46 protein-coding genes and 1 pseudogene (1 of these 47 only partly in view) are annotated in these 46,339 nt (G+C 64.7%); 26 read left to right on the forward strand and 21 right to left on the reverse strand.

Annotated elements, in window-relative coordinates; all coding sequences use genetic code 11:
* Together IF10I1_RS04270 and IF10I1_RS04275 are read left to right on the forward strand one after the other, a co-directional pair.
* Window positions 1-336, forward strand: the 3' end of a protein-coding gene (locus IF10I1_RS04270; protein WP_050474786.1) for a DctP family TRAP transporter solute-binding subunit. It extends 642 nt beyond the left edge of the window; 336 of the gene's 978 nt are visible here — the last part of the coding sequence; its start codon lies off the left edge, out of view; the stop codon is at window positions 334-336.
* Window positions 337-549: 213 nt separating this feature from the next.
* The gene (locus IF10I1_RS04275) at window positions 550-777 is read left to right on the forward strand and encodes a hypothetical protein (protein ID WP_186424371.1); all 228 of its coding nucleotides are present in this window, start codon (window positions 550-552) and stop codon (window positions 775-777) included.
* Between the two features lie 314 nt (window positions 778-1,091).
* On the opposite strand, the gene IF10I1_RS04280 is transcribed toward IF10I1_RS04275, so the two are convergent.
* The 5 genes from IF10I1_RS04280 to IF10I1_RS04300 form a co-directional block, all read right to left on the reverse strand.
* Entirely contained in the window at window positions 1,092-2,108 is a 1,017-nt protein-coding gene (locus IF10I1_RS04280; RefSeq protein WP_186415609.1) for a LacI family DNA-binding transcriptional regulator, read from the reverse strand.
* 66 nt (window positions 2,109-2,174) lie between these two features.
* Window positions 2,175-2,513 (reverse strand): hypothetical protein, encoded by a 339-nt coding sequence (locus IF10I1_RS04285; protein WP_055454226.1) that lies wholly within the window; start codon window positions 2,511-2,513, stop codon window positions 2,175-2,177.
* Window positions 2,510-3,397, reverse strand: coding sequence for an NAD(P)-dependent oxidoreductase (locus tag IF10I1_RS04290; RefSeq protein ID WP_186391310.1), 888 nt, complete (start codon window positions 3,395-3,397; stop codon window positions 2,510-2,512). Before IF10I1_RS04290 ends, IF10I1_RS04285 begins: the two co-directional genes overlap by 4 nt.
* Entirely contained in the window at window positions 3,394-3,900 is a 507-nt protein-coding gene (locus IF10I1_RS04295; protein ID WP_186391311.1) for a gluconokinase, read from the reverse strand. Before IF10I1_RS04295 ends, IF10I1_RS04290 begins: the two co-directional genes overlap by 4 nt.
* The gene (locus IF10I1_RS04300) at window positions 3,900-4,655 is read right to left on the reverse strand and encodes an SDR family oxidoreductase (protein WP_058899086.1); all 756 of its coding nucleotides are present in this window, start codon (window positions 4,653-4,655) and stop codon (window positions 3,900-3,902) included. The genes IF10I1_RS04295 and IF10I1_RS04300 overlap by 1 nt, the downstream gene beginning before the upstream one ends.
* Window positions 4,656-4,755: 100 nt before the next feature.
* Between IF10I1_RS04300 and IF10I1_RS04305 the strand changes: the two genes are divergently transcribed.
* From IF10I1_RS04305 to gndA, 4 genes are all read left to right on the forward strand, one after another.
* The gene (locus IF10I1_RS04305; RefSeq protein ID WP_186391312.1) at window positions 4,756-5,703 is read left to right on the forward strand and encodes a 2-hydroxyacid dehydrogenase; all 948 of its coding nucleotides are present in this window, start codon (window positions 4,756-4,758) and stop codon (window positions 5,701-5,703) included.
* 11 nt (window positions 5,704-5,714) lie between these two features.
* A complete protein-coding gene (locus IF10I1_RS04310) occupies window positions 5,715-6,746 on the forward strand; it encodes an L-idonate 5-dehydrogenase (protein ID WP_186391313.1) in 1,032 nt (343 codons plus the stop codon).
* Window positions 6,747-6,925: 179 nt separating this feature from the next.
* Window positions 6,926-7,816 carry an SMP-30/gluconolactonase/LRE family protein gene (locus IF10I1_RS04315; protein WP_094463311.1) on the forward strand — a complete coding sequence of 297 codons (891 nt, stop codon included), beginning with the start codon at window positions 6,926-6,928 and terminating at the stop codon, window positions 7,814-7,816.
* Window positions 7,807-9,219, forward strand: coding sequence for an NADP-dependent phosphogluconate dehydrogenase (gndA, locus tag IF10I1_RS04320; RefSeq protein ID WP_371328660.1), 1,413 nt, complete (start codon window positions 7,807-7,809; stop codon window positions 9,217-9,219). The genes IF10I1_RS04315 and gndA overlap by 10 nt, the downstream gene beginning before the upstream one ends.
* Before the next feature lie 337 nt (window positions 9,220-9,556).
* On the opposite strand, the gene IF10I1_RS04325 is transcribed toward gndA, so the two are convergent.
* Entirely contained in the window at window positions 9,557-10,564 is a 1,008-nt protein-coding gene (locus tag IF10I1_RS04325; protein ID WP_186391314.1) for a LacI family DNA-binding transcriptional regulator, read from the reverse strand.
* Between the two features lie 143 nt (window positions 10,565-10,707).
* On the opposite strand from IF10I1_RS04325, the gene IF10I1_RS04330 reads away from it, so the two are divergent.
* The 11 genes from IF10I1_RS04330 to IF10I1_RS04380 all read left to right on the forward strand — a co-directional run bounded on the left by IF10I1_RS04330 (window position 10,708) and on the right by IF10I1_RS04380 (window position 23,221).
* Window positions 10,708-12,201 carry a sugar ABC transporter ATP-binding protein gene (locus tag IF10I1_RS04330; RefSeq protein WP_186391315.1) on the forward strand — a complete coding sequence of 498 codons (1,494 nt, stop codon included), beginning with the start codon at window positions 10,708-10,710 and terminating at the stop codon, window positions 12,199-12,201.
* Window positions 12,202-12,209: 8 nt separating this feature from the next.
* Window positions 12,210-13,232: an ABC transporter permease gene (locus IF10I1_RS04335; RefSeq protein WP_186391316.1), complete on the forward strand. Its 1,023-nt coding sequence runs from the start codon at window positions 12,210-12,212 to the stop codon at window positions 13,230-13,232.
* Between the two features lie 36 nt (window positions 13,233-13,268).
* Complete coding sequence (locus IF10I1_RS04340; RefSeq protein WP_058900689.1) at window positions 13,269-14,360, forward strand: substrate-binding domain-containing protein; 1,092 nt, start codon at window positions 13,269-13,271, stop codon at window positions 14,358-14,360.
* 160 nt (window positions 14,361-14,520) lie between these two features.
* Window positions 14,521-16,041, forward strand: coding sequence for an ABC transporter substrate-binding protein (locus IF10I1_RS04345; protein WP_186391317.1), 1,521 nt, complete (start codon window positions 14,521-14,523; stop codon window positions 16,039-16,041).
* Window positions 16,041-17,009, forward strand: coding sequence for an ABC transporter permease (locus IF10I1_RS04350; protein ID WP_058899079.1), 969 nt, complete (start codon window positions 16,041-16,043; stop codon window positions 17,007-17,009). The genes IF10I1_RS04345 and IF10I1_RS04350 overlap by 1 nt, the downstream gene beginning before the upstream one ends.
* Window positions 17,009-17,824: an ABC transporter permease gene (locus IF10I1_RS04355; RefSeq protein WP_186391318.1), complete on the forward strand. Its 816-nt coding sequence runs from the start codon at window positions 17,009-17,011 to the stop codon at window positions 17,822-17,824. The genes IF10I1_RS04350 and IF10I1_RS04355 overlap by 1 nt, the downstream gene beginning before the upstream one ends.
* Window positions 17,821-19,218: an ABC transporter ATP-binding protein gene (locus tag IF10I1_RS04360; RefSeq protein WP_186391319.1), complete on the forward strand. Its 1,398-nt coding sequence runs from the start codon at window positions 17,821-17,823 to the stop codon at window positions 19,216-19,218. The genes IF10I1_RS04355 and IF10I1_RS04360 overlap by 4 nt, the downstream gene beginning before the upstream one ends.
* Before the next feature lie 219 nt (window positions 19,219-19,437).
* On the forward strand, window positions 19,438-20,868 hold the full coding sequence (locus IF10I1_RS04365) for a sodium:alanine symporter family protein (protein ID WP_050474773.1): 1,431 nt from the start codon (window positions 19,438-19,440) through the stop codon (window positions 20,866-20,868).
* 73 nt (window positions 20,869-20,941) lie between these two features.
* On the forward strand, window positions 20,942-22,315 hold the full coding sequence (locus IF10I1_RS04370; RefSeq protein WP_186391320.1) for an aspartate ammonia-lyase: 1,374 nt from the start codon (window positions 20,942-20,944) through the stop codon (window positions 22,313-22,315).
* A gap of 121 nt (window positions 22,316-22,436) precedes the next feature.
* Window positions 22,437-22,808 carry a nucleotidyltransferase domain-containing protein gene (locus IF10I1_RS04375; protein WP_197717522.1) on the forward strand — a complete coding sequence of 124 codons (372 nt, stop codon included), beginning with the start codon at window positions 22,437-22,439 and terminating at the stop codon, window positions 22,806-22,808.
* Window positions 22,809-22,837: 29 nt separating this feature from the next.
* Complete coding sequence (locus IF10I1_RS04380) at window positions 22,838-23,221, forward strand: HEPN domain-containing protein (protein WP_186391321.1); 384 nt, start codon at window positions 22,838-22,840, stop codon at window positions 23,219-23,221.
* A 53-nt stretch (window positions 23,222-23,274) separates the two neighbouring features.
* Here the strand turns inward: IF10I1_RS04380 and IF10I1_RS04385 are convergent, their stop codons facing one another.
* Window positions 23,275-24,120, reverse strand: coding sequence for an asparaginase domain-containing protein (locus tag IF10I1_RS04385; RefSeq protein ID WP_050474770.1), 846 nt, complete (start codon window positions 24,118-24,120; stop codon window positions 23,275-23,277).
* Window positions 24,120-24,848 (reverse strand): aspartate/glutamate racemase family protein, encoded by a 729-nt coding sequence (locus IF10I1_RS04390; RefSeq protein WP_050474769.1) that lies wholly within the window; start codon window positions 24,846-24,848, stop codon window positions 24,120-24,122. The genes IF10I1_RS04385 and IF10I1_RS04390 overlap by 1 nt, the downstream gene beginning before the upstream one ends.
* 108 nt (window positions 24,849-24,956) lie before the next feature.
* On the opposite strand from IF10I1_RS04390, the gene IF10I1_RS04395 reads away from it, so the two are divergent.
* Window positions 24,957-25,763 carry a helix-turn-helix transcriptional regulator gene (locus IF10I1_RS04395; protein ID WP_050474768.1) on the forward strand — a complete coding sequence of 269 codons (807 nt, stop codon included), beginning with the start codon at window positions 24,957-24,959 and terminating at the stop codon, window positions 25,761-25,763.
* A gap of 23 nt (window positions 25,764-25,786) precedes the next feature.
* On the opposite strand, the gene IF10I1_RS04400 is transcribed toward IF10I1_RS04395, so the two are convergent.
* The 7 genes from IF10I1_RS04400 to IF10I1_RS04430 all read right to left on the reverse strand — a co-directional run bounded on the left by IF10I1_RS04400 (window position 25,787) and on the right by IF10I1_RS04430 (window position 32,218).
* Entirely contained in the window at window positions 25,787-26,551 is a 765-nt protein-coding gene (locus tag IF10I1_RS04400; RefSeq protein ID WP_186391322.1) for a hydroxypyruvate isomerase family protein, read from the reverse strand.
* Window positions 26,551-27,198 carry an aldolase gene (locus tag IF10I1_RS04405; RefSeq protein WP_186391323.1) on the reverse strand — a complete coding sequence of 216 codons (648 nt, stop codon included), beginning with the start codon at window positions 27,196-27,198 and terminating at the stop codon, window positions 26,551-26,553. Before IF10I1_RS04405 ends, IF10I1_RS04400 begins: the two co-directional genes overlap by 1 nt.
* Window positions 27,195-28,448 (reverse strand): 3-oxo-tetronate kinase, encoded by a 1,254-nt coding sequence (otnK, locus tag IF10I1_RS04410; RefSeq protein ID WP_186391324.1) that lies wholly within the window; start codon window positions 28,446-28,448, stop codon window positions 27,195-27,197. Before otnK ends, IF10I1_RS04405 begins: the two co-directional genes overlap by 4 nt.
* On the reverse strand, window positions 28,448-29,344 hold the full coding sequence (gene ltnD / locus IF10I1_RS04415; protein ID WP_186391325.1) for an L-threonate dehydrogenase: 897 nt from the start codon (window positions 29,342-29,344) through the stop codon (window positions 28,448-28,450). Before ltnD ends, otnK begins: the two co-directional genes overlap by 1 nt.
* Before the next feature lie 2 nt (window positions 29,345-29,346).
* On the reverse strand, window positions 29,347-30,627 hold the full coding sequence (locus tag IF10I1_RS04420; protein WP_122520747.1) for a TRAP transporter large permease: 1,281 nt from the start codon (window positions 30,625-30,627) through the stop codon (window positions 29,347-29,349).
* Window positions 30,624-31,133 (reverse strand): TRAP transporter small permease, encoded by a 510-nt coding sequence (locus IF10I1_RS04425; protein ID WP_186391326.1) that lies wholly within the window; start codon window positions 31,131-31,133, stop codon window positions 30,624-30,626. The genes IF10I1_RS04420 and IF10I1_RS04425 overlap by 4 nt, the downstream gene beginning before the upstream one ends.
* Window positions 31,134-31,243: 110 nt before the next feature.
* Window positions 31,244-32,218: a TRAP transporter substrate-binding protein gene (locus tag IF10I1_RS04430; RefSeq protein ID WP_026355932.1), complete on the reverse strand. Its 975-nt coding sequence runs from the start codon at window positions 32,216-32,218 to the stop codon at window positions 31,244-31,246.
* A gap of 301 nt (window positions 32,219-32,519) precedes the next feature.
* Between IF10I1_RS04430 and IF10I1_RS04435 the strand changes: the two genes are divergently transcribed.
* Together IF10I1_RS04435 and IF10I1_RS04440 are read left to right on the forward strand one after the other, a co-directional pair.
* Window positions 32,520-33,518, forward strand: coding sequence for a LacI family DNA-binding transcriptional regulator (locus IF10I1_RS04435; RefSeq protein ID WP_186391327.1), 999 nt, complete (start codon window positions 32,520-32,522; stop codon window positions 33,516-33,518).
* Between the two features lie 46 nt (window positions 33,519-33,564).
* A complete protein-coding gene (locus IF10I1_RS04440; RefSeq protein ID WP_186391328.1) occupies window positions 33,565-34,146 on the forward strand; it encodes an Imm42 family immunity protein in 582 nt (193 codons plus the stop codon).
* 303 nt (window positions 34,147-34,449) lie between these two features.
* On the opposite strand, the gene IF10I1_RS04445 is transcribed toward IF10I1_RS04440, so the two are convergent.
* The gene (locus IF10I1_RS04445) at window positions 34,450-35,883 is read right to left on the reverse strand and encodes an NAD(P)(+) transhydrogenase (Re/Si-specific) subunit beta (RefSeq protein WP_186391329.1); all 1,434 of its coding nucleotides are present in this window, start codon (window positions 35,881-35,883) and stop codon (window positions 34,450-34,452) included.
* Window positions 35,884-35,901: 18 nt separating this feature from the next.
* On the reverse strand, window positions 35,902-37,476 hold the full coding sequence (locus IF10I1_RS04450) for a Re/Si-specific NAD(P)(+) transhydrogenase subunit alpha (protein WP_186391330.1): 1,575 nt from the start codon (window positions 37,474-37,476) through the stop codon (window positions 35,902-35,904).
* 550 nt (window positions 37,477-38,026) lie between these two features.
* Here IF10I1_RS04450 and IF10I1_RS04455 point away from each other — a divergent pair.
* Window positions 38,027-39,202, forward strand: a complete 1,176-nt coding sequence (locus IF10I1_RS04455; RefSeq protein ID WP_186424372.1) for a muconate/chloromuconate family cycloisomerase — start codon at window positions 38,027-38,029, stop codon at window positions 39,200-39,202.
* 106 nt (window positions 39,203-39,308) lie between these two features.
* Here IF10I1_RS04455 and IF10I1_RS04460 read toward each other — a convergent pair whose 3' ends face one another.
* Together IF10I1_RS04460 and IF10I1_RS04465 are read right to left on the reverse strand one after the other, a co-directional pair.
* Window positions 39,309-40,196 (reverse strand): LysR substrate-binding domain-containing protein, encoded by an 888-nt coding sequence (locus IF10I1_RS04460; protein WP_050475415.1) that lies wholly within the window; start codon window positions 40,194-40,196, stop codon window positions 39,309-39,311.
* A gap of 156 nt (window positions 40,197-40,352) precedes the next feature.
* The gene (locus IF10I1_RS04465; protein ID WP_122520756.1) at window positions 40,353-41,228 is read right to left on the reverse strand and encodes a dioxygenase; all 876 of its coding nucleotides are present in this window, start codon (window positions 41,226-41,228) and stop codon (window positions 40,353-40,355) included.
* A 254-nt stretch (window positions 41,229-41,482) separates the two neighbouring features.
* On the opposite strand from IF10I1_RS04465, the gene IF10I1_RS04470 reads away from it, so the two are divergent.
* Complete coding sequence (locus IF10I1_RS04470; RefSeq protein WP_208977556.1) at window positions 41,483-41,863, forward strand: hypothetical protein; 381 nt, start codon at window positions 41,483-41,485, stop codon at window positions 41,861-41,863.
* Entirely contained in the window at window positions 41,860-42,699 is an 840-nt protein-coding gene (locus IF10I1_RS04475; protein ID WP_186391332.1) for an alpha/beta fold hydrolase, read from the forward strand. Before IF10I1_RS04470 ends, IF10I1_RS04475 begins: the two co-directional genes overlap by 4 nt.
* Window positions 42,700-42,702: 3 nt before the next feature.
* Here the strand turns inward: IF10I1_RS04475 and IF10I1_RS04480 are convergent, their stop codons facing one another.
* A complete protein-coding gene (locus tag IF10I1_RS04480) occupies window positions 42,703-43,461 on the reverse strand; it encodes an IclR family transcriptional regulator C-terminal domain-containing protein (RefSeq protein WP_186391333.1) in 759 nt (252 codons plus the stop codon).
* A gap of 112 nt (window positions 43,462-43,573) precedes the next feature.
* Between IF10I1_RS04480 and IF10I1_RS04485 the strand changes: the two genes are divergently transcribed.
* From IF10I1_RS04485 to pcaF, 3 genes are read left to right on the forward strand one after another with little or no spacing between them, the layout of a single operon-like run.
* Window positions 43,574-44,296: a 3-oxoacid CoA-transferase subunit A gene (locus tag IF10I1_RS04485; RefSeq protein WP_050475412.1), complete on the forward strand. Its 723-nt coding sequence runs from the start codon at window positions 43,574-43,576 to the stop codon at window positions 44,294-44,296.
* Complete coding sequence (locus tag IF10I1_RS04490) at window positions 44,293-44,964, forward strand: 3-oxoacid CoA-transferase subunit B (RefSeq protein WP_058899066.1); 672 nt, start codon at window positions 44,293-44,295, stop codon at window positions 44,962-44,964. The genes IF10I1_RS04485 and IF10I1_RS04490 overlap by 4 nt, the downstream gene beginning before the upstream one ends.
* 2 nt (window positions 44,965-44,966) lie before the next feature.
* Entirely contained in the window at window positions 44,967-46,169 is a 1,203-nt protein-coding gene (gene pcaF, locus IF10I1_RS04495) for a 3-oxoadipyl-CoA thiolase (RefSeq protein ID WP_186391334.1), read from the forward strand.
* 50 nt (window positions 46,170-46,219) lie between these two features.
* Here the strand turns inward: pcaF and IF10I1_RS04500 are convergent.
* Window positions 46,220-46,339: pseudogene (locus IF10I1_RS04500) on the reverse strand (ISAs1 family transposase); the annotation flags it as partial.

Raw genomic sequence — 46,339 nt, forward strand, 5'->3', positions numbered from 1 at the left:
TCCTTCAAGTTCTATGAAGTGCAGAAGTACCTGTCGATCACCCAGCACGCCTACTCCAACCTGGCCCTCGTCATGAACAATGACAAGTTCAACAGCCTCACCGCTGACGAGCAGAAGGTCATCACCGAAGTGGCTGCCGAAGCCGTCGCCATGCAGCGCAAGCTGGCCCAGGAAAAGGAAGCGGCAATGATCGCCGAACTGACCTCTGCCGGCATGACCGTCAACAGCGACATTGACGCCGCCGCCTTCCAGGAAATCGTCCGCCCGGTGTGGGACAATTTCATTGCCGAGAACGGCGACACCCTCGTCAACGCCATCGTCGCCCTGCAGAAGTAATCCGCAGCGCATGAGTGTTCAGAAGGGCGGTCCGGCAACGGGCCGCCCTTTTGTATTCGGCGGGAAGCCCTGAACTCATCTGTTTTCGTCCTGCCATGGCTCGACCATGGCATCCATGCCGCTCCCCATCCGCACGGCACAGCCTCGAAACCCCGCACCGTCATACAGCCCAATCTCATGCACAACGCGCTGCGACGAAAGGGAAGGGATGCCATGATCAAGTCATGGCATGACGGAGTGTGGGGCGGGCGCGAGGGCACAAAAGAAGAAAACCCCTTAAAATCAAAACCTTTCGTCATGCCATGGCTCGACCATGGCATCCACGCCGCTCCCCATCCGCACGGCACAGCCTCGAAACCCCGCACCGTCACTAAGACCCAATCACACGCCTACACCGCTGAGACGAAAGGGGATGGATGCCATGATCAAGTCATGGCATGACGGAGGATGGAGCGGGCGCAACAGGAAAAAGCAGAAACCCCATTAAAATCAAAACCTTTCGTCATGCCATGGCTCGACCATGGCATCCATGCCGTTCCCCATCCGCACGGCACAGCCTCGAAACCCCGCACCGTCATACAGCCCAATCTCATGCACAACGTGCTGAGACGAAAGGGAATGGATGCCATGATCAAGTCATGGCATGACGGAGGATGGGGCCGGCGCAGGGGCACAAAAGAAGAAAACCCATTAAAATCAGAAACATCGCTACACCATCATCACCCCATGACGGAGCGTGGGATCACCCCAATGCCTCAGACGCTGCTGCCGCGGATCTGCAGGACGGGGGCGATGGCGATGGTCTGACGGGAGATGGTCTTGCCGCCGAGAGCCTCGATGATGATGCCTGCCGCCCGCTCGCCGATCTGGCGCGGATGCGGGTTGATCGTGGTCAGCGAGGGCACGGAGATGCCGGCAATCTCGTAGTCACCAAAGCCTGCGATGGAAATGCGCTCCGGCACCGGCACGCCCCGGCGCTGGCACTCGGTCAGTGCACCGAAGGCCGAAAGATCGGACACGCAGATGACGGCTTCCGTATCGGGCATATCTTCCAGCAGGCGGCCCATGGCATTGGCCCCTTCCCGCATGGAAATGGGCGGCACACCGGCGGCAATCAGCCGGCCTGTGTCCAGTCCGTAAGCCTTCATGGCCGAGATGAACCCGTTGCGGCGGTCGGTGCCGCGTGTGTCGCGGTCCGCACCCCCGCCGATGAAGGCGATCTTGCGCAGGCCGCGTGCGACGAAGTGATCGACCATTGCCCGTACCGCAGCTTCGTTGGAGAAGCCGACCACATGGCCGATGGGTGCGCGGGGCAGATCCCAGGTCTCGATGACGGGAATGGCGGCATTTTCCAAGAGCTTGCGGGCACGCGGCGTGTGCCTGCCGCCGGTGACGACAATGGCCTCGGGCCTGCGCTGCAGCAGCTGCTCGATCAGCTGCTCTTCCGCGTGAATGTCGTAATTGGTGTAGCCCAAAAGGATCTGGAGGCCATGATCCTTCAACGTGTCGGAGAGGCCGCCGACCGTTTCGGCAAAGTTGGCATTGTTCAGCGAGGGAATGCTGACGGCGACGAAGCCCGTGCGCTGCGAGCGCAGGTTGGAGGCCGTGCTGTCGAAGACATACCCCAGCTCCTCGGCCGCCTGATGGATCGCCGTGCGCGTTGCCTCCGAGACCGAACTGCCGTCCTTGAAGGCCCGGCTGACGGTCATGGGTGAGACGCCCGCGACGCGGGCGACATCAGCCATGGTGGGCGGTTTGCGGGTCTGACGCATCAGGGGCCGTGGAGCTGGGGTTACAGTTACCTTCCGGAGTATCCGAAGGGCAGTCCGGCTGGCAAGTCAGCCAGCCAGAACGTGGTCGTGTGCCGTGGTGATGTGGTGATGGATGCGGCCCGTGAAGAAGCGCTCCAGCACGGACTCGGTCGCAGCACGCGCCTCGGCCCGGATCGGGCTGGCAAGAGCGGCATCAACCGTGGCAAGGTCCGGATAGCTGATGGCGAGGATCATCGGATATTCCGGAGCGCCCTCGTCGCGGCTTTCAGCGAATGTGACACGCACGGCCAGCGCGCCCGGGAAACCCTTCCACTTCGGCAGGATTTCGGACAGAACGGCCTCACGGAAGGCTGCGTCCTGGCCTTCATGAACCTTGCCCTCGAACAGGGCGTAACGGGTGATCATTCAAAGTTCTCCTGTTTGGGCCCCTTGAAAAACTCCATCAAGGCGGCCTGATCTTCGCCGCCAAGGCCCGCTGCGGTCAGCATGCGGTGCACCTCGGCGCAAATGGCGGTCAGCGGCATGGCGGTGTGGGTCAGGCGGGCGAGATCCTGCGCGCCGTTGAGGTCCTTCACCATGTTGTCGATGCGCCCCGTGCGGCGGTAATCGCGCGCGGCAAAGCGGGGCATGTATTCCTGCAGGATGGCGCTGTCGGCGCGCCCGCCCTTGAGCGCCTGCGGAATGCGGGTCACTTCCACACCGGCCGCTTCCGCCAGCGCGGTGGCTTCGGCGACGGCCAGGAAGCCAAGGCCGCAGAGCACCTGATTGATCAGCTTGGTGGTCTGGCCTGCCCCTGCAGGGCCCATATGGGTCTGGTTGCTGGCAACGCCGGAAAGCACCTCTTGGGCTTCGCTCACGTCGGCCTCTGCCCCGCCCTGCATCAGGGTGAGCTGGCCGATGGCCGCCTTCGGAATACCGCCGGACAGCGGGCTATCCACCCAGCGCAGGCCCTTTTCAGCCGCATCCGCAGCAAGCTGGCGAGTGGCTTCCGGATCGATCGACGACATGTCGATGATCAGCGCGCCCGCTGCAGCCCCTTCCGCCACGCCGCCAGCGCCGAAAACGGCGGCACGGACGATGCGCGGAGCATTGAGGCTGAGGATGACGGCCTTGGCGCCAGAGGCAGCTTCCGCGGCACTGGCAGAGGCCACAGCGCCCTTGGCCACGAGCACATCCACCTTGGCGGTGTCCAGATCGAACACCTTCAGCGGCGTGCCGGTTTCAACGAGGCGGGCGCCGATGGCACCGCCCATGGCGCCTGCGCCAATCAGCGCAACATGTCCAGTCATGCCTTGATCTCCTCCAGATTCAGCCCCTTGACGATGCCATCCACCAGCGCATCGAGCGGCTGGCTGATGTCGGCGGTCAGCGCGCCCTCGTCCGGCTGCGGCAGTTCCAGCGCCGCAAACTGGCTGTCCAGCAGCGACAGGGGCATGTAGTGCCCCGTGCGCTGCGCCATGCGCCCGGCGATGAGATCGCGCGAGCCGGCCAGATGCACGAAGGTCACCGGCCCGCCGGCCAGCGCCCGGATGCGGTCGCGGTAAACCCGCTTCAACGCCGAGCAGCCGATGATGAGCGGTGCCTTGTCCGCCAGTTCCCGGCCCACCTCATCGAGCCAGGGCCAGCGGTCCTCGTCGGTCAGGGGAATGCCTGCGCGCATCTTCTCGACGTTCTCCGCCGGATGCAGGTCGTCACCGTCCCGGTAGGCAATGCCGGTGCGGGCGCTGATGGCCTCGCCCACGCTCGACTTGCCGCACCCGGCAACGCCCATGAGAATGATGCGGGTGCTCATCACAGCGAGGCCGTGATGCCGCCGTCAACGAACAGCACGTGGCCGTTGACGAAGGAAGCTGCTTCCGAGGACAGGAACACGCAGGCGCCAACCAGTTCCTCGACCTTGCCCCAGCGGCCTGCGGGCGTGCGCTTTTCCAGCCATGCAGAGAAGGCCGGATCGGCCACCAGCGCGGCGTTGAGCGGCGTGTCGAAATAGCCCGGCGCGATGGCGTTGCAGTTGATGCCATACTTGGCCCAGTCGGTGGCCATGCCCTTGGTCAGGTTGCCGACAGCGCCCTTGGTGGCGGTGTAGGGGGCGATGGACGGGCGGGCGAGCGCGGTCTGCACGCTGGCGATGTTGATGATCTTGCCCTTGCCGCGCTTGATCATGTGGCGGGCAACGGCCTGACCGACATGGAAGACGCTGGCAATGTTGGTCTGCAGCAGGCGCTCGAAGGCATCTGCGGGGAAGTCTTCCAGCGGGGCGCGGTGCTGCATGCCGGCGTTGTTCACAAGAATGTCGATGGCGCCATTCTTCGCCTCGAAGGCATCGACGGCAGCGCGGACACCTTCGTGATCCGTCACGTCAAAGGCGAGGGTTTCCGCACCCGGAATCTGGGCCGCAGCTTCGGCCAGACGCGCCGCATCCCGGCCATTCAGGACCACCTGCGCACCGGCCGCAGCAAGCCCCTTGGCAAGCGCAAGACCGATACCCTGCGAGGAACCGGTTACCAGTGCACGGCGTCCGGTCAGGTCAAATAGCTGAAGGCTCACTCTCTTCCCCTTTGTCAGAAAACCACTCGACAAGTTCGTCTGACCCTGTTTATGTTATCGATAACATTTGATGTCAAGCACGAAGCTTACGGAGACAAGAATGAGCAAGCCCCACCTCCTCCAGGTTGGACCCTACCCGGAGTGGGACCAGATCCCCCTTGATGAAGCCTTCACCGTGCACCGCTATTTCGAGGCGGCGGACAAGGCGGCTTTCCTTGCTGAAGTGGGCCTGCAGATCCGCGGCATCGCCACACGCGGCGAGTTGGGCGCCAATGCGGACATGATCGCAGCCTGCCCTAACCTGGAAGTCATCAGCGTCTATGGCGTCGGCTATGATGCGGTGGATCTGAACGCTGCCAAGGCCCGCGGCATCCGCGTGACCAACACGCCCGACGTACTGACCAATGACGTGGCCGACCTTGGCGTCGCCATGATGCTGGTGCAGTCGCGCGGCATGATCGGCGCGGAAACCTGGGTCAAGGACGGCTCCTGGGCTGCCAAGGGGCTCTATCCGCTGAAGCGCCGCGTCTGGGGTCGCAAGGCCGGCGTGCTGGGCCTTGGCCGCATCGGCTACGAGGTGGCCAAGCGCCTTGCCGGCTTTGACATGGAGATCGCCTACTCGGACGTGTCCGCCAAGGATTACGCCTCGCAGTGGGAGTTCATTCAGGACCCGGTCGCACTGGCTGCCCGTTCCGATTTCCTGTTCGTCACCCTCGCCGCATCGGCTGCCACGCGGCACATCGTCGGCCCGAAGGTGATCGAGGCTCTTGGGCCGGAAGGCATGCTGATCAACATCAGCCGCGCCTCCAACATTGACGAAGAGGCGCTTCTCAATGCACTGGAGAGCGGCAAGCTCGGTTCTGCCGCGCTTGACGTGTTCGAAGGCGAGCCGAAGCTCAACCCGCGCTTCCTCAAGCTCGACAACGTGCTGCTTCAGCCGCACCATGCCTCGGGCACTATCGAGACCCGCAAGGCGATGGGCCAGCTGCTGCGCGACAACCTGACCGCCCATTTCGCCGGCAAGCCCCTGCCGACGCCGGTTCTGTAAGGATCACACACATGCGTGCCATCGTCATTCACGCCGCCAAGGATCTTCGCGTCGAAGAGCGCCCGGAGGAAACTCCGGGCGAAGGCCAGCTGCGCCTGCGCCTTGCCACCGGCGGCGTCTGCGGCTCGGACCTGCACTACTACAACCACGGCGGCTTCGGCACCGTGCGCCTGCGCGAACCGATGATTCTCGGTCACGAAGTCTCCGCCTATGTGGAGAGCGTCGGTCCCGGCGTCACCGGTTACACCGAAGGCCAGCTTGTGGCCGTGTCCCCGTCCCGCCCCTGCCGCGCTTGCAAGTACTGCCTTGAGGGCCTGCCGAACCAGTGCCTCAACATGCGCTTCTACGGCTCGGCCATGCCCTTCCCCCACATTCAGGGCGCCTTCCGCGAAGTGCTGGTGGCTGACCAGTTCCAGTGCGTCGATGCAACCGGCCTGACCCCGGGCGAAGCTGCCATGGCTGAGCCGCTGGCCGTGACCCTGCACGCCACCCGCCGTGCGGGCGACATGCTGGGCAAGCGCGTGCTGGTGACCGGCTGCGGCCCCATCGGCATCCTGTCGATTCTCGCCGCCCGCCGCTCGGGCGCGCAGGAAATCGTGGCGACGGACCTCTCTGACTTCACGCTGGCGCTGGCCCGCAAGGTGGGTGCCGACCGCACCATCAACATGGCGAGCGAACCGGATGCGCTGGCCGCCTACAACGCCGGCAAGGGCTATTTCGACGTGCTCTACGAGTGCTCGGGCGCGGCCCCTGCGCTGGCTGGCGGCATCGCGGCCCTGCGCCCGCGTGGCATCATCCTGCAGCTTGGCCTTGGCGGCGACATGAGCGTGCCGATGATGGCCATCACGGCCAAGGAACTGGATCTGCGCGGCTCGTTCCGCTTCCATCCGGAATTCGCCGTGGGCGTCAGCCTGATGCAGAACGGCCTCATCGATGTGAAGCCGCTGATCACCCACACGGTCGGCCTCGACAAGGCAGAAGAAGCCTTCCTGCTGGCCTCCGACCGCAGCCAGGCCATGAAGGCACAGATCGCCTTTTCCTGACGGGTTCTCCATCCAGCTGCCGCGCCCGGCACCCCACCGGCCCGCAAGGGCCGCCGGGCGCGGTCTCATCTCAACTCAGAACCGCCTCGTCGCGTAAACGCCTTTCTCGCCCACGCCTCAGGTGGTAACGCTACCTGCAATCAGGCCGGACCAACGGCCCGCAGGGACAGGGAGGTTTCATGTCGTTTTTCGAGGTCATTGACCCGGTTTTCCAGACCTACGTCCTCGGCAATGCGCCGGTGAAGCGGATCGCCACCGGCTTTGACTGGGTGGAAGGCCCGGTCTGGTTCGGCGATGCCGGGCACCTGCTCTTCTCCGACATTCCCAACAACCGCATCATGCGCTGGACGCCGGACGGGGTGACCACCTACCGCGCGCCCTCCAACTATGCCAATGGCCACACCCGTGACCGGCAGGGGCGGCTGATCTCCTGCGAACACGGCACGCGCCGCGTCACCCGCACCGAATGGGACGGCTCGATTACCGTGATCGCCGGCCAGTTCGAGGGCAAGCGCCTGAATTCTCCCAATGATGTCATCGTCTCGCGCGATGGCGCCATCTGGTTCTCCGATCCCCATTACGGGATCATGACCGATTACGAAGGCTTCAAGTCCGAGCAGGAACTGCCCTGCGCGGTCTACCGGGTTGACCCCGACGGCACCATTGACAAAGTGATCGATGATATGGCCTGTCCCAACGGACTGGCATTCAGCCCGGATGAGAGCCTGCTCTATGTTGCCGATACCGGCCGCATGTTCGGTAGCGATCCCCAGCACATCCGGGCCTATGTCATGAAAAACGGCAGACCCAGCGAGGGGCGTGTGTTCCACACGATCCAGCCAGGCTGTGCCGATGGATTCCGGGTGGACGAGGACGGCAATCTGTGGTCCTCGGCTGCCGATGGCGTCCACTGCATCGCCCCGGAGGGCCACCTCATGGGCAAGATCCTTGTGCCGGAACTGGTGTCCAACCTCTGTTTCGGCGGCAGGGCGAAACATCAGCTCTTCATCACGGCGACGACCAGCGTCTACTCCGTGATCCTGAACCGGAAAGGACTACAATGGCCATGACTTCGGCAGAGATCGGGCTCATCGGACTTGGCACGATGGGTGCCGCACTGGCGCTGAACATCGCCGAAAAAGGCTTTCGCATTGCCGTGTGGAACCGCACCACGGACGTGACCCGCCGCTTCCATGCGGAAGCCGGCGATCTGGCCGCAAACGTGGTTCCCACCGAAAGCCTGAAGGATCTGGTGGCGGCCATCAAGCCGCCGCGCGCCATCATCCTCATGGTCCCGGCCGGCAAGGCCGTGGATGACCAGATCGAGGCTCTGGCTCCGCTGCTCGGCAAGGATGATCTGATCATCGACGCGGGCAACGCCAACTTCCACGATACCAACCGCCGCGCTGCCGCAGACCTTGGTGTCCGCTTCATGGGCATCGGCGTGTCCGGCGGCGAGGAAGGGGCGCGTCACGGCCCCTCGATCATGGCTGGTGGCAACCCGGCTGATTTCGAGCGGGTGAAGCCGGTTCTCACCGCCATTGCCGCCCGCCACGGTGACACGCCCTGCGCCACCTGGATGGGCGAAGCAGGCGCGGGCCACTTCGTCAAGGCCGTGCACAACGGCATCGAATATGCCGACATGCAGATGATCGCCGAAGTCTACGGCATCATGCGCGACGGCATGGGCCTTGGCGCCGCCGATGCAGCCGCCATCTTCCAGAAGTGGAACGAAGGCACCCTGCGCTCCTATCTGGTGGAAATCTCCGGCGCCGTCGCCGCCGCCACCGATCCTCTGACCGGCCAGCCGATGCTGGACGTCATTCTGGATGCTGCCGGGCAGAAGGGCACGGGCCGCTGGACCGTCATCGAAGCCCAGCATCTGGGCGCTCCGGTGCCGGTGATCGAGGCCGCCGTGATGGCGCGCAACGTCTCGTCCCGCGTGGACGAGCGCAAGGCCGGTGAAGCGCTCTATGGCGCGGCCCCGCAGAAGCTCGCCGACGCGCCTTCCGCTGACGAGCTGGAGCAGGCGCTCATCGCAGGCAAGATCCTGTGCTATGCGCAGGGCTTCACCATGATGACCGCAGCCTCAGCCACCTTCGGCTGGAACCTGCCGCTGCCGAACATCGCCCGCGTGTGGCGAGCCGGCTGCATCATCCGCTCGGACATGCTGAACGACATGGCCAGTGCCCTGACGGAAGACGCAACGCGCAACCTGATCATGGCGCCGGACTTTGCCCGCCGCATCGAGGCAGCGCTCCCGGCCCTGCGCAAGATCGTCGCCCTCGGCGCGCTCAACGGCCTGCCGGTTCCGGCTCTGGCCTCGGGCCTTGCCTGGTTCGACCTGATGCGCACGGCACGCGGCACCGCCAACATGATCCAGGCCCAGCGCGACTTCTTCGGCGCCCACGGCTTCGACCGCCTCGACGGCAAGGACGCCCACCACGGCCCCTGGGGCCTCTCGGCGTCCTGACGGCAAAACTGAGCACTGCCCCTCCTTCAGGGGATGGGGCAGTGTTTGACTGAGACTCCAGAAAGGGGCAGACGCAAAGCCCCGCCCCACATTCCGCGCCGTCCCGGACGACGCGAAGCGGAGATCCGGGAACCACTTGCTTGCAGAGCGGCGAGACTGGAACGCGGCAAAGAGGCGTGCGCAGGGCCAGTGACTGCCGCCCCGAGTGAGACAACAGCACCTCTCTGCAAACGAGTAGCCCCCGGCTCGCGCTGCGCTTGGCCGGGGTGACTCAGTGCCTGTTCGCAACGCAGTGCCCAGCGGCTGAGGCACTCACAAAGCTGAAGCAGAAGCCCCCCTACGCCGTCTCCCCCGGAACCAGCCGCGTCGGGACAACGGTGATATCCTGCCCCGGTTCGCCGCGCAGGCGGGCGACGAGGGCTTCGGCGGCGGATTTGCCGATGGCGGTGGCGGGAACAACCGTGGTCGTCAGGCGGCGCGGCAGGACGGAGGCTGCTTCCATGCCGCCCCAGCCGGCAATGCCCAGATCCTCCGGCACGCGAATGCCCCGCGCCTCGCAATAGGCAAGGCCGCCGATGGCCATTTCGTCATTGTGAAAATAGACCGCATCAAGATCCGGCTGACGCGCGAGCAGGGTTTCGAGCCCGTAGAAGCCCCGGTAGAAGCCGGGGTTGTCGATGAGAATTTCCTTTGCCGCCAGCGGATGGCCGCCTGCCGACAGTGCCGCCTCGAAGCCATCGAGCCGGGCCGAGCTGATCACATCCGAAAGCCCCAGCGCCCCGACATAACCAACCTTGCGCCGCCCCCGCCGCAGCAGGAACTGGCCCATTTCCATGCCGCAATCGAAATGGGAAAAGCCGACCGCCATGTCGACGGGGCTTGTCGTCAGCTCCCACACCTCCACCACCGGCATGGCGGACTGGCGCAGCAGCTCGACGGTGCCAGGCGTGTGCAGGCTGCCGGAGAGGATGACGCCGGCCGGCCGCCAGCTCACCACCTGCCGCACCCAATCCTCTTCCTGCTCCACCGCATGATTGCTGGCCCCGATCATCAGCTGATAGCCGAGCCGCGACAGGGCGCGGTCCACCCCGTCGAGCACCTGACCAAAGAGGCTTGAACTCAGGCGCGGCACGCACATGCCGACCAGTGTCGACGCCTGATCCGAGCCGAAAGCAGCCGCCAGACGGTTGGGCACATAGCCAAGCGTCTCCGCCGCGGCGAGAACCTTCCCGCGCGTTTCCTCGGAGAATCCGCTGCCGCCGCGCAGGACGCGGCTTACCGTCATCTTCGACACCCCCGCCACGCGGGCGATGTCATCCATATTGGCCTTGTTCCGCCGGTCCATCATGCTTCCAGACTGCCGCATATGCAGAATATGTTATCGATAACTTTGCGCTTGACAACCCATCTGAGCCGATACACGCTACATAACGTTACCGGTAACTCAGCCGCAAGAGCCGAGACGGAGACATGGGAGGAGACACCGGTATGCAACCGGCTAATGATGGTCTGTTTTTTGACCGTATCGTCAAGTCATTTGGCGGCACGCAGGCCCTGCGCGGGGTTTCGCTGAAAGTCGAGCGGGGAGAAATCCTTGCACTTCTGGGCGAAAACGGCGCGGGCAAGTCAACCCTGATCAAGGTTCTGTCCGGCACCCACAAGGCCGACACCGGGACGGTGTCGATCGATGGCGTGCCCTATCATCACGAAGCGGGCAAGGGCGGCCATCAGAAGGTCGCCTTCATCCACCAGGACCTCGGCCTCATCGAATGGATGAGCGTGGCCGAGAACATCGCCCTGGCGCTCGGCTATGTGCGCAAGCGCGGCCGGATCGACTGGAGCGCGACGGAGGTCATGGCCACCGAAGCGCTGAAGCTGGTGGACGCGGATTTTCCGGCCACCGCCCGCGTTGCCAATCTGACGCGCACGCAGAAGTCCCTCGTCGCCATTGCCCGCGCGCTGGCTGCCGATTGCGACTTTCTGGTTCTGGACGAGCCCACTGCCAGCCTTCCGGCTGACGAGGTGGAGCGGCTTTTCAACGCGCTGCGCCCGCTGAAGTCCCGTGGCGTCGGCATGATCTACGTCAGCCACCGGCTGGACGAGATCTTCCGCATTGCCGACCGTGTGGCCGTGTTGCGCGACGGACAGATGGCAGGCCTGCGCGCCATCGGCCACACGACACCGGAAGAGCTGGTGAGCCTGATCGTCGGCCGCAAGACCCGTGAGATCAGCCGTCCGGATGTGCAGGAAGGCCCGGCCATTCTCTCCGTCCGCTCCCTGCTCACCCGGCAGGTGGGGCCTGTCGATTTCGAACTGCGGCGCGGCGAGCTGCTGGGCCTTGCGGGCCTGCGCGGTGCGGGCCATGAGGATATCGGCCGTGCGCTCTTCGGCGTCATGCCGCATTCCGGCACCGTGGTGCTGGAGGGGCGCACGCCGGATCTGACCTCGCCGATCACCGCCATGGCTTCGGGCATCGGCCTTGTCGCCCGCGACCGGGTGGCGGAAAGCGTCGCCACGGGCCTGACCATCCGCGAGAACGCCTATGTCAATCCGGCGGCGACCGGACGGGGCATGCTGTCGCTGATGAGCCCGCGCAAGGAAGAGGACATGGCGGCGGAAATCGGCCGCCGGGTCGGTCTTTCGCCCAATGACCCGGCGCTGCCCATCGAGGCGCTGTCGGGCGGCAACCAGCAGAAGGTCATCGTCGGCCGGTGGCTGGACAGCGGCCGACGGCTGCTGATCACCGAAGATCCGACTGCCGGTGTCGATGTCGGCGCTAAGGCGGAGATCTATCACCTGCTTTACGAAGCTCTCGCCAGCGGCATGGGCGTGCTCGTGGTCTCCACCGACTTCGAGGAAATCGCCAACATCTGCCACCGCGCCATCGTCTTCTCCCGCGGCCAGGCGGTCGCGGAGCTGAGCGGTGTCGAACTGTCCACTGAATCCCTGATCCAGGCCGCATCGGCCGGTGAAGCTGCCTGAGGCCCCTCATGCCCTCCATCGAATCCAACGCCATCGAACCGACCAAGGATGAACTGCAGGGGCTTTCCCTGATGGGCCGGGCCCTGCGCCTTGCGCCCACCTATGGCCTCGTCATCCTCATGTTCGGCCTCATCATCCTGTTCTCGATCCTCTTGCCGAATACCTTCCCGACCATGCTGAACCTGCGGTCGATCCTGTCGGACAAGGCGATCATTGCGCTGCTGTCGCTGGCGGCCATGATCCCCATGGTGGCGGGACGCATCGACCTGACGGTCGGCTACGGCATCGTGCTGTGGCATATCCTCGCCATCTCGCTGCAGACGGTCTACGGCCTGCCCTGGCCGGTGGCCATCGGCATCGTGCTGGTGCTGGGCATTGCCACGGGCATTCTCAACGGCATCCTCGTCGAGGTTGCCCGCATCGACAGCTTCATTGCAACCCTCGGCACGGGCACCATCCTCTATGCTCTCGCCCTGTGGCACACGGGCGGGCGGCAGATGGTCGGCCAGCTGCCGGATGCCTTCTATGCCATCAACGGCACCTTCATCTTCGGCCTGCCCATCACCGCCTTCTATGTGCTGGCCATCACGCTGGTGATGTGGGTGGTGCTCGAATACACGCCCGTCGGCCGCTACCTCTATGCCATCGGCGCCAACCAGCGCTCGGCCGAACTCAACGGCATTCCGACGCGCAAGTTCGTGATCGGCGCCTTCCTCACCTCCGGCCTGATGACGGCTCTGGCGGGCGTCCTGCTCGCCTCCAAGCTGCGCATCGGCCAGGCCTCGGTGGGTCTTGAATTCCTGCTGCCCGCCCTCGTCGGCGCCTTCCTGGGCTCCACGACGATCAAGCCGGGCCGCGTCAATGTCTGGGGCACCATTGCCGGCGTGACGATCCTCGCTGCAGGCATCTCCGGCATCCAGCAGTTTGGCGGAAGCTTCTGGGTCGAGCCGCTGTTCAACGGCACCACCCTGCTCATCGCCATTGGCATCGCGGGCTATGCCCAGCGCAAGAAAGGCGCAAAGTCCCGCTGACCCTTGATGACACTCAGCAACCGGGAGGAAAACGACATGCTGAAACGTCTCTTGACTGTAACCATCCTGCTGGCCGGCACCACGCTGGCAGCCCATGCAGACGCCGTCTCCGACGCCATGGCGGACGTGCAGAAATATGCCGGCCAGAAGACCACCTGGGACGGCCCCACCTCCGGCCCGAAGGCCGCAGAGGGCAAGACCATTGTGGTTCTGGCCGCAGACATGAAGAACGGCGGCGTCCTCGGCGTCACCAAGGGCATCCAGGAAGCCGTGTTCATGATCGGCTGGAACGTGAACGTGCTCGACGGCGCTGGCTCCATCCAGAGCCGCGCCGCCGCCTTCGGCCAGGCCCTTGCCCTCAAGCCGGATGGCATCATCATCAACGGCTTTGATGCGGTGGAACAGCAGGCAGCCCTCGATCAGGCCAAGGCTGCGGGCATCCCCATGGTCAGCTGGCACGCCAGCCCGGTCATCGGCCCGGATCCGGAAAACGGCATCTTCGCCAATGTCTCCACCGACGCCATGGAAGTGTCGGCGGCTGCGGCCAAGTGGGCCTATGCAGATGCCGGCGGCAAGCCGGGTGTGGTGATCTTCACCGACTCCACCTATGCCATCGCCATCGCCAAGGCCGACAAGATCAAGGAAACGATCGAAGAGCTCGGCGGCACCGTGCTGGAATATGTCGACACGCCGATTGCCGACACCTCCAGCCGCATGCCGACGCTGACCACCGCCCTGCTGCAGAAATACGGTGCAAGCTGGACCCACGCGCTGGCGATCAATGACATCTACTTCGACTTCATGGGCCCGAGCCTTGCCGCAGCCGGCATCCCCGGCGATGGCGCCCCGAAGGCCGTTGCGGCCGGTGACGGATCGGAAAGCGCCTACCAGCGCATCCGCTCCAGCCAGTATCAGGCCGTCACCGTGGCCGAGCCGCTGAACCTGCAGGGCTGGCAGCTGGTGGACGAACTGAACCGCGCCATGAACGGCGCCGAATGGTCCGGCTACACCTCGCCGCTGCATGTGGTGACGAAGGACAACATCTCCTTCGACGGCGGCGACCGGAACATCTTTGACCCGGGCAATGGCTACCGCGAGGAATACGGCAAGATCTGGGGCAAGCAGTAAACCTCTGGAGGCCTTTGGCTTCTAACGTGAAAGGCGCCGGTGGGGTCCGCTCCACCGGCGCCGTTGTTTTTGCTGCGCACAAATTTTCAGGGCTGACGCCTTGCGCCCCAAGATCGTTATGTTATGTCGTAACGCAATTCAAACCCAAGTGAGGTCTGCGATGCGTTCCCGTTCCAACCTGAAAACCTTCGCCCTGGCGATGGCTCTTTCCAGCACCCTGCTTTCAGGCACCGCCTTTGCCGCCGATGACAGCATCGACGTGGCTGGCCCCTTCGAGATCAAGGGCGCAGATCCCTCACTTTCCGGCAACATCTTCCTGGCCATGGACGTGGCCGAAACCCTGGTGAACACGGATCAGGACGGCCACCTGACGCCGGGCCTCGCCGCCAGCTGGGCCGTGGAAAGCAATGGCCTCGTCTGGCGTTTCAAGATGCAGGAGGGCGCCCAGTTCCATGACAGCACCCCGGCGGATGCGGCAGCAGCCGCCAATGCGCTCAACATCGCCCGCGCCAAGCCGGGCCTCTTGCAGCGCGCGCCCATCGAAGCCATCGAGGCGGACGGTGCGGACCTCGTGGTGAAGCTGGCAGAGCCCTTCGCCGCCCTGCCCGCATTCCTCGCCGAATACCGGTCGCAGATCCTTGCCCCGGCCTCCTATGGCGCTGATGGCATGGCCACCTCCGTCATTGGCTCGGGCGCGTACAAAATCACCCTGCTGCAGGCACCGGGCAAGATGGAAGCAGACCGCTTCGACCAATACTGGGGCGGCCCGGCCAAGATCGGCAAGGCCACCTATAACTCCGTCAGCCGCGCCGAAACCCGCGCACTGATGGCCGAAAGCGGCGATGCCGACTATGTGCTGAACCTTGACCCGGCTTCTGTTGCACGGCTGAAGGACAAGGAGGGGCTGGACGTGCGCTCCGTGCCGATCCCGCGCTCGCTGCTGGTCAAGGTCAACGCGGCCAACCCGAAGCTGAACACCGTGGAAGCCCGCAAGGCGCTGAGCCTTGCCATCGACCGGGAAGGCCTCGCCATCGCCGTGCTGCGCTATCAGGCCGGCGCCACCCAGCTGTTCCCGCCGTCCGTTGGCGACTGGCACAATGCGGCCCTTGCCCCGCTCTCCTATGACCCGGAAGCCGCTGCCGCACTGCTGGCGGAGCTGGGCTGGAAGGCCGGCTCCGATGGCATTCTCGAAAAGGACGGTGAGCGCTTCACGCTGGAACTGCTGACCTATCCGGACCGGCCGGAGCTGCCGCTTGTCGCCGCAGTGCTGCAGCAGCAGTTGCAGGATGTGGGCATCGAGCTGACAATCAACTCCACAAACTCCTCGGAAGTCCCGGCCCGTCACAACGACGGCTCGCTGGAGCTGGCGCTGCTGGCCCGCAACTTTGCCCTCGTGCCGAACCCGATCGGCACCCTGTTGCAGGATTATGCCCCCAATGGCGACTGGGGCGCGATGAACTGGCAGAACGCCGAAATCGCGGACCTGCTGAAGTCCATCGGCCGCAACGGCGGCAGCGCAGAGCAGTTCGCCACCGCAACCACCATCCTGCAGGAAGAGCTGCCGGTGCTGCCCATCGCCTGGTACCAGCAGAATGCCGCCATCTCCGGCAAGCTGCAGGGCGTGATGCTTGATCCCTACGAGCGCAAGCTCGGCCTGAAGGATGCGAGCTGGAAGAACTGATGTCCTCTCCTTCCCTTGCAACGCGTGCGGGCCGCCTTTCCGGCGGCCTTGCCATGCGGGCTGCACAGGCGGTGCTGGTGGCACTGCTTGTCGGCATTCTCACCTTCCTGATGATGCAGAGCCTGCCCGGCGACATGGCCTACCGGATCGCCGCCGGACGCTATGGCTATGACATGGTGAGCGCCGCCGCCGCCGACGCCGTGCGGCAGGAGCTGGGGCTGGATCGTGGCCCCGTCACCGCCTTCCTCATCTGGATGCGGGATCTGGCCACCTTCGACCTCGGCAAGTCGCTCATCTCCGGCGAACCGGTGTGGCACGAAATCCGCCACCAGCTGGGCGCCAGCGTGCAGCTGGCAGGTGCAGCCATCGTGCTGTCCCTGTTCATGGGCCCGCCGCTTGGCATTCTCGCCGGGCTGAAGCCGGGCGGGATGCTGGACCGGGTGCTGCTGACGGTTTCGGCCGGCATCCGCGCCCTGCCGCAGTTCCTGCTGGCGCTGGTCTTGATCCTGCTCTTTGCCGTGCAGCTCGGCTGGCTGCCCGCCGCCGGGCACGGCAAGCCGGCGCATTTCGTCCTGCCTGCGGTCACCCTCGCCCTCGGCCTTGCCGCCTTTTCCGCCCGCGTGACGCGGGACGTGATGGCAGGCGTTGCCAAGGCCCCCTTCTACCAGTTCGCCAGAACCAAGGGCCTCAGCGATGGCCAGATCCTGCTGCGCCACGGCCTGCGCAACATCGGCGCGCCGGTGCTTGCCTTCCTCGGCATGCAGTTCGTGACGCTGGTGGAAGGTGTCGTCATCGTGGAGAGCATCTTCGGCTGGCCCGGCATCGGCCATGCGCTGGTCCATGCCATCTTCGGCCGCGACATCCCGATGGTGCAGGGCACCGCGCTGGTGCTGGGTCTCGGCTTCGTGCTGCTCAACACGCTGCTGGATCTCGTCATCCAGCGGATCGATCCGCGGAGGGCTGCCTGATGGATATCTCCGCAGTGCCGCAGCAGGGGCGCGGCTTCCGCCCCCTGCCCTTCTGGGCCGGGATCGTGCTCGTGGGCCTGCCCGTGCTTCTGGCCATCATCGCACCGATGATCTCGCCGCTGAGCCCGGTGCGCCAGAGCCTGAGGCTGGCGCTCGCCGCCCCCGACCTGGCCGCCCCCTTCGGCTACGACCATCTGGGCCGCTCGCTGATGGCCCGCCTTGGCGAAGCCCTGCGCCTGTCGCTGACGGTGGCAGCGCTCAGCGCACTCAGCGCCGCAGCCATCGGCCTTGCCCTTGGCGTCACCGCCAGCCGCAAGGGCGGCATGACCGACCGGCTGCTGACGCTGCTGGCCGATTCCGTCATGGCCATTCCCGGCCTGCTGATCGTGCTGATGGTGGGCGTCATCGTGCCGAACAAGCCGCTCGCCTTCTGGCTCGGCCTGACGCTGGTTCTGTGGGTCGAGTTCTTCCGCCTCGCCCGCGCCGCCTCCCGGCCGATCTTTGCCTCTCCGGCGGTTCAGGCCTCCGGCCTCCTCGGCTTCGGCAGGGCCTATGTCTTCCGCCGCCACGTCTGGCCGGAACTGGCGCCGGTGATGCTGACCTCCACCGCCTTCGGCATGGCCACCTGCATCATGACCATTGCCGCACTCGGCTTCGTCAGCGCCGGCGTGCGCCCGCCCACCCCGGAACTCGGCCAGATGATGGTGGAGCTGATGCCCTATTGGCGCGAAGCACCCTGGGCGCTGCTGCAGCCGGTCGCCGCCATCTTCAGCCTCATCCTTGGCCTCAACCTGATCGCAGGCTCGCGCGCATGACACATTCCGTTTCCATCCGAAATCTGAGTGTCCTGGCGGGCAAGGACGTGCTCGTGCAGCCCGTGTCGCTGGAGCTGCAACCCGGACGGCCGCTGACGATCCTTGGTGAAACCGGCTCGGGCAAGAGCCTGCTGCTGCAGGCCGTGCTCGGCACCCTGCCGGAGGGCCTCACCGCCACGGGCGAAGTCGTGTTCGAGGGCCAGCGCTTTGCCGCAGGCGATGCGGATGCCATCCGCCCCCTGTGGGGCCGTCTTCTCGCCATCCTGCCGCAGGAGCCCTGGCTTGCGCTCGACCCGCTGATGCGCGGGGCGGAGCAGATCCGCGAGACCCATGCCCTGGTCGGTGGCGCCGCCGAGGCGCGCGCCATGACGGCAGAAGACCTCACCAGCCTTGGCCTGGCCGGGTCCGGCGCCAAGCGTCCCTATGAGCTGTCCGGCGGCATGGCACAGCGGCTGGCCTTTGCCGTGGCACGGGCCGGCGGCGGACGGCTGATCTTTGCCGACGAGCCGACCAAGGGGCTGGATGCCGCCCGGCGCGATGATGTCGCCCGCATGCTGCTGCAAGGCCTTGGCACGGATGGCGCGCTGCTGACCATCACCCATGATCTGGAGCTTGCCCGCCAGCTGGGTGGCGATTTCATGATCATGAAGGAGGGGCAGATCACCGATCAGGGCAGGACGGAAGACCTGCTCTCGCCCGAAAGACCGGCCTATACGCGGAAACTGGCGCAGAGCGACCCGCTGCACTGGCCAAAGCGCGCCTCTACCCGCAAGGACGGAACACCTGTCCTGACCGCAGAAGGCGTGGCCGCCTCGCGCGGCGGGCGGCGGCTGTTCTCCGGCGTCAGCCTCACCGTTCAGCCCGGCGAGATCACTGGCATCACCGGCCCCTCCGGCTGCGGCAAGTCCACGCTGGGGGATATTCTCATCGGCCTGATGAAGCCGGACGAAGGCCGGATCGAGCGCAAGACAGCATCAGGACGCCCGCTGTTCCAGAAGCTCTATCAGGACCCGCCCGCCAGCTTCCCGCGCCATTCCACCATGCAACAGCTCGTCACGGACCTCATCCGCCTGCACAAGCTGGACCGCGGCCGCGTTGCCCCCCTCATGAAGCAGCTGGGCCTCGCAGACCGTTTGCTGACCCGGCGTGCAGACGAGATTTCCGGCGGAGAATTGCAGCGCTTTTCCATGCTGCGGGCGCTGTTGCTGGACCCTGTCCTGCTCTTTGCCGACGAGCCCACGTCCAGGCTCGACCCGATCACCCAGAAGGACACCATCACCCTGCTGACGGACATCGTGGCCGGACAGGGCCTGGCGCTGATCCTCGTCAGCCATGATGCAAATCTGGTGGGAGCCATCGCGGACAAGACGCTACGGCTGGCGGCAGCAGAGTAAAGGCAAAGCCTGCGAAGAAACGAGAGGGACGCTCATCCGGGCGTCCCTTTTTTACTGTAAGAACTACGGAAGATAGAGGTGTTTGCTCCGCTTTACGCGCAAATAGCGCAAAATAGCGTCACTCCGCAGCGAAGTGCGGAATCCTTAAGTAGCAACACTCACTTTAAAATGGTGGGGATGAATAACGGCCAATTCAAGGCCGGTGGTCAGGAGGAAACCATGGAGTACATTCAGTCATTCTTCGGCTTGATTGACAATTTGACGTGGGGATGGGCGCTCATTCCGATCCTCGTCGTGTTCGGTGTGTTCATCACCATCATGTCGGGCTTCGTGCAGTTCGAGTTTTTCGGGCGCATGTTCCGTGTGCTCGGTTCCAATGCCAACAACTCCGATCCCAACACCATCTCCGCACGTGAGGCCCTGCTTGTCTCCGTCGGCGGACGCGTGGGCGGCGGCAACATTGCCGGCGTGGCCGTGGCCATCACCCTCGGCGGACCGGGCGCCGTGTTCTGGATGTGGGCGATTGCCCTCTGCGGCATGGCAACCAGCCTGATCGAGTGCACCCTTGCCCAGCTCTACAAGAACAAGGAAACCGACGGCAGCTTCCGCGGTGGCCCGGCCGACTACATCCGCCGCGGTCTTGGCCAGCGCTACAACTGGCTCGCCATCGTCTATGGCATCTGCCTGCTGGCCTCCTTTGGTTTCGGCTTCAATGCCTTCCAGGGCAACACCATGGCCGGTGCCGTGCAGGACTCCCTCGGCATCGACCGCATGTATTCTGCCTTTGCCATCGCAGCCGTCACCGGCCTCGTGATCTTCGGCGGCATCAAGCGCATTGCCAAGGCGGCCGATGTTGTCGTGCCGGTCATGGCAGTCGGCTACATCACGCTGGCTCTGGTCATCATCCTGCTGAACATCACCGAAGTGCCCTCGATGCTGCTGCACATCGTCCGCTCCGCCTTCGGCTTTGAAGAAGCGGTGGCCGGCGGCATGGGTGCGGCCATTGCCCAGGGCCTGCGCCGCGGCCTGTTCTCGAACGAAGCCGGCCTCGGCTCGGCTCCGAACGTTGCGGCCACAGCGCTTGTCCGCCATCCGGTCAGCCAGGGCATCACCCAGTCCCTGTCGGTTTTCATCGACACCATCCTGATCTGCACCTGCACGGCGCTGATCATCCTGCTGGGTGACGTCTACGTGCCGGGCGCGCAGGGCATCGACGGCGTGGTTCTGACGCAGCAGTCGCTGGTCAGCCATGTGGGGGAATGGTCCAAGTATGCGCTGACGCTGGCAATCCTGCTCTTCGCCTTCTCGTCGATCATCTACAACTACTACCTCGGCGAAAACGCACTGGCCGTCGTCACCCGCTCCAAGCCGGCCGTCTTCGTGCTGCGCCTGCTGATCCTCGGCGTGGTGTTCCTCGGCGCCGTCGCTCCGAAGGCAACCTCGGTGTTCTTCTTCTCCGACCCGATGATGGGCCTGCTGGCGCTGGTCAACCTGATCGCCATCATCATGCTGTTCCCGATCGCCATGCGCGTTGTCGATGACTACCGGGCACAGCTGAAGGCAGGCGTTGCCCGTCCGATCCTCGATCCGGCCAAGTTCAACGACCTCGACCTCGACCGCAAGGCCTGGGACCCGAGCATCTGGAAGTAATCCGGATAGAAGCCTCATGGGCCGCCAACTGGCGGCCCATTTCACATCCCCTCCATTGCTGTGAGAAAGACCGATGCAACAGCAGATGCGCATCGAAGAGGACAGTCTTGGCCGCATATCCCTGCCGGCAGACTGTGTGTGGGGCATTCACACCGCCCGCGCCATCGAGAACTTCCCGATTTCCGGCATTCCGCTCAGCGCCTTCCCGGAGTTTGTCCGGGCGCTGGCCTGGGTGAAGAAGGCGGCCGCTGCCGCCAACCTTGCCCTCGGCGTGCTGCCGCAGGCAAAGCATGACGTGATCGCCTCCGTCTGCGACGAGATCATCGCAGGCCACCATCACGAGCATTTCCGGGTGGACATGATCCAGGGCGGGGCCGGCACCTCGACCAACATGAACACCAACGAGGTGATCGCCAACCTTGGCCTCATCCGCATGGGCTACCGGCCGGGCGACTATGCCCAGCTGCACCCCAATGACGATGTGAACAGGTCGCAGTCCACCAACGACGTCTACCCGACCGCCCTGCGCCTTGCCATCGTCAGCCAGTGCGAGGCCTTCCGTCAGGCGCAGACGCGCCTTGCCGGCGCCTTTGCCGGGCGCGCCGAAGCCTTTGCCAATGTGCGCAAGATCGGCCGTACCCAGCTGCAGGATGCGGTGCCGATGACCCTCGGCATGGAGTTCGCCGGTTTTGCCGCGACCATCCGCGAGGACATCGACATCATCGGCCGCCTGTCGGAACTGCTGCTGGAGGTGAACCTTGGCGGCACCGCCATCGGCACCCGCGTCAACACGCCGGACGGCTATGCCGAGCGCGCCGTGGAGGAACTGTCAGCCGTCTGCGGCATGAAGGTGAAGCTTGCAACCGACCTTGTGGAAGCCTCATCCGATGCCGGTGCCTATGTCACTTTCTCCGGCGTGCTGAAGCGCATTGCGGTGAAGCTGTCGAAGATCTGCAACGACCTGCGGCTTCTGTCCTCCGGTCCGCGCTCGGGCTTCAACGAGATCCGCCTGCCGCCGATGCAGGCCGGCAGTTCGATCATGCCGGGCAAGATCAACCCGGTGATCCCGGAAGTGGTCAATCAGGTGGCCTTCCAGGTGATCGGCAACGACCTGACCGTCACCATGGCCGCCGAGGCCGGGCAGCTGCAGCTCAACGCCTTCGAGCCGGTGATCATCCTCAACGTGCTCCAGTCCATGCGCATCCTCATGCGCGCCATGGACACGCTGAACGAGCGCTGCGTCAGCGGCATCGAGGCCAATGTGGCCCAGTGCGAAGGCATGCTGGAAAACTCGCTGGTGCTGGCCACCATGCTGGTGCCGCATATCGGCTACGCCAAGGCCGCCAAGGTGGCCAAGACCGCGCTCTCCGAAAACGCCAGCGTCACCGAAACCGCCGTCAAGCTTGGCTTTGGCACGGCGGAGGAAATCACTGCCATGCTGCAGTGATACGGCAAGGGGCGGTCCAAGCCCACCCAGCGCCGCCCCTTGCCACCTTCGGGAGACACACAAAACCCGCCGCCCCCTATGGAGCGGCTGGTGTTTTGTGTTTCCCCGCTTTGGCGCTAAGATGGAGAAAGGCAGTTCTCAGGACGAGGATCGCATGGCGAGCATAGACCGGGACACCCAAAAGGCAGTCCGCAGTTTTCTGGCGCGGATTTCCGGCCATTATGATCTGGCTGGCGCCATCATTTACGGCAGCCGGGCAAGAAGCACGCACCGTCCGGACAGTGATGCTGACGTTGCAGTCCTTCTACGGGGCAGCCAAGGGCGCTTTCTGCCAGTCAAGCTGGACATGGCCGACGCCGCCTTTGATGTGATGCTCGAAACAGGGATACTCATCTCCCCTCTGCCAATTGCACTGGAAGAATGGGAGCATCCGGAGACACATTCTAATCCTGCCCTGCTGCGCAACATCGGCCGGGAAGGTGTCCGCCTGTGAAAAGCAAACGGTTGACGCCTGAGATACTGATGGCGAAAGCGCAGACAGCATGTACCTCCGCACAAGCGCTGCTGGCGCTTGGCGACACCGACGGCGCAGCCAATCGCGCCTATTACGCGATGTTTGACGCAGCTCGGGCCGCACTTCTGTCCTCAGGCGCACAAGTGGACCCGGAAATCGGGCGCACCCACAGCGGCTTGATCGGCGCTTTTGGCTCTCACCTCGTCAAAACAGGCCTTGTCCCCAGAGATCTTGGGCGGCAATTAAACCGTGCACACGAGATACGGCTGGTCGCCGACTATACAGATGGCTCAGTTGAGCTTTCAGATGTTCGTGAACTGGTCCGTCAGGCCGCTCAATTTGTTGCAGCAATGCAGATTGCGTTCCTGCCGGGCGCGACCCCAACTGACTGACCGAAACCGGCCCGGCTTTTAACCAGACAGATTTCAGTCCCGGATCACTCCCCTCAATTCAGCCACAGCCGCACCAGCGCGGCTTCCGGCGTTTCGAGGCCGCCGTTTTCGACGCCGCAGGACCACAGGCCGGCTCCCGCGGCATAGCCGCCGGGGATGAGGCCGCCCTGCTCACACTGGCTGACGGCGCGGATGCGCTTGCCGGAGGCCACGGCATCGCGCAGGGTTCCAAGAACCTCCTCGCAGGACATGGCCGTACCCGAGCCGAAGACGCGCAGCACCGCCCCGTCCAGTTCGGCAAGCGCCGCCCGCAGCATCGCGGCGGGCATGCCCGGTGACAGGGAGAGGACAGCGATGCGCCGGTCCTCGAAGCGGCGGCGGGCGGGCAGGCCCGGCTTCAGCTGCGGCGTGGCGCGGAAGGCGTCCGCATCCTGGCTCTCGTGTTTCACCAGCCCTTCGGCGGGCATCAGCTTGCCGTTGAAAGCCAGCCACACGCCTTCACCCGGCTGAAAGGCTGCGCCGATGGCAAGATCGAGATTGCCTTCCGCGTCACCGCCGTGATGCAGCGGCACCATGGAGCCGCACAGCACCACATGCCGGCCAAGCCCCGCCAGCGCCTGCGACAGGGCCGCGCCCGTGAAGGCCATGGTATCGGTACCGTGGGTGATGATCACCGGCGCACCGGGATGGGCCTCGATGGCATCCAGCATCTCGTTCCAGTGAGACGGGCCGACGTTTGAACTGTCCAGCAGCGGGGTAAAGACGTGGGTTGCCAGCACCGCACCTTCCGGCAGGCGGGCTTCCAGCGCCTCTTCCACGATCCCTGCCATGGGCGCAAGACCGTGCTCGGTGTCACCCATGCCGATGGTGCCACCCGTATGAATCAGCAGAAGTTCCATCACGCTGCTGCCCGGTGATGCTCAAGCGCAAGGCCGGCCAGCGCGGCAGCCACCGCATCCGTCACGTCGATCAGCGTCTTGCCCTGAACGGGACGGGCGATCAGCGGCAGTTCGGTGCAGGCCAGCAGCACCGTCTGCGCCTCCATGGAAAGAACGATTTCCTCCAGCCGGGGGGCAAGCGAGGCATCCGTGCTGCCAAGGCGCTTCACGTCGTGAATAAGGCTCTGCAGTGCCTGCGGCTCGGCCGGGGTCTCCAGATCAAACACCGGGGTCAGCGTCGCATAGGCGGAATACTCGTCCAGTGCGACAACGGGCGCTGCGCCCAGAAGCCCGACACGGCCGGAGCCGGAGCGCCGGATTTCGGAAGCCACCACGGACTGGAACGACACCAGCCGCGCACTCACACCCATCTTGGCCAGCAGCACCTCGATCTTCGGTGCAAACCAGTTCAGCGTGTTGCAGGCAATGGCGAAGGCATCCACCTGCGGCGCGATCTGCCGCACAGCGCGCTCCATCGCGGCCCAGACGGCATCCTCGTTTTCGCGCAGGTCCATCGACAGGCCGAGTTCCGGCTCGGACACGGCGACAAGACGCGGCGCATCAAGGTCGCCGCGGAAACTGCAGCCCATCATGTCCTGGGTGTGGCGCAGGATCTTGGCCCACATGTCGAGACCGGCCTCAGGGCCTGATCCGGTGATGATGCCAAGGGTGTAAGCTCTCTGGTTCATGGTGTTCCCCCTTTTCCCAGATGGTGCAACCCCGCAGTTTCCTTGACAATTCGGCACTCATCCACTAAGTGATGCACTCTTGTGCATTTTTAGCATCAAAGAGCGCAAATGGACGAAATCGCCGAGAACCTTCGCCTGCTCTGCTCCTACCGCCCTTCCATTTCCCATGTCGGGCGGGACCTCGGCATCAACCGCAGCCAGCTGAACCGCTATCTGGCGGGCACGTCCACCCCGCGCACGGCCTTGATGCGCAAGATCTGCGATTACTTCGGCGTCGAACCCTACGAGATGATGCTGCCGCACAAGGAATTTGCGGAGATCGTCCGCATTCGCGGCCTCGGCAATGACACGGTGACCCGGCGCCTGCGCCAGCATTTCGACCAAGTGATGACGCTGAGCGATGCCCGCGTACAGAACCTGACCGGCATGTTCTATGAGTATTACTACTCCATGTCGCAGAAGGGCAAGATCATCCGTGGCCTCATCGTTTTCACGATGGAAGACGGGCACATGTTCTACCGGCGGCTGGAGCGCATGGGCCAGCATGACCGCCCCTGCCTGCGCCACTACCGCTATCAGGGCGCTGCGCTCCTCACAGGCGACCGGGTGTTCATGTCCGACTATGAATACAGCGCCGGCATCGAGCTGACCCAGACCATCCTCTATCCGGATTACTCCCTGCGCTGGACGCGCCTGCACGGGGTGAAGCTTGGCGTCTCCGCCGACCAGATCCACATGCCCTGCTGCGTCCGCGTCTATCTCGAACGCACCCCCGCACGGCTCAATGTCACCGGCGCCCTGCGCAACTGCGGCCTGTTCCAGCCCGAGGACCCTGAGATCCCCCGCCACGTGCTGGAGATGGTCGACAACACCCAGTCCGGCCCCTTCACCTTCGACGCCTACAGCAGGCGGTGAGCCTTACCAGACCTCGGTTTGCCTCACAGTTCCCGCCAGCCAAGCCCCTCTTCCACGCTGCTGCCGCGCGGGCGGTATTCGGCGCCGATGGGGGTGGACCAGCCGAGGGCATCGATGCGGGGAAGGAGCCAGCGGTAGTCCAGTTCACCCCGGTCAGGCTCGCCCCGGTCGGGCACGGCGGCAATCTGGATATGGCCGACATGGGGGAGCGCGGCCTCAAGCCGACGCAGCACATCGCCCTGCTGGATCTGGATGTGGTAGCAGTCGAACATCAGCTTGAGGTTCGGCGCGCCCACGGCAGCGATGATGGCCAGTGCCTGATCGGCATTGCTGAGGAAGTAGCCCGATGCATCGTGACGGTTCAGCGGCTCGATCAGGATGGTGAGCCCGTGCGGTGCGGCAAGTTCTGCGGCATAGGCGAGATTGGCGCGGAAGGTGGCTTCGGAAGCCTCCGTCACCGGGGCCATGCCCGCCATCACATGCACGGCGCCGCAACCAATTGCGGCGGCATAGGTGATGGCCTCGCTGATGGCGGCGCGTGCCTCCGCCTCACGGCCCGGAAGGGCGGCAAGGCCGCTGTCACCGGCGGCAACATCCCCCCGGCGGGTGTTGAGGCCCAGCATCTTCAGGCCGGTCTCGTGCAGCGCGGCCTTCACCTCTTCGGCAGGCGTTTCATAGGGCCAGTGGCATTCCACCGCGTCGAAGCCGGCGGCCTTTGCGGCGCGGATCGCCTGCGGCAGCGGCAGGGCGGACCACAGAAAGCCGAGATTGGCGGAATAACGCGGCATCAGTCCCACTCCACATTGAATTTCGTCACCAGACCGCGGATCTGCGCGTCCGTGAGCCGCTTCGGATTGAGCCCGCGCGTCAGCAGCGCCAGCTTTGCCGTCTCTTCCAGCTCCTCGATGGCATAGACGGCGGATTCCAGATCCTTGCCCGCCACCACGGGGCCGTGATGGGCCAGCATGACGGCGGAGCGCTTGCCCGCAAGGCCACGGATGGCATCGCCCATGGCCGGATCGCCGGGCATGAAATACGGCAGCATCACCACCTTGCCCAGCTTCATCACGCCATAGGCCGTCAGCGGCGGCAGCATGTTGTCCGGGTCCGTATCCGGCAGCAGCGACAGAGCCACCGAATGGCAGGAATGGAGATGCACCACCGCCCCCGCCGTGCTGCGGGTTTCATAAAAGGCAGAATGAAGCGGCATTTCCTTGGTGGGCTCATCCCCGCCGATAAGGCGCCCGCTGGCATCAAACCGGCTGAGGCGGGCAGGATCAAGACTGCCCATGGAGCTGCCGGTGGGTGTCACCAGCAAGCCGCCATCTTCCGTGCGCACGGATATGTTGCCCGAAGACCCGCCGGTGAGGCCGCGCTCGAAGATGGAGCGGGCCATGGCGCAGATCTGTTCCCTGAGGCGCGCCTCACTGCTCATGCCTGCCCCTCCAGCCGCCTTGCGGCCTTGGCGAAAAAGTCTTCCGCACCGAAGTTGCCGGATTTGAGCGCAATGACAAGCCCGGGCCCCGCCCGCATGGCCGGAACACCCGGATCAATTTCCGGCCCGATTTCCAGCGTGCCGAGCTTCAGCCCCTCCACCACGGCGCCGGAGGTTTCCCCGCCCGCGCTGATCAGCCGGGTAACGCCGCCTGCCACGAGGCAGCGCGCCAGTTCCGCGAAGAAGCCTTCCAGCGCGGCGGCGGCCTTGTCCTTGCCGTGCCGCTCCTGCACGGCGCGCAAGCGGGCCGGATCGGCGGAGGAATAGGCGAGCGGCAGCCCCTCCTGCGCGAGGCACCAGTCTGCCACCGCCTGCGCGGTCAGCGCCCCGGCGATCACCTTGTCCGCATCAATCTCGAAGGCCGGGCTCACCTGCCTGTGGGCGGCAACCTGCTTCTGCGTCATCACCGAGCAGGAGCCGCAGACGGCTGCCGTCCGGCCCTCACCCTGCCCCTGCCAGCCGGAAGAGGCGCCGGTGATGAGGCCCGCCTTGCGGAAGTTGGCTGGAAGCCCCATGGCGATGCCGGAGCCGCCGGTCACCAGCTTGCGGCTGGCCGCTGCCTCGCCGATGGTCATCAGATCTCCATCGGACAGGGCATCCACCACGATCAGCCCCCGCCCTGCCCCGCTCTCGCGCTGAAGCGCAGCCGCAACCGTATCGGCACCTTTGGCCACCTCTGCGAAGGACACGTGACCGACGCTGCCCTTCACCTGACGGGCGAGCACGCGGCGGATGTCCGGGTCGGTCATGGGGGTGAGCGGATGGTGCTGCATGCCGCTTTCGCTGAGCAGGCGATCGCCGACGAAGAGATGCCCATGCACCAGCGTGCGGCCTGTGGCAGGAAACACCGGGCAGAAGATCACCGCATCTTCCCCCAACGCCGCTGCCAGCGCCTCGGCCACCGGGCCGATGTTGCCCTCATCCGTGCTGTCGAAGGTGGAGCAATATTTGAACAGGAACTGGCGGCAGCCCTGCGCCTTCAGCCAGTCCAGCGCCTTCAGCGACAGGGCCACGGCCTCGGCGGCAGGGATGGAGCGGGACTTGAGCGCCACAACACCGGCTTCCACATCCGGCGCGGCGGGGGCATCCGGCACGCCGGTATATTGCACCGTGCGCATGCCCTGCTTCGCCAGCGTGTTGGCCAGATCGCTGGAGCCGGTGAAATCGTCGCCAATACAGCCCAGCAGCATCATGCGCCTCCCGGCAGGGTGAGCCCGGCATTGCGGGCATAGACCTTGGCCACCGCCGCATCATCCTCGCCGCCAAGACCGGAGCCTGCGGCGGCCATGAACTGTTGCAGGGCGGCGGCCGTCAGCGGCGCGCCAAACCGCGCTTCTGCGGCAATGCCCAGCACGATGCCGAGATCCTTCGGCCAGATATTGATGGCCGAGCGGGGCGTATAGTCGCCATCAACCACATGCGGCGCGCGGTTTTCGAACATCCAGGAGGTGCCCGCGCATCTGGAGATGACCTCGACAATGCGGCCCGGCTCCAGCCCCTGCGTCATGCCGAAGGTCAGCGCCTCGCCCATGGCGGCGATATGCACCCCGGCGAGAAGCTGGTTCACCGCCTTCATGGCCGAGCCTGCCCCCGGCTCGCTGCCGAGGTCAAAGACGGTTTCGGCCATGGCATCGAGCGCAGGCCTTGCGCCCGCGAAAGCTGCAGGCGAGCCGGAGGCCATGATCGACAACTTGCCCGCCGCCGCCTTGGCCGCACCGCCGGAAATCGGCGCATCGAGATAATGCAGCCCGAGGCCCGCACAACGCGCCGCCATGTCCCTGGCAAAGGACGGGGCCACGGTGGCGCAGGAGATGATGGTGGCACTCTTGCGCATGCGGGGCGCCCAGCCCTCGGCACCGAAGAGCACCGTCTCCGTCTGCGCGGCATTCAGCACCACGACGACCAGCACATCGGCCAGCGGAGCCGTGTCAGCGGCGCTCGCCGCCTGCCCGCCTTCCGCCATCAAACGGGAGACGGCGGCGGCATTTACATCCGCTCCATGTACCTTGTGACCGGCCCGCAGCAGCGACTGCGCCATGCCGTAGCCCATCGAGCCAAGCCCCACGACCGCAACATTCAGAACCATGATCAGGACCCCATGAAGATTTCGACCGGCCACAGCGTGATCGCCGGAATGTAGGTGATCAGCATCAGGCAGCAGAACACCACCAGCACGAACCAGATGAGCTGCGGAATGATCTTTTCCAGCGGGATCTTCGCCACGGCACAGGCCGCGAAGAGATTGACCCCGAGCGGCGGCGTGATCATGCCGAGCGCCAGATTGACGACGACCACCAGGCCGAAATGCACCGGATTGATGCCGAAGCTGACCGCCACCGGCGTCAGGATCGGCGCCAGCACCAGAATGGCGGCGGACGTCTCGATGAACATGCCGACAATCAGCAGCAGCACGTTGACCGCCAGCAGGAAGGACCAGGGTTCGGAGAACACGGTCTTGATCCAGTTCGCCACCTCGCCCGGCAGGCCGGAGCGGGCGATGAGGAAGGAGAACAGCGCCGCCGCGGAGATGATGAGCATGATTGTGGTGGTGGAGATCACCGTCTGGCGCAGGATGCCCGGCAACGCCTTCAGCGGCAGTTCCCGGTAACAGATCATGCCGACAACAACAGCACAGGCCACGGCGGCAACGGAGGCTTCCGTCGGCGTGAACACGCCCGCATAGATACCGCCGATGATGACGAAGGGCACCAGCAGCGCCGGCACCGCATTGACAAAGGCGGGCCACAGCGCCTGCCGGTCATCGCCATCATGGGTGCCGATGCCGCGCAGGCGGCAGATCACCAGCACCGTCACCATCAGCGCGCTGGCCACCAGCAGGCCGGGGCCGAAACCGGCGATGAAGAGCTGGCCCACCGAGGTTTCCGTGGACACGCCATAGAGGATGAGAGGGATCGACGGCGGGATCAGAACGCCGAGTTCGGCAGAGCTGGCCTGAATGGAAGCGGCCAGCGGCTTGCCATAGCCGTGCTTCACCATCGCCGGGATGAGGATGGAGCCGATGGCAAAGGTGGTGGCGACCGAAGAGCCGGAGACGGAGGCGAACATCATGCAGGTGAGCACGCAGGAGCAGGCCAGCCCGCCCTGAATGCCGCCGACCAGCGCCTTGGCCAGTTCCACCAGCCGCCGCGAAATGCCGCCCGCGGACATGAGATTGCCCGCGAGGATGAAGAGCGGGATGGCCATCAGCGGGAAACTGTCCAGCCCGACGAACATGCGCTGCGCCACCAGAAGCAGCGGCAGATTGCTGCCAAACTGAATGCCGGCAATGGAGGCAAGGCCGATGGCAATGGCAATCGGCACGCCCATGAAAAAGAAGATCAGCAGCGATACGGCAATGACGGCGTTCATCCCTGCGCTCCTTCCACCGGCGCGTCACCCGGCAGGCCATCGCGTGCGGCGCGCAGCATGGCGCCGAGGATGGCAATGCAGGCAAACACGGCCCCGACCGGCAGCGCCGCATAGACCCAGGCGATGGAAATCTCGAGGGCCGCAAGCGTCTGGCGCATCACGCGCCCGGTCATGTTCCAGCCCTGCCAGAACAGGATGACGAAGAAGACGAAGGAGAGCAGCATGGCCAGTTGATAGAGCACGAGGCCAAGGCGGCGCGGCAGCGACCGCTGAACAATCTCCATCGAGATCATCGAGCCGCTGCGGATGGCCCCGGCGGCACCCAGGAAGACGCACCAGATGATCGCGGAACGGGCCGCAACTTCCGACCAGGTGGAGGGCGTGCCGAAGACGAAGCGGGTCGTCACCTGATACAGCGCCATGACCGTGGCGATGACCAGAAACGCCATCGCCAGCCGCAAGGCCGTTTCCGACAGGATTTCATCGATTTTGAGGAAGAAGGACATGATGACGCCTCACCCTGACGGAAGGGAACGGGCTGCCGGCGCATAACGGCCGGCAGCCCGCCGGGGTGTCTTGAGAGCGGCCCGGGCACACCCGGACCGCTGGAAAAGCCTTACTGCACGGCGCGGATGCGCTCGATCATCTCCGGGCCATACTGGCTGGTGTAGATCTCGTAGGAGGGCTCGGCGATCTTGGCGAAGGCTTCCTTGTCGACGGTCATGGTCACTTCCATGCCGTTGTCCTTCATCAGTTGCACGCCCTCCCGCTCCTGCTTGTCCACTTCGGCGCGGGTGGCCGCGACAGAGGCCTTGGCCGCTTCCATGAACCAGCCGCGCTCTTCCTCGCTCAGGGCATCCATGCGGATCGGCGAGGCCAGCACGATGGCCGGGGAATAGACGTGGCCGGTGAGCGAGATGTGCTTCTGCACTTCCCAGAACTTGGAGGCGGTGATCACCGGGATCGGATTTTCCTGCCCGTCCACCACGCCCTGCTGCAGGGCGGCGAAGACTTCCGGGAAAGCCATCGGCGTCGGCGCGGCGCCCATGTCGGTGAAGGCCTTCATGTGCACCTTGTTTTCCATGGTACGCACCTTCAGGCCCTTCAGGTCATCGGGACCGGCGATGGCATTCTTGGAATTGGTGATGTGGCGGAAGCCGTTTTCCGACCAGGCGAGGCCAACGAGATTGTTCTCGCCGATCTTGGCCAGCAGCTCCTGCCCGACTTCACCGTCCAGCGTCTTGCGGGCATGCTCGTAGTCGCGGAAGAGGAACGGCAGGTCGAGGGCATAGACCTGCGGCACGAAGTTGCCGAGCGGGCCGCTGGAGGTGATCACCACGTCGATGGAGCCGATCTGCAGGCCCTCGATCATGTCACGCTCGCCGCCGAGCGTGCCGGCCGGCGCTTCCTTGCCGGTGTATTTGCCACCGGACAGTTCTTCCAGCTTGGCGATGAAGGCGCGCGCGCCCGCGCCATAATGCGACTGGGCGGAAATGGCATGGGCGACGGTGATGACTTCCTGCGCCTGGGCAGCACCTGCGGTGAGCGCCAGCGCGCTGGCAGCGATCATCAGATTCCTGAAATGAAACACGGCGGTTTTCCTCCCTGATTGCCTGCCCGGACCACCGGACAGACGCGCCCCGCCTTTCCGGCCGGGCAGACCTGATCTGGCAAGCCCGGATGGCATCACGGGCCTGCGCGCCGGACCTCCCAGACCGGCATGGATGAAACGGTAGTTCAGGAATGACAGCGCTGTCAATCCATCAAAGCCGATCAAATGCACACCATGCTTTCAGCGGATAACCGCCAGTTTCCGCAAACTCTCCGCATGACAGCGCTGATCATTTCTGCCACTCTCCGCCCATCAGCCAATCCAGTGCGGATGATGCAGCATGAAGCGTGTGAAGCTCAGTCAGGTGGCGGAACTGGCCGGTGTCAGCGAGATCACCGCCTCGCGGGCGCTGCGCAATGGCGCCAATGTCGCCCCGCAGACGCAGAAGAAGGTGGCGGAAGCGGCCCAGCAGCTCGGCTATCTGCCCAACCGGATCGCCGGATCGCTGGCGGGAGCTGCCTCCAACCAGATCGGCGTCATCGTCCCGTCCCTCACCAACAACGTGTTTCCGCAGGTTCTGCAGGGCCTCGAAAGCCGTCTGACCGCCGCCGGATACCACACGATTCTCGGCGTCTCCGACTATCTGCCGGAGCGGGAGGAGGTGATGATCCGCACCATCCTTGCCTGGCGCCCGGCTGCGCTCGTCATCGGCACGGCGGGCCTGACGGACACCAGCCGCAAGATGCTGGAGCAGGCGGACGCGCCCATTGTCGAGATCATGGATTGCGACATCGAGCCCATCGACATGGCCGCCGGCATCTCGCAGGTGCAGGCAGGCAAGGCGCTCGGCTATTATCTGACGGGCCGGGGCTATGAGCGCCTCGCCTATATCGGCCACGACCTTGAGGCCGACCGGCGCGCCGGCAAACGGCGCGAGGGCTTCCTCGCCGCCGCAAGAGAGACGGGCGCCACCATCACCGCGGAACTCACCGCCCCCGCCCCTTCCTCCGTGGCGCTTGGCCGGGACCTGACCGCCCGGCTGCTGGCAGAGGCACCCGAGCGGCCTCAAGCGATATGCTATTCCAACGACGACATGGCCGTCGGCGGCATCTTCCACTGCATGGCAGCGGGCCTTGATGTGCCGGGAGACCTTGCCATCTGCGGCTTCAACGGCCTCGACATCGGCCAGCAGCTGCCCTGCCCGCTCACCACCATCGAATCCGGCCGCACCGGCATCGGCGAACAGGCCGCCGCCATGATCCTCTCCCGCTTCCAAGGCACCCCCACCCCCACCCGCCTCGACACAGGCTTCCGGTTGTTGAGAGGGGCTTCAGCGTGAGGGGATCGGCCGCAAGACCAAGACCCGCCATGCCTGGAGCAAATGAATGAAGCACTTTATTGTTGGAGATCCTGCGGTATTCGCCATCGAGTGTCATATCGAAAAGACATTCGACAGACTTAGTCAGCGCGCTCTCGGGTACTATGTCATTCACATAGCAGGTTACAGTTACGGTGTGCGCGAACCTGAGGCAACGTTGCTTGGCTGCTCATTTGACCAAATAAGCAATCGTCTGAAATGTAGAGGGAGACACGTTAGTGCGCTCCTGGCCGAGAAGCCCGCCGTGGAACTGGCGCATCTTGTTCACGCAGCCCTTTACGAAGAGCGCGGCCCCGACGCGGCATATGACCTTTCGCTACTTGATCCTGTAAGAACCGAATTGTTCAATCAAGAGCTTGTTTTGGCGCCAGATGGCGATGCCGCCTTCGATGATGGCAGCCACATTCTGCAGTTCGATGTAGGCAGTACAGTACGGCTTGTCGCCTTCAAGAACCCGTGTGATGCAATCCCGGAAATCCATTCCATTTCCGGGATTACGATCGCTGAAGCCAGTTTTTATGAAATACTGGGGGCTTGGCGGGACAAGTTTGAAATGGTCTGGCATGCAGCCATAAGCGAAGGCCGCTGAAGCCGCCCCCCTCTCCGCGCCGCCCCGGCCTTGGCCGGGGCCTGTGAGGCGGGCAGGGCTTTTCAGCAACTGCATTCTCAGTAGCTGACGCAATATCAACCGCATTGCACCCCTGACAGGTCCCGGCACGGAGGCCGGGACAGCGCGGTGGATGGGTTGGCGCGAGCAATCGCAGGAGGCAGGCCTTGGGGATGCGGCCAGCGCGGCGCTCAGTCGCACTCGCCGTTTACCGCCCTCTCCCCCCACCAAAAACAAAGGGCGGAGAGGTTGCCCGCTCCGCCCTGGGTGTCTGGTTGAGGGATCTTACTTGATCATCGGCAGCAGTTCGCTGACGGATTTCTTGGCGTCGCCGTAGAACATGCGCGTGTTCTCCTTGTAGAACAGCGGGTTCTCGATGCCTGAATAGCCCGTGCCCTGGCCGCGCTTGGAGACGAAGACCTGCTTGGCCTTCCACACTTCCAGAACCGGCATGCCGGCGATGGGCGAGTTCGGGTCTTCCTGCGCGGCCGGGTTGACGATGTCATTGGAGCCAATGACGATCACCACGTCGGTGTTCGGGAAGTCCTCGTTGATCTCGTCCATTTCCAACACGATGTCGTAGGGCACCTTGGCTTCGGCGAGGAGCACGTTCATGTGGCCCGGCAGACGGCCTGCCACCGGGTGGATGGCGAAGCGCACTTCCTTGCCCGCCGCCCGCAGCTTGCGGGTCAGTTCCGACACCGACTGCTGGGCCTGCGCCACGGCCATGCCGTAGCCCGGGACGATGATGACGCTGTCCGCATCGTTGAGGGCCGAGGCCACGCCTTCCGCATCGATGGCGATCTGCTCGCCCGCGATTTCCATGGCCGGACCCGTGGTGCCGCCGAAGCCGCCCAGAATGACCGACACGAAGGAGCGGTTCATCGCCTTGCACATGATGTAGGACAGGATCGCGCCCGAGGAGCCCACCAGCGCGCCGACGACGATCAGCAGATCGTTCGACAGCGAGAAGCCGATGGCAGCCGCCGCCCAGCCCGAGTAGCTGTTCAGCATCGACACGACCACCGGCATGTCGGCGCCGCCGATGCCCATGATCAGGTGGTAGCCGATGAAGAAGGCCAGCAGCGTCATCAGGATCAGCGTCCAGATGCCCGCGCCGTTCACATACATGAACAGCAGGATCAGCGAGAGGGCCGCAGCGCTGGCGTTCAGCGCATGGCCGCCCGGCAGCTTCGTGGCCTTGCTGTCCACCTTGCCCGCCAGCTTGCCGAAGGCAATGACGGAACCGGTGAAGGTGACCGCACCGATGAAGACGCCGAGGAACACCTCGACCCGCAGGATGACCTGCTCGACACCGTTCTTGTGGGCCAGCACGGCGGCAAAGCCCTCAAGCGAGGCACGGGCGGCCTCGTCCATGGCCAGCACGCGCACCAGCTCGATGTGGGCGTTGTAGCCGATGAAGACCGCCGCAAGGCCGACCAGCGAGTGCATGGCCGCCACGAGCTGCGGCATCTCGGTCATCTGGACGCGCTGCGCGACCACCCAGCCGATGGCACCGCCCGCCGCGATCAGCAGCACGGAGAGGAGCCACAGGCCCGAACCCGGCCCCACAAGCGTTGCGGCAACCGCAAGACCCATGCCGGCGATGCCGTACCAGACGGCGCGCTTGGCGCTTTCCTGCCCCGAGAGGCCGCCGAGCGAGAGAATGAAAAGTACTGCCGCAACAACGTAAGCGGCTGTAGTGAAACCATATTCCATCGTGTCTCTCCCGCCCTCTTACGACTTCTGGAACATGGCAAGCATGCGCCGGGTCACCAGGAACCCGCCGAAGATGTTGATACCGGCCATGAACACCGACAGCGCACCCAGCAGGATCACGAGGAAGCTGCCGGAGCCGACCTGCATCAGGGCGCCCAGAATGATGATCGAGGAGATGGCATTGGTGATGGCCATCAGCGGCGTGTGCAGCGAGTGCGAGACATTCCAGATGACCTGGAAGCCGACGAAACAGGCCAGCACGAAGACGATGAAGTGGCTCATGAAGCTTGCCGGGGCGAAAAGACCGGCCAGCAGGATGAGCGCACCGCTGCCAGCGAGCAGCGCCACCTGATTGCGCGTCTGCGCCTTGAAGGCAGCCACTTCCTGTGCCCGCTTTTCTTCCGGCGTCAGTTCCCTGGCCTTTTCCTTCGGCTTCTGTGCGGCGATGGCCTGCACTTTCGGCGGCGGAGGCGGGAAGGTGATGTCGCCCTTGAAGGTGACGGTCGCACCGCGGATCACGTCATCTTCCATGTTGTGCACGACCTGCCCGTCCTTGGCGGGGGTCAGGTCGGTCATCATGTGACGGATGTTGGTGGCATAAAGCGTCGAGGACTGGGCGGCCATGCGGCTCGGGAAGTCCGTGTAGCCGATGACGATGACGCCATTGTCCGAGACGACGCGCTGGTCGGCGACGGTCAGGTCGCAGTTGCCGCCGCGCTCGGCCGCAAGGTCGACGATGACCGAGCCCGGCTTCATCGCCGCAACCATGTCGGCCAGCCACAGCTTGGGCGCATCGCGGCCCGGGATGAGCGCCGTCGTGATGACGATGTCCATGTCCGGCGCCAGCTCGCGGAATTTCTCCAGCTGCTTCTCGCGGAATTCCGGCGAGGAGGGAGCCGCATAGCCACCGGTGGCCGCGCCATCCTGCACCTGATCGGCAAAGTCGAGATAGACGAACTCGGCGCCCATGGATTCGATCTGCTCGGCCACTTCCGGGCGAACGTCGAAGGCATAGGTGACCGCACCCAGCGAGGTGGCGGTGCCGATGGCGGCAAGGCCGGCAACGCCGGCGCCGATGATCAGCACCTTGGCGGGCGGGATCTTGCCTGCCGCCGTCACCTGGCCGGTGAAGAAGCGGCCGAAGTTGTTGCCAGCCTCGATGACGGCGCGGTAGCCGGCGATGTTGGCCATGGAGGACAGGGCGTCCATCTTCTGGGCGCGCGAGATGCGCGGCACCATGTCCATGGCGATCACATTGGCGCCGGTGGCCTTCGCCTTTTCCAGCAGCTCCTTGTTCTGCGCCGGATAGAAGAAGGAAATCAGCGTCTTGCCTTCGCCGAGCAGCGCCACTTCGCTGTCCAGCGGCGGGCGCACCTTGGCGATGATGTCCGCAGCGGCGAAAAGGTCAGCAGCCGAGGCTGCGACGTCCACACCGGCCTTGCGGTAGGCTTCGTCAGAAAAACCGGCGGCTTTGCCCGCGCCGCTTTCGATGACACAGCTGTAGCCGAGCTTCTGCAGTTGCGCGGCACTGTCCGGGGTCATCGCGACGCGCGCTTCCCCGTCAATGATCTCGCGCGGTGATCCAATCTTCATCCCGTACCTCGATATAGAAAATGGCTTTTCCGTCCCCCAGCCCCGAGGCTTCATCACCCTTCCGCTGAGGACGGATTCCATGAACCACGGGAGCTTGATGAAACACACTAGCGCACTGCGCAAGAAAATACGCGCCCTGTTTATCAAGATTTTTTCTCAACAATGAATTCCGCGCAACAATCTTGCGCAACCTTGTCCGAACAGGCCGGAAAGGCTGGAAAGCTTGGCGATTTTCGCAGCACCCCGAGCAGTATGAGGACACAATCCGGGCAATACTCAGCAATGAAATTACTTTGGAAGCTAAATTAAATTGCAGGAAACTCAACAATAAGCCCGAAGGGCCCGGCTGCGGAGCGGCGTCAGGCCGCCAGATAGCCGAATCTCATATGCTAGTATGCCGGATTTCTTCCGCAGTGCAGCGTCCCGGTCACGGACAAGGCGGAGACAGCCGCTGCGGCCAGGCCGGTATCGCTTCAAACCCGTGAGGTATTGGACAGCGCCCCACCGGGGATTGATGCTCTGGCCCATGCATAACGACCACAGGCCCATCATGACCGCGACCGCCCTTTCCCATCCCGCCCGGATCGAGATGATCGAGACCATCATCATCGACGTGCCGACGATCCGCGGGCATGTGCTGTCCATGACGACCATGCAGTCGCAGTCGGTGGTGCTGGTGCGCATCCGCTTTTCCGATGGATCGGAAGGCCTTGGCGAGGGCGCGTCCATCGGCGGGCTGTCCTATGGTCCGGAGAGCGTGGAAAGCATCAAGCTGGCCATCGACAGCTACATCACCCCTGCCCTGACGGGCGAAGACGGCAACCGCATCGCGGCGTTGCGGGCACTGATGGACAAGACCGTGCGCGGCAATCCGATCGCCCGTGCGGGCGTCGAGACGGCGCTGTGGGATGGCCTTGCCCGGCGGCTGGGCGTGCCTGTCTCGGCCCTGTTTGGCGGCGCCATTCATGAGCGCCTGCCGGTCGCCTGGACGCTCGCCTCCGGCAACAGCGCCACGGACATTGCCGAGGCGGAGCGGATGCTGGACGAGCGGCGGCACCGGGATTTCAAGCTGAAGATCGGCAAGCGCGCGGTGCGCGACGACATTGCTCATGTGGCAGCGATTGCCAAGGCAGTCGGCGGACGCGGCACCGTGCGGGTGGATGTCAATCAGGCCTGGAGCCTGCAGGAGGCCCGCTGGGGCCTGAAGGGCCTGCAGGATGCCGGCTGCATTCTGGTGGAACAGCCGGTGGGCCGGGATGAGCTTTCCGCCCTGCGCAAGCTGACGGATGGCTATGAGATCGCCGTCATGGCGGACGAGGCGTTGCAGGGGCCGGGCGATGCCATGCGCGTGGCCATGGCCGGTCCGGCGGCGGATGTTTATGCGGTGAAGGTGTGCCAGTCCGGCGGGCTGGCCCCGGCGCGGGACGTCATCTCCATCGCCAGCGCTGCCGGGATCGAACTCTACGGCGGCACCATGCTGGAAAGCGGGCTCGGCACGGCGGCAGCCTTGCAACTTTTCGCCACCGTTCCCGTGCTGCAGTGGGGCACCGAGTTCTTCGGGCCGCTGCTGCTGACGGAAGACATTCTGGCCAAACCGCTGCAGTATCAGGACTTCACCGTTGCCATTCCGCAGGGCCCCGGCATTGGCGTTGCGCTGGACGCGGACAAGGTTGCCTTCTACCGCCGCGACCGCACGCGGCATCAGACCGCCATCGCGGGCCAGTGACACTCATACCAAGGCTTTCGATGCTGACGCATCACGCCTTGAAATTGCTCAAGCGCCGCACGGGCTTAACCAACGCTCGACAAGTCAGGCTCATCGAGCATTGGTGTCAGATCAGCTTGCGCGCCACCTTCTGGGCGGTGACGACGAAATTGTGCACGTGGATGCCCTGTTCATCCAGCCGGTGATTAACGGAGATGGGCGTGCGGGCCGCAAAGCCTTCAAGCGCATGAAAGCGGATGCCATTGCGCTGCACCGCGCCGACGGATTTCGGCACGATGGTCACCCCCTCCCCCACGGAGACAAGCGCCAGCGCGGTCTGCAGATCCATGGTGAAGACGCGGCGCGTCACCTCCGTTCCCGCATCGCGGCAGGCTTTCAGCACGAAATCGGCGAAGGAAGGCCGCGGGGTTTCCGGATAGAGGATGAAGGTCTCTTCCTGCAATTGCGGCAGGCGGATGGGCCGGGGGGCAAGATCCAGCGCTTCCGGCACGGCCGCCACCAGTTCCTCATCCACCAGCTTGCGGCTGATGACCTCCGCATCCTCGATGGCCGGGCGGGCAATGGCAATGTCGATCTCCCTGCGCACGAGAGCGCGGTGCAGATCGCCGTTGTTCATCGGGTAGAGGCTGAGGCTGACCTGCGGGCAGGCAGCGCGGAAACTCTTGAGAACCGCAGGCAACAGGCCATAGGTGGCTGAGCCGACAAAGCCGATGCGCAGCCGCCCTTCCGCCCCCTGGCCAATGCGGCGGATCTCCAGCTTGATATCGGCAAACTCGGACAGGAGCGCCGTGCCGCGCGCATAAAGCCGCTCGCCGGCCTGCGTCAGCGTGATGGCATTGCGCCCCCGGTTGAACAGCAGCGCGCCAAGGTCTTCCTCGATCTGCTTGATCTGACGGGACAGCGGCGGCTGTGCCATGCCGAGCCGCTCCGCCGCCCGGCCGAAATGCAGCTCCTCCGCCAGCGCGATGAAATACTCCAGCTGCTTGATGTTCATGTCCGGCAGCCTCCCCTCTGCACGTGAGAGAGCATGATGCAGAAAACGTGAATTGTGAAGTAATTTACATGCTGCGATGCACAGAATGGCTGCACAACGCAAAAGGCCGCCCCGCGAATAACGGGGCGGCCCTTGTTTTCACTCAGTTCCTGCCGGTTATTCGGCAGCGATCTGCTGTTCGGCGGCGGCGTCCTTCAATACGAAGTCGAAGCGCAGGTAGAGGTCGGTGCCGTGTTCGGCGCGGCCCGGCTCGAAGGTGCCGATCAGGCTGTCCTTGACGGCGAAGACGGAGTCCTCGTCCAGCCAGCGGGACTCGGAATCGTAGATCTGCGTGACAAGCGTGCGGTAGCCGTCCTTGGCCAGCAGCATGTGCAGGTGGCCCGGGCGGTTGGGATGGTGCCCCATCATGCGCAGCAGTTCGCCGGCCGTCTCGTTGTCCGGGATCGGATAGGGCACCGGACGCAGGGCGCGCATGGCGTAGTGGCCGTTCTCATCGGTCTCGAAGCGGCCGCGCAGGTTGAAGTCCGGCTGGGCCGGGTCATGGTTTTCATAAAGGCCGTTGGGCGCGTCTTCCCAGATGTCGATGGTGACACCGGCCACCGGCTTGCCTTCCGCATCGCGCACGTAACCTTCCACATAGACGGTCTCCTCACCGTCGAAGTGGGTCTGTGCGGTGGTTGCACCCTTGGGCAGGACCGGCGGATGCTCGCGGTAGAAGGGCCCGAGCACCGTGGACTCGCTTTCCGCACCCTCGACCGAATTGGTCAGCATGTCGCAGAGCACTTCCACGCCGAGAATATCGCCCAGCAGGATGAACTCCTGGCGCTTGTCGTCGCAGACCTGACCGGCGCGGGCCAGATACTGGCAGGCGGCAATGAATTCGTGATGCTGCAACTTCACGTCCCGGCAAAAGTCATGCAGGTGACGGACGAGGGAGGTCATGATCTCCCTGTTGCGGTCTGTAATCGGGCCATGCTTGCCCAGGGACTCGATCACCACACCGGTGACATTCTCAATCGTGACACTGCTCATGCGAACCTCCCTCGCGGCGGCGGGTGCAGAAGGTGTTGCGCCGCGCCTCCCGTGGCAGAACTATCCGCCCCGGTCCGGGCTGCGCCAATGACGGCGCGGGTATGGGCCGATACTCAAGACTGAGACGCCGCCGGGCAAGCCTTAAGCTTGGGCAGCTGCTGCCCGGTATCAGCACATACCGGCAGGATCATTGCCGCACGGCCCGGCAGCGGCGAGCCTCTGCCTCCAGCAGCGCAGGAGGGCGGAACGCGGACATGAGCATGATCACGGTATTTGAAGGACTGGCGCAGGCGATCGCCGCAAGGCCGGATCTGTTGCGGCTGGGACGGCTGTTCTGCGAAACGGTTCTCATCGAGATTGACGGCGAGGAGATCTACCTCACCTTCCGCGACGGGCAGCTGGTGAAGGTGGAGCCCGGCCCCAGCCGCAAGACGCCCTGGCGCTTTGCCTTCCGCACGGACCGGGAGGCGCTGGACGAGTTCTGGCAAGCGCATCCCAAGCCCGGCTTTCACGACATTTTCGCGCTGGTGAAGACAGGCCGTGGCCGCATCGACGGCGACATGCTGAGCCTCGTCAAGAACCTCCGCTTCATCAAGGAAGTCCTCGCCCTGCCGCGCAGGGGGATTGCAGCATGAGCTTTGAACCCATCACGGGCCGCTATCTCAACCTCACCATCGAAGGCCGGGCCCAGCGCATCTATGTGGAAACGGCCGGCGAAGGCCGACCGGTCCTGTGCCTGCACACGGCCGGCGCCGACACCCGCCAGTGGCGCCATGTGCTCAATGACGCCGGGCTGACGGCGGAGAACTGCTTCCACGCCTTCGACATGCCCTGGCACGGCAAGTCCCTGCCGCCGGAAGGCTTCGAACGGGAAGAATACCTGCTGACGACGGAAGCCTATATCGAGACGGTTCTGGCTGTCTGCGCCGCGCTGAAGCTGGAGCGGCCCATTCTCGCCGGCTGCTCCATGGGCGGACGCATCGCCTTGCAGATCGCGGCGAGGCATCCGGGTGTTTTTGCAGGCTTCATCGCCATCGAGGCCTCGGACTTCCAGCCCGCATGGTATGACATCGACTGGTTCGACCGGCCCGACGCCCATGGCGGCGAGATGGGGGCGGCGCTCGTCTCCACCAACATTTCCCCTTACGCGCCTGCAAAGGAGCGCAACTGGACGCTCTGGATGTTCCGCCAGTCGGGGCCGGGCGTGTTCCGGGGGGATCTGTCCTTCTACACCCTCGACGACAGCCTGATCCCGCTTCTGGGCAGGATCGACACAGCCAGGGCCCCCGTGCATGTGATGGCCGGTGCCTATGACATGACCTGCACGCCGGAAGATGCAAAGCGCACCGCCGATGCCATTCCCGGCGCAACGCTGACCATCATGCCGGAGTTGGGGCATTTCCCCATGTCCGAACATCCGGAGGCCTTCCGGCCCTATTTCGCCGATGCACTGGCGCGGATGCCGGAATAGGCCTCAGCGAATGACGCGGCGCAGCCCCTCCTGAACTTTCAGCAGGGGCTGCAGATAAAGGGCCGGAAGCTCTTCCGCGCTGGCCTGCACGGCGGCAAGCCCCACGTTGAGCGCCGCCACCACCAGCCCGCGCGAGGAATAGACCGGCACGGCGATGGAACGCAGGCCCAGTTCCACCTCCTGATCAATGATGGCATAGCCAAGCGTCCGCGCCTCGGCGATACGGGCCATGATCTCCTGCGGTGCCGTCAGGCTGCGCGGGGTGCGCGGGGTCAGATCGCAGCGCTCGATCAGGGTAGCAGCCTCCGCTTCCGGCATCGCCGCCAGCAGCACGCGGCCCATGGAGGTGCAATGCACCGGCAGGCGGGAGCCCGGCATCAGGCCGATGGACATCACCCGGCGCTGCGCGGCACGGGCGAGATAGACGATCTCCAATTCATCCCGGATGGCGACGGAGGCCGACTGGCCGATCTGTTCGGAGAGCTGATCCAGCCAGGGCTGCACCACCTGCGCCAGAGGCAGGGCGGCCAGCGCCCCCATGCCGAGGCGCAGCACCTTGGGCGTCAGGGTGAAGAACTTGCCGTCATAATCGGCATAGCCTGTCTCGTGCAGGGTGAGCAGGCAGCGGCGGGCGGTGGCCCGGTCCAGCCCCGTGGCTTCTGCCACATCGGAGATGGAGAGCCGCGAGCGGTCGGCGCGGAAGGCTTCCAGAACGCTAAGCCCCTTGGCGAGGGACGCGATGAAGTCGGTCTTGTTCAACATGCGCACATGAAATTACGCAAATTGAACAAGAGTCAACATCCGCACAAATCCGTTTCCTCAGCATGCAAGGCGGCGTAGCTTCCTGCGCGGAAGTCTCCCTGGGAGGAAATTCATGGACAAGAGAATTGCCACGCTTGCGGAAGCCGTCGCCGGCATTCCAGACGGCGCGTCGGTGATGATCGGCGGCTTCGGCGGCGCTGGTGCGCCGATTGAGCTCATTCACGCCCTCATCGACCGCTACCTCGCCACCGGCAGCCCGAAGAACCTGACGGTCATCAACAACAACGCCGGAAACGGCCATGTGGGCATAGCCGCGCTCATCGAGCAGGGCATGGTGGCCAAGATGGTCTGCTCCTTCCCGCGCTCCTCCGATCCGCGGGTCTTCACCGAGCTGTATCAGGCCGGCAAGATCGAGCTGGAGCTGGTGCCGCAGGGCACGCTGGCCGAGCGCATCCGTGCGGGCGGCGCAGGCATCCCCGCCTTCTACACCCCGACCGCCTATGGCACGGATCTGGCCAACGGCAAGCCGGTGGCCGAGTTTGACGGCCGCCACTATGTGCAGGAGCGCTGGCTGAAGGCAGACTTCGCGCTGATCAAGGCCGAGACCGGGGATCCTTACGGCAACCTCACCTACCGGATGGCCGCGCGCAACTTCGGCCCGGTCATGGCCATGGCCGCCACCTGCACGATTGCGCAGGTGAGCCAGGCCGTCGAGGCGGGCAGCATCGATCCGGAGGCGGTTATCACCCCCGGCATTTTCGTCGACATGATCGTGGAGGTGCCCTCCCCGCAGCAGGAGGAAGTCCTCAACCGCGCAGGAGCCCATCACCCATGACCAGCAAGCTCTCCAACGCCCAGATTGCCTGGCGCGCGGCGCAGGACATCAACGATGGCGCCTATGTGAACCTCGGCATCGGCTTTCCCGAAATGGTGGCCAAGTTCCAGCCGCCGGGCCGCGAGGCCATCTTCCACACCGAAAACGGCATCCTCGGCTTCGGCGAGGCTCCGGCGGAAGGCGAAGAGGACTGGGACCTGATCAACGCGGGCAAGAAGGCGGTGACGCTGAAGCCCGGCGCAGCCTTCTTCCACCACGCCGACAGCTTCGCCATGGTGCGCGGCGGCCATCTGGATGTGGCCATCCTCGGCGCCTATGAAGTGGCGGAAAACGGCGACCTTGCCAACTGGTCCACGGGCCCGAAGGGCGTGCCGGCCGTTGGCGGGGCGATGGATCTGGTGCATGGCGCCAAGCGCGTTGCCGTCATCACCGATCACGTCACCAAGGACGGCAAGCCGAAGCTGGTGGAGCGCTGCTCACTGCCGCTCACCGGCGTTGGCTGCGTCACCCGTGTCTATACGTCGCTCGCCGTCATAGATATCGAAAAGGGGCATTTCGTCCTGCGCGAAAAACTGCCAGCCTTGACGCTCGAAGCGCTGCAGGCCCAGACCGGTGCAAAGCTGCATCTGGATGGCCCCGTGGCAGACCTGATCGTTCCGGAGCTTTGATGATGACCGACGCATATATCTGTGACTACATCCGCACGCCCATCGGCCGTTATGCCGGTGCTCTGGCAAGCGTCCGGGCCGACGATCTGGGTGCCATTCCGCTGAAGGCGCTGATGGACCGCAACCGCAGCGTCGACTGGGGCGCGGTGGACGAGGTGATCTTCGGCTGCGCCAACCAGGCGGGCGAGGACAACCGCAACGTGGCCCGCATGAGCCTGTTGCTGGCGGGCCTGCCGGTCGAAGTGCCGGGCACCACCATGAACCGGCTTTGCGGCTCGGGCATGGATGCGGTGATCGCCGCAGCCCGCGCCATCAAGGCTGGGGAAGCGGAGCTGATCATCGCCGGCGGCGTGGAAAGCATGTCGCGCGCGCCCTTCGTCATGCCCAAGGCCGATGCCGCCTTTACGCGTGAGAATGCCGTCTATGACACCACCATCGGCTGGCGCTTCGTCAACCCTCTGATGAAGGCGCAGTATGGCATCGATTCCATGCCGGAAACGGCGGAGAACGTCGCCGAAGACTACAACATCTCCCGTGCCGATCAGGATGCCTTCGCCCTGCGCAGCCAGCAGAAGGCCGCAGCCGCACAGGCCAACGGCCGCCTTGCCGAGGAAATCACGCCCGTCATGATCCCGCAGCGCAAGGGCGAGCCGAAGGTGGTGGACAAGGACGAGCATCCGCGCGAGACGACGATCGAGGCGCTGTCCGCCCTCAGGGCGCCGTTCCGCGCCGGCGGTTCGGTGACGGCAGGCAATGCTTCCGGCGTCAACGATGGTGCCGCCGCGCTCATCATCGCCTCGGCAGAAGCGGCCAAGCGCTACGGCCTGACCCCGATTGCCCGGATTCTGGGCGGTGCCACCGCCGGTGTGCCGCCGCGCATCATGGGCATCGGACCGGCCCCGGCCTCGAAGAAGCTGCTGGCCCGCCTCGGCCTAACCCAGGACAAGCTGTCGGTGATCGAACTGAACGAGGCCTTCGCCTCGCAGGGCCTTGCCACGCTGCGCGACCTCGGCATTGCCGATGATGATGCCCGCGTCAACCCGAATGGCGGCGCCATCGCCCTCGGCCATCCGCTGGGCATGTCCGGCGCCCGCATCACCGGCACCGCCGCCCTGCAACTCGCCAAGACCGGCGGCTCGCTGGCACTGGCCACCATGTGCATCGGCGTCGGCCAGGGCATCGCCGTGGCCATCGAACGCGTCTGATCTGAGAACGCGGGCACAGCGTTTCAGGCCCCTCCCCCCTCGTGGCAGGGCTATCGCATATGGCTGATGAGCGATGTGAGGAAGTCCTCGTCCCATCCAGCTTTTTTGATTTTCCGCCTGATTGAGGCCTTGTCAGGATGGGAGCGGATGACGTTGAGGGCGATCTTTCG

The sequence above is a fragment of the Pannonibacter sp. I15F10I1 genome (genome assembly GCF_900185665.1).
GTDB classification, from domain to species: domain Bacteria; phylum Pseudomonadota; class Alphaproteobacteria; order Rhizobiales; family Stappiaceae; genus Pannonibacter; species Pannonibacter indicus.

Coding starts and splice junctions, on each gene's coding strand:
- IF10I1_RS04275 (WP_186424371.1), top strand. CDS start 550: ATGATCAAGTCATGGCATGACGGAGTGTGGGGCGGGCGCGAGGGCACA.
- IF10I1_RS04280 (WP_186415609.1), bottom strand. CDS start 2,108: ATGCGTCAGACCCGCAAACCGCCCACCATGGCTGATGTCGCCCGCGTC.
- IF10I1_RS04285 (WP_055454226.1), bottom strand. CDS start 2,513: ATGATCACCCGTTACGCCCTGTTCGAGGGCAAGGTTCATGAAGGCCAG.
- IF10I1_RS04290 (WP_186391310.1), bottom strand. CDS start 3,397: ATGACTGGACATGTTGCGCTGATTGGCGCAGGCGCCATGGGCGGTGCC.
- IF10I1_RS04295 (WP_186391311.1), bottom strand. CDS start 3,900: ATGAGCACCCGCATCATTCTCATGGGCGTTGCCGGGTGCGGCAAGTCG.
- IF10I1_RS04305 (WP_186391312.1), top strand. CDS start 4,756: ATGAGCAAGCCCCACCTCCTCCAGGTTGGACCCTACCCGGAGTGGGAC.
- IF10I1_RS04310 (WP_186391313.1), top strand. CDS start 5,715: ATGCGTGCCATCGTCATTCACGCCGCCAAGGATCTTCGCGTCGAAGAG.
- IF10I1_RS04315 (WP_094463311.1), top strand. CDS start 6,926: ATGTCGTTTTTCGAGGTCATTGACCCGGTTTTCCAGACCTACGTCCTC.
- gndA (WP_371328660.1), top strand. CDS start 7,807: ATGGCCATGACTTCGGCAGAGATCGGGCTCATCGGACTTGGCACGATG.
- IF10I1_RS04325 (WP_186391314.1), bottom strand. CDS start 10,564: ATGGACCGGCGGAACAAGGCCAATATGGATGACATCGCCCGCGTGGCG.
- IF10I1_RS04330 (WP_186391315.1), top strand. CDS start 10,708: ATGCAACCGGCTAATGATGGTCTGTTTTTTGACCGTATCGTCAAGTCA.
- IF10I1_RS04335 (WP_186391316.1), top strand. CDS start 12,210: ATGCCCTCCATCGAATCCAACGCCATCGAACCGACCAAGGATGAACTG.
- IF10I1_RS04340 (WP_058900689.1), top strand. CDS start 13,269: ATGCTGAAACGTCTCTTGACTGTAACCATCCTGCTGGCCGGCACCACG.
- IF10I1_RS04345 (WP_186391317.1), top strand. CDS start 14,521: ATGCGTTCCCGTTCCAACCTGAAAACCTTCGCCCTGGCGATGGCTCTT.
- IF10I1_RS04350 (WP_058899079.1), top strand. CDS start 16,041: ATGTCCTCTCCTTCCCTTGCAACGCGTGCGGGCCGCCTTTCCGGCGGC.
- IF10I1_RS04355 (WP_186391318.1), top strand. CDS start 17,009: ATGGATATCTCCGCAGTGCCGCAGCAGGGGCGCGGCTTCCGCCCCCTG.
- IF10I1_RS04360 (WP_186391319.1), top strand. CDS start 17,821: ATGACACATTCCGTTTCCATCCGAAATCTGAGTGTCCTGGCGGGCAAG.
- IF10I1_RS04365 (WP_050474773.1), top strand. CDS start 19,438: ATGGAGTACATTCAGTCATTCTTCGGCTTGATTGACAATTTGACGTGG.
- IF10I1_RS04370 (WP_186391320.1), top strand. CDS start 20,942: ATGCAACAGCAGATGCGCATCGAAGAGGACAGTCTTGGCCGCATATCC.
- IF10I1_RS04375 (WP_197717522.1), top strand. CDS start 22,437: ATGGAGAAAGGCAGTTCTCAGGACGAGGATCGCATGGCGAGCATAGAC.
- IF10I1_RS04380 (WP_186391321.1), top strand. CDS start 22,838: ATGGCGAAAGCGCAGACAGCATGTACCTCCGCACAAGCGCTGCTGGCG.
- IF10I1_RS04385 (WP_050474770.1), bottom strand. CDS start 24,120: ATGGAACTTCTGCTGATTCATACGGGTGGCACCATCGGCATGGGTGAC.
- IF10I1_RS04390 (WP_050474769.1), bottom strand. CDS start 24,848: ATGAACCAGAGAGCTTACACCCTTGGCATCATCACCGGATCAGGCCCT.
- IF10I1_RS04395 (WP_050474768.1), top strand. CDS start 24,957: ATGGACGAAATCGCCGAGAACCTTCGCCTGCTCTGCTCCTACCGCCCT.
- IF10I1_RS04400 (WP_186391322.1), bottom strand. CDS start 26,551: ATGCCGCGTTATTCCGCCAATCTCGGCTTTCTGTGGTCCGCCCTGCCG.
- IF10I1_RS04405 (WP_186391323.1), bottom strand. CDS start 27,198: ATGAGCAGTGAGGCGCGCCTCAGGGAACAGATCTGCGCCATGGCCCGC.
- otnK (WP_186391324.1), bottom strand. CDS start 28,448: ATGCTGCTGGGCTGTATTGGCGACGATTTCACCGGCTCCAGCGATCTG.
- ltnD (WP_186391325.1), bottom strand. CDS start 29,344: ATGGTTCTGAATGTTGCGGTCGTGGGGCTTGGCTCGATGGGCTACGGC.
- IF10I1_RS04420 (WP_122520747.1), bottom strand. CDS start 30,627: ATGAACGCCGTCATTGCCGTATCGCTGCTGATCTTCTTTTTCATGGGC.
- IF10I1_RS04425 (WP_186391326.1), bottom strand. CDS start 31,133: ATGTCCTTCTTCCTCAAAATCGATGAAATCCTGTCGGAAACGGCCTTG.
- IF10I1_RS04435 (WP_186391327.1), top strand. CDS start 32,520: ATGAAGCGTGTGAAGCTCAGTCAGGTGGCGGAACTGGCCGGTGTCAGC.
- IF10I1_RS04440 (WP_186391328.1), top strand. CDS start 33,565: ATGAAGCACTTTATTGTTGGAGATCCTGCGGTATTCGCCATCGAGTGT.
- IF10I1_RS04445 (WP_186391329.1), bottom strand. CDS start 35,883: ATGGAATATGGTTTCACTACAGCCGCTTACGTTGTTGCGGCAGTACTT.
- IF10I1_RS04450 (WP_186391330.1), bottom strand. CDS start 37,476: ATGAAGATTGGATCACCGCGCGAGATCATTGACGGGGAAGCGCGCGTC.
- IF10I1_RS04455 (WP_186424372.1), top strand. CDS start 38,027: ATGACCGCGACCGCCCTTTCCCATCCCGCCCGGATCGAGATGATCGAG.
- IF10I1_RS04460 (WP_050475415.1), bottom strand. CDS start 40,196: ATGAACATCAAGCAGCTGGAGTATTTCATCGCGCTGGCGGAGGAGCTG.
- IF10I1_RS04465 (WP_122520756.1), bottom strand. CDS start 41,228: ATGAGCAGTGTCACGATTGAGAATGTCACCGGTGTGGTGATCGAGTCC.
- IF10I1_RS04470 (WP_208977556.1), top strand. CDS start 41,483: ATGAGCATGATCACGGTATTTGAAGGACTGGCGCAGGCGATCGCCGCA.
- IF10I1_RS04475 (WP_186391332.1), top strand. CDS start 41,860: ATGAGCTTTGAACCCATCACGGGCCGCTATCTCAACCTCACCATCGAA.
- IF10I1_RS04480 (WP_186391333.1), bottom strand. CDS start 43,461: ATGTTGAACAAGACCGACTTCATCGCGTCCCTCGCCAAGGGGCTTAGC.
- IF10I1_RS04485 (WP_050475412.1), top strand. CDS start 43,574: ATGGACAAGAGAATTGCCACGCTTGCGGAAGCCGTCGCCGGCATTCCA.
- IF10I1_RS04490 (WP_058899066.1), top strand. CDS start 44,293: ATGACCAGCAAGCTCTCCAACGCCCAGATTGCCTGGCGCGCGGCGCAG.
- pcaF (WP_186391334.1), top strand. CDS start 44,967: ATGACCGACGCATATATCTGTGACTACATCCGCACGCCCATCGGCCGT.